The sequence below is a fragment of the Rhizorhabdus sp. GW822-FHT03C02 genome, assembly GCF_058801765.1.
Window position 1 is genome coordinate 1 of the sequence record NZ_JBXANN010000007.1, and the last position, 56,825, is coordinate 56,825.

Annotated in this window: 50 protein-coding genes (1 of these 50 running past the window's edge); 18 read left to right on the forward strand and 32 right to left on the reverse strand. The window is 67.4% G+C overall.

Annotated elements, in window-relative coordinates:
- Positions 1 to 122: 122 nt before the first annotated feature.
- From AC1RM6_RS17780 to AC1RM6_RS17795, 4 genes are all read right to left on the reverse strand, one after another.
- Entirely contained in the window at positions 123 to 539 is a 417-nt protein-coding gene (locus AC1RM6_RS17780) for a hypothetical protein (RefSeq protein ID WP_493103587.1), read from the reverse strand.
- 43 nt (positions 540 to 582) lie between these two features.
- The gene (locus tag AC1RM6_RS17785; protein WP_493103588.1) at positions 583 to 1,719 is read right to left on the reverse strand and encodes a DNA/RNA non-specific endonuclease; all 1,137 of its coding nucleotides are present in this window, start codon (positions 1,717 to 1,719) and stop codon (positions 583 to 585) included.
- 91 nt (positions 1,720 to 1,810) lie between these two features.
- Positions 1,811 to 3,055: an ATP-binding protein gene (locus tag AC1RM6_RS17790; RefSeq protein ID WP_493103590.1), complete on the reverse strand. Its 1,245-nt coding sequence runs from the start codon at positions 3,053 to 3,055 to the stop codon at positions 1,811 to 1,813.
- An 81-nt stretch (positions 3,056 to 3,136) separates the two neighbouring features.
- Positions 3,137 to 3,886, reverse strand: coding sequence for an SDR family NAD(P)-dependent oxidoreductase (locus tag AC1RM6_RS17795; protein WP_493103591.1), 750 nt, complete (start codon positions 3,884 to 3,886; stop codon positions 3,137 to 3,139).
- Positions 3,887 to 4,055: 169 nt separating this feature from the next.
- Between AC1RM6_RS17795 and AC1RM6_RS17800 the strand changes: the two genes are divergently transcribed.
- Positions 4,056 to 4,331, forward strand: coding sequence for a hypothetical protein (locus AC1RM6_RS17800; RefSeq protein ID WP_493103593.1), 276 nt, complete (start codon positions 4,056 to 4,058; stop codon positions 4,329 to 4,331).
- A gap of 33 nt (positions 4,332 to 4,364) precedes the next feature.
- On the opposite strand, the gene AC1RM6_RS17805 is transcribed toward AC1RM6_RS17800, so the two are convergent.
- Entirely contained in the window at positions 4,365 to 5,234 is an 870-nt protein-coding gene (locus AC1RM6_RS17805; RefSeq protein ID WP_493103595.1) for an alpha/beta fold hydrolase, read from the reverse strand.
- Positions 5,235 to 5,247: 13 nt separating this feature from the next.
- A complete protein-coding gene (locus tag AC1RM6_RS17810) occupies positions 5,248 to 6,210 on the reverse strand; it encodes a TauD/TfdA dioxygenase family protein (RefSeq protein ID WP_493103597.1) in 963 nt (320 codons plus the stop codon).
- Positions 6,211 to 6,303: 93 nt separating this feature from the next.
- Between AC1RM6_RS17810 and AC1RM6_RS17815 the strand changes: the two genes are divergently transcribed.
- Positions 6,304 to 7,065 carry an IclR family transcriptional regulator gene (locus AC1RM6_RS17815; protein WP_493103599.1) on the forward strand — a complete coding sequence of 254 codons (762 nt, stop codon included), beginning with the start codon at positions 6,304 to 6,306 and terminating at the stop codon, positions 7,063 to 7,065.
- Positions 7,066 to 7,225: 160 nt separating this feature from the next.
- On the forward strand, positions 7,226 to 8,995 hold the full coding sequence (locus AC1RM6_RS17820; RefSeq protein ID WP_493103601.1) for a methyl-accepting chemotaxis protein: 1,770 nt from the start codon (positions 7,226 to 7,228) through the stop codon (positions 8,993 to 8,995).
- Between the two features lie 70 nt (positions 8,996 to 9,065).
- On the opposite strand, the gene AC1RM6_RS17825 is transcribed toward AC1RM6_RS17820, so the two are convergent.
- The 5 genes from AC1RM6_RS17825 to AC1RM6_RS17845 all read right to left on the reverse strand — a co-directional run bounded on the left by AC1RM6_RS17825 (position 9,066) and on the right by AC1RM6_RS17845 (position 14,954).
- Complete coding sequence (locus AC1RM6_RS17825; protein WP_493103603.1) at positions 9,066 to 9,779, reverse strand: Npun_F0296 family exosortase-dependent surface protein; 714 nt, start codon at positions 9,777 to 9,779, stop codon at positions 9,066 to 9,068.
- 102 nt (positions 9,780 to 9,881) lie between these two features.
- Positions 9,882 to 11,618 carry a tetratricopeptide repeat protein gene (locus AC1RM6_RS17830; RefSeq protein WP_493103605.1) on the reverse strand — a complete coding sequence of 579 codons (1,737 nt, stop codon included), beginning with the start codon at positions 11,616 to 11,618 and terminating at the stop codon, positions 9,882 to 9,884.
- Between the two features lie 170 nt (positions 11,619 to 11,788).
- On the reverse strand, positions 11,789 to 12,064 hold the full coding sequence (locus AC1RM6_RS17835; RefSeq protein ID WP_493103607.1) for a hypothetical protein: 276 nt from the start codon (positions 12,062 to 12,064) through the stop codon (positions 11,789 to 11,791).
- 123 nt (positions 12,065 to 12,187) lie between these two features.
- Entirely contained in the window at positions 12,188 to 13,714 is a 1,527-nt protein-coding gene (locus AC1RM6_RS17840) for an FAD-dependent monooxygenase (RefSeq protein ID WP_493103609.1), read from the reverse strand.
- Between the two features lie 352 nt (positions 13,715 to 14,066).
- Entirely contained in the window at positions 14,067 to 14,954 is an 888-nt protein-coding gene (locus tag AC1RM6_RS17845; protein WP_493103611.1) for an SDR family oxidoreductase, read from the reverse strand.
- A gap of 217 nt (positions 14,955 to 15,171) precedes the next feature.
- On the opposite strand from AC1RM6_RS17845, the gene AC1RM6_RS17850 reads away from it, so the two are divergent.
- Complete coding sequence (locus tag AC1RM6_RS17850; protein ID WP_493103613.1) at positions 15,172 to 15,306, forward strand: hypothetical protein; 135 nt, start codon at positions 15,172 to 15,174, stop codon at positions 15,304 to 15,306.
- Between the two features lie 200 nt (positions 15,307 to 15,506).
- Entirely contained in the window at positions 15,507 to 17,306 is a 1,800-nt protein-coding gene (locus AC1RM6_RS17855) for an ATP-binding protein (RefSeq protein ID WP_493103615.1), read from the forward strand.
- A gap of 396 nt (positions 17,307 to 17,702) precedes the next feature.
- Here AC1RM6_RS17855 and AC1RM6_RS17860 read toward each other — a convergent pair whose 3' ends face one another.
- On the reverse strand, positions 17,703 to 18,644 hold the full coding sequence (locus AC1RM6_RS17860) for a J domain-containing protein (RefSeq protein WP_493103617.1): 942 nt from the start codon (positions 18,642 to 18,644) through the stop codon (positions 17,703 to 17,705).
- 473 nt (positions 18,645 to 19,117) lie between these two features.
- On the opposite strand from AC1RM6_RS17860, the gene AC1RM6_RS17865 reads away from it, so the two are divergent.
- Entirely contained in the window at positions 19,118 to 19,621 is a 504-nt protein-coding gene (locus AC1RM6_RS17865) for a hypothetical protein (protein WP_493103619.1), read from the forward strand.
- Positions 19,622 to 19,799: 178 nt separating this feature from the next.
- On the opposite strand, the gene AC1RM6_RS17870 is transcribed toward AC1RM6_RS17865, so the two are convergent.
- The 15 genes from AC1RM6_RS17870 to AC1RM6_RS17940 form a co-directional block, all read right to left on the reverse strand.
- Positions 19,800 to 23,138 (reverse strand): glycosyl hydrolase, encoded by a 3,339-nt coding sequence (locus AC1RM6_RS17870; RefSeq protein ID WP_493103620.1) that lies wholly within the window; start codon positions 23,136 to 23,138, stop codon positions 19,800 to 19,802.
- 4 nt (positions 23,139 to 23,142) lie between these two features.
- On the reverse strand, positions 23,143 to 24,093 hold the full coding sequence (locus tag AC1RM6_RS17875; RefSeq protein WP_493103622.1) for an alpha/beta hydrolase: 951 nt from the start codon (positions 24,091 to 24,093) through the stop codon (positions 23,143 to 23,145).
- A complete protein-coding gene (locus tag AC1RM6_RS17880; RefSeq protein ID WP_493103624.1) occupies positions 24,090 to 24,503 on the reverse strand; it encodes a hypothetical protein in 414 nt (137 codons plus the stop codon). Before AC1RM6_RS17880 ends, AC1RM6_RS17875 begins: the two co-directional genes overlap by 4 nt.
- A gap of 1 nt (position 24,504) precedes the next feature.
- Positions 24,505 to 25,815, reverse strand: a complete 1,311-nt coding sequence (locus AC1RM6_RS17885; RefSeq protein WP_493103625.1) for a family 1 glycosylhydrolase — start codon at positions 25,813 to 25,815, stop codon at positions 24,505 to 24,507.
- A gap of 10 nt (positions 25,816 to 25,825) precedes the next feature.
- Positions 25,826 to 26,686 carry an alpha/beta hydrolase gene (locus AC1RM6_RS17890; RefSeq protein ID WP_493103627.1) on the reverse strand — a complete coding sequence of 287 codons (861 nt, stop codon included), beginning with the start codon at positions 26,684 to 26,686 and terminating at the stop codon, positions 25,826 to 25,828.
- Between the two features lie 23 nt (positions 26,687 to 26,709).
- Positions 26,710 to 28,998 (reverse strand): TonB-dependent receptor, encoded by a 2,289-nt coding sequence (locus AC1RM6_RS17895; RefSeq protein WP_493103629.1) that lies wholly within the window; start codon positions 28,996 to 28,998, stop codon positions 26,710 to 26,712.
- Between the two features lie 40 nt (positions 28,999 to 29,038).
- Entirely contained in the window at positions 29,039 to 29,872 is an 834-nt protein-coding gene (locus AC1RM6_RS17900; protein ID WP_493103631.1) for a fumarylacetoacetate hydrolase family protein, read from the reverse strand.
- A gap of 1 nt (position 29,873) precedes the next feature.
- A complete protein-coding gene (locus AC1RM6_RS17905; protein WP_493103633.1) occupies positions 29,874 to 30,779 on the reverse strand; it encodes a VOC family protein in 906 nt (301 codons plus the stop codon).
- Entirely contained in the window at positions 30,776 to 31,207 is a 432-nt protein-coding gene (locus tag AC1RM6_RS17910) for a GlcG/HbpS family heme-binding protein (protein ID WP_493103634.1), read from the reverse strand. Before AC1RM6_RS17910 ends, AC1RM6_RS17905 begins: the two co-directional genes overlap by 4 nt.
- Positions 31,204 to 32,739, reverse strand: coding sequence for a bifunctional 3-(3-hydroxy-phenyl)propionate/3-hydroxycinnamic acid hydroxylase (locus AC1RM6_RS17915; RefSeq protein WP_493104094.1), 1,536 nt, complete (start codon positions 32,737 to 32,739; stop codon positions 31,204 to 31,206). Before AC1RM6_RS17915 ends, AC1RM6_RS17910 begins: the two co-directional genes overlap by 4 nt.
- Before the next feature lie 12 nt (positions 32,740 to 32,751).
- Positions 32,752 to 33,993 (reverse strand): amidohydrolase family protein, encoded by a 1,242-nt coding sequence (locus tag AC1RM6_RS17920; RefSeq protein WP_493103636.1) that lies wholly within the window; start codon positions 33,991 to 33,993, stop codon positions 32,752 to 32,754.
- Between the two features lie 81 nt (positions 33,994 to 34,074).
- The gene (locus AC1RM6_RS17925; protein ID WP_493103638.1) at positions 34,075 to 34,971 is read right to left on the reverse strand and encodes a LysR family transcriptional regulator; all 897 of its coding nucleotides are present in this window, start codon (positions 34,969 to 34,971) and stop codon (positions 34,075 to 34,077) included.
- 68 nt (positions 34,972 to 35,039) lie between these two features.
- Positions 35,040 to 36,293, reverse strand: a complete 1,254-nt coding sequence (locus AC1RM6_RS17930) for an MFS transporter (protein WP_493103641.1) — start codon at positions 36,291 to 36,293, stop codon at positions 35,040 to 35,042.
- Between the two features lie 257 nt (positions 36,294 to 36,550).
- Positions 36,551 to 37,762 carry an NO-inducible flavohemoprotein gene (hmpA, locus tag AC1RM6_RS17935; protein WP_493103642.1) on the reverse strand — a complete coding sequence of 404 codons (1,212 nt, stop codon included), beginning with the start codon at positions 37,760 to 37,762 and terminating at the stop codon, positions 36,551 to 36,553.
- Between the two features lie 40 nt (positions 37,763 to 37,802).
- On the reverse strand, positions 37,803 to 38,477 hold the full coding sequence (locus AC1RM6_RS17940) for a TehB-like domain-containing protein (RefSeq protein WP_493103644.1): 675 nt from the start codon (positions 38,475 to 38,477) through the stop codon (positions 37,803 to 37,805).
- Between the two features lie 96 nt (positions 38,478 to 38,573).
- Between AC1RM6_RS17940 and AC1RM6_RS17945 the strand changes: the two genes are divergently transcribed.
- Positions 38,574 to 39,017: an Rrf2 family transcriptional regulator gene (locus tag AC1RM6_RS17945; RefSeq protein ID WP_493103645.1), complete on the forward strand. Its 444-nt coding sequence runs from the start codon at positions 38,574 to 38,576 to the stop codon at positions 39,015 to 39,017.
- Between the two features lie 84 nt (positions 39,018 to 39,101).
- Here the strand turns inward: AC1RM6_RS17945 and AC1RM6_RS17950 are convergent, their stop codons facing one another.
- Entirely contained in the window at positions 39,102 to 40,571 is a 1,470-nt protein-coding gene (locus tag AC1RM6_RS17950; RefSeq protein WP_493103647.1) for an aldehyde dehydrogenase family protein, read from the reverse strand.
- Between the two features lie 138 nt (positions 40,572 to 40,709).
- Complete coding sequence (locus AC1RM6_RS17955) at positions 40,710 to 42,947, reverse strand: O-linked N-acetylglucosamine transferase, SPINDLY family protein (protein ID WP_493103649.1); 2,238 nt, start codon at positions 42,945 to 42,947, stop codon at positions 40,710 to 40,712.
- Between the two features lie 189 nt (positions 42,948 to 43,136).
- Here AC1RM6_RS17955 and AC1RM6_RS17960 point away from each other — a divergent pair, with 189 nt between their 5' ends.
- The 6 genes from AC1RM6_RS17960 to dmeF all read left to right on the forward strand — a co-directional run bounded on the left by AC1RM6_RS17960 (position 43,137) and on the right by dmeF (position 47,611).
- Positions 43,137 to 43,964, forward strand: a complete 828-nt coding sequence (locus AC1RM6_RS17960; RefSeq protein ID WP_493103651.1) for a flagellin N-terminal helical domain-containing protein — start codon at positions 43,137 to 43,139, stop codon at positions 43,962 to 43,964.
- A gap of 304 nt (positions 43,965 to 44,268) precedes the next feature.
- On the forward strand, positions 44,269 to 45,096 hold the full coding sequence (locus tag AC1RM6_RS17965) for a flagellin N-terminal helical domain-containing protein (protein ID WP_493103653.1): 828 nt from the start codon (positions 44,269 to 44,271) through the stop codon (positions 45,094 to 45,096).
- 683 nt (positions 45,097 to 45,779) lie between these two features.
- Positions 45,780 to 45,995: a hypothetical protein gene (locus AC1RM6_RS17970; RefSeq protein WP_493103655.1), complete on the forward strand. Its 216-nt coding sequence runs from the start codon at positions 45,780 to 45,782 to the stop codon at positions 45,993 to 45,995.
- A gap of 75 nt (positions 45,996 to 46,070) precedes the next feature.
- On the forward strand, positions 46,071 to 46,280 hold the full coding sequence (locus AC1RM6_RS17975; protein ID WP_493103656.1) for a hypothetical protein: 210 nt from the start codon (positions 46,071 to 46,073) through the stop codon (positions 46,278 to 46,280).
- Positions 46,281 to 46,382: 102 nt separating this feature from the next.
- A complete protein-coding gene (locus AC1RM6_RS17980; protein ID WP_493103658.1) occupies positions 46,383 to 46,658 on the forward strand; it encodes a metal/formaldehyde-sensitive transcriptional repressor in 276 nt (91 codons plus the stop codon).
- Between the two features lie 8 nt (positions 46,659 to 46,666).
- Positions 46,667 to 47,611, forward strand: a complete 945-nt coding sequence (gene dmeF / locus AC1RM6_RS17985) for a CDF family Co(II)/Ni(II) efflux transporter DmeF (RefSeq protein WP_493103660.1) — start codon at positions 46,667 to 46,669, stop codon at positions 47,609 to 47,611.
- A 51-nt stretch (positions 47,612 to 47,662) separates the two neighbouring features.
- Here dmeF and AC1RM6_RS17990 read toward each other — a convergent pair whose 3' ends face one another.
- A complete protein-coding gene (locus tag AC1RM6_RS17990) occupies positions 47,663 to 48,031 on the reverse strand; it encodes a response regulator (protein ID WP_493103662.1) in 369 nt (122 codons plus the stop codon).
- A gap of 200 nt (positions 48,032 to 48,231) precedes the next feature.
- Between AC1RM6_RS17990 and AC1RM6_RS17995 the strand changes: the two genes are divergently transcribed.
- Complete coding sequence (locus tag AC1RM6_RS17995; RefSeq protein WP_493103664.1) at positions 48,232 to 48,606, forward strand: response regulator; 375 nt, start codon at positions 48,232 to 48,234, stop codon at positions 48,604 to 48,606.
- Entirely contained in the window at positions 48,596 to 50,827 is a 2,232-nt protein-coding gene (locus tag AC1RM6_RS18000) for a sensor histidine kinase (RefSeq protein WP_493103667.1), read from the forward strand. The genes AC1RM6_RS17995 and AC1RM6_RS18000 overlap by 11 nt, the downstream gene beginning before the upstream one ends.
- A gap of 202 nt (positions 50,828 to 51,029) precedes the next feature.
- On the opposite strand, the gene AC1RM6_RS18005 is transcribed toward AC1RM6_RS18000, so the two are convergent.
- Together AC1RM6_RS18005 and AC1RM6_RS18010 are read right to left on the reverse strand one after the other, a co-directional pair.
- A complete protein-coding gene (locus tag AC1RM6_RS18005; RefSeq protein WP_493103669.1) occupies positions 51,030 to 52,196 on the reverse strand; it encodes a hypothetical protein in 1,167 nt (388 codons plus the stop codon).
- A 67-nt stretch (positions 52,197 to 52,263) separates the two neighbouring features.
- Positions 52,264 to 53,406 carry an EAL domain-containing response regulator gene (locus AC1RM6_RS18010; RefSeq protein ID WP_493103671.1) on the reverse strand — a complete coding sequence of 381 codons (1,143 nt, stop codon included), beginning with the start codon at positions 53,404 to 53,406 and terminating at the stop codon, positions 52,264 to 52,266.
- Positions 53,407 to 53,767: 361 nt separating this feature from the next.
- Between AC1RM6_RS18010 and cpaB the strand changes: the two genes are divergently transcribed.
- The 3 genes in view from cpaB to AC1RM6_RS18025 are tightly spaced (each overlapping or abutting the next) and all read left to right on the forward strand, a layout consistent with a single transcriptional unit that may run on beyond the window.
- On the forward strand, positions 53,768 to 54,661 hold the full coding sequence (cpaB, locus tag AC1RM6_RS18015) for a Flp pilus assembly protein CpaB (protein ID WP_493103673.1): 894 nt from the start codon (positions 53,768 to 53,770) through the stop codon (positions 54,659 to 54,661).
- Positions 54,658 to 56,025 (forward strand): type II and III secretion system protein family protein, encoded by a 1,368-nt coding sequence (locus AC1RM6_RS18020; RefSeq protein WP_493103675.1) that lies wholly within the window; start codon positions 54,658 to 54,660, stop codon positions 56,023 to 56,025. The genes cpaB and AC1RM6_RS18020 overlap by 4 nt, the downstream gene beginning before the upstream one ends.
- Positions 56,025 to 56,825: the 5' portion of a CpaE/TadZ family protein gene (locus AC1RM6_RS18025; RefSeq protein ID WP_493103677.1), read on the forward strand. The gene runs 369 nt beyond the window's last position; only the first 801 of its 1,170 coding nucleotides appear in the window; the start codon lies at positions 56,025 to 56,027; its stop codon lies off the right edge, out of view. The genes AC1RM6_RS18020 and AC1RM6_RS18025 overlap by 1 nt, the downstream gene beginning before the upstream one ends.

Consider the following 56,825-nt stretch of genomic DNA (forward strand, 5'->3'; position numbering starts at 1 on the left):
TGGCCTCCAGTCCTTCAAATCCATCGCTCAGGGCTGGGCCCTGAAAAATGTGTGAATCTCCTAGGGCCTCCGCCGGGATGACGATTGAGATCGACGGGCATAACTACCCGCCCGCCGGCCAGTCACCGCTGCGCGGCGAGCTCCGACTTGTAGACGTCGAGATAATTGTTGAGCAGTTCGGCGCGCGCCTCGTCCCAGACGCCGTTGATCCGCTTGGGGGCGCCCGCCAGATAGTCGAAGCGGAAATGGCCGGGCCGGTCGATCTTGAGCTCGAAGCCGCCGATCACCTCGCCCGCCTCGTCCTTGCGCTGGCGATAGAGGTTGACGATCGCGGCACGCGCGGCGTCGTCGAGCCGGAACTGCGCCGAGGCGAATTCGCCGTCGGGCTTGCGGACGATCGCCAGGCCGACATAGTCGATCTGATAGTCGCCGGGATGTTCGAGGATCTCGACATCGGCGAGCAGCCGTTCCCAGCCGCCGATATCGGCCGACGCCGCAACCGCCCGGACAACGTCATTCTGCGCTTCGACAAAATCCATGATCGTCTTCCCGAAAACCGCTGAAACCATCTGAGCCCGGCGCCTATTTGTTCACGAAACTCTGGGTCATCCACACCCCGCCATTGACGCGATAGGATGCCTCGAACGTGTCGGGCCGGGTCGATGTGTTGCCGCTCGCATATTGCGCCTCGATCCGCACCTCGACCTTGTTCGCCGGGTTTTCGGCCAGTTTCCCGACCGTATTCTCGAAATGTTTGTACGCGCCCTGGTTCAGGTTGGGAAGGCCGTCGCCGACCGGCCGACCGTTGCCCGGCACGACATTGAGGCGGTTCGTCTGGCCGCCGAAGCGGTCGGCGATGATGTGGAAGCCGACGTCGGTCGGCTTGCCCTCATGGCCGATCTCGGCCTGCAGCGCGGTGTCGTTGCGGCCGGCGGCGGTCAGATCGATCTGCCCCTCGGAAAGCTTCACCCGTCCGCGCGCGTCGGTCTCATAGGCATAATGGCCATATTCGTAGCGCATGTTGGGCTGCGCATCGTTGGCCGCCTTGTTGAAGCCGTCGGCGTCGTCGAACTTGCGGGTCTTCGCGACCGCGGCTTCGGCGGCATCGTCGAGCTTGCGCGCGCCCGAACCCGCGACTTCCGCCGCCTCGTCGCCATGGCGTGCGACCTTCGCGGCGACGTCGGCCGACGCCTCGACCGCATGACTGCCGCCGCGGATCGCTCCCTTGGCGGCGTCGCCGATCCCGGGAATCCAGCCGATCGCCGCCGCGCCGAGATTGGCCCAGCCGCCCTCCTCGCCCCGCACCACCTGGCCCAGCGCGGCGACGGTATCGCGCGCATCGGCGACCTGGCCGACGATCGGGATGAACCCCACCAGCGTCTGGCCGGCGAGCTTCGACCAGCTCGCATTGTCGCTGAAATCGCCGCGGATCGCGCCATCGAAAAAGGCGCCGACGCCCTCCTCGTCGCGCTTGCCCCCGGCACCGGCGGCGATCGCCGCGGCATATTCGCCCTGTTCGACCGGGGTCAGCCGCGCGGCGACGCGCTGCTCGAGGCCCGGATCGATGTCGGCATGCGCCTTGACGTCGGCCGCGAGCCCCGCCGCGTCGAGCCCGGCCGACGAGCGGTGGCTGGCGACGAGCCCCGCGGCGAGATCGACATGGCCGATCCCTTGCGCCTGTAGCGACGCATTCGCGCCCGTAGCTGCCTCGACTCCCATCGCTCGCCTCCGAACCGTGAATGGCAGGAGAATAGGACGGCGCCGCGTGCCGCGCGCTGAGCGGATCGACTAGATCGGCTAGTCGTTTCGATTAGGCCAGGTCGTGCTCGTGCGCGCGCGCTTCGATGACTTCCGAAGCGCCATGCCGCGGCAGATAGAGCTCGACCGTCGTGCCGGTGCCGACCTCCGAGGCGATCCGGACATGGCCGCCCGACTGTTTGAGGAAACCGAACACCTGGCTCAGCCCCAGGCCGGTGCCCTGCCCGACCTCCTTGGTGGTGTAGAAGGGATCGAAGGCGCGTTCGATCGCCTCGGGCGACATGCCGATGCCGCTGTCGGCGACCGATATCTTCACATAGGCGCCGGGTGCCGGCTCGTCGCCGAACTGGCTGTCATGCGCATCGAGCTGGGCATTGGCGGTCGCGATCACCAGGCAGCCGCCGCCCGGCATCGCATCGCGGGCGTTGAGCGCGAGGTTGACGACGGCATTTTCGAGCTGGCCGGGATCGGCGAACGCCTGCCACAGCCCGTCGTCGAAGCGGGTCTCGATCGCGATGCTCTCGCCGATCGTCCGGCGCAGCAGTTCGGACATGCCGTCGAGCAGCGCATTGGGCGCGATCGGCTGCGGCGCCAGCGGTTGCTGGCGGGCATAAGCGAGCAGCCGTTCGGTCAGCGAGGCGGCGCGCTGCGCGCCCTCGGTGGCATGGTCGAGCCGCTGGAACGCATTGTCGATGTCGCCCGCCGCCAGCCGCCGCCGCGCGAGGTCGAGCGAGCCGATCACGATCGCCAGATTATTGTTGAAGTCGTGGGCGATGCCGCCGCTGAGCCGCCCGATCGACTCGATCTTCTGCAGGTGGCGGAGCTGCGCCTCGGCGGCGCTGCGTTCCTCCATCTCGGTCTCGAGCGCGGCGGTGCGCTCGGCGACCTTCTGCTCGAGGGTCGCGTTGAGCGCGCGCAACGCCGCCTCGCTGCGCTGTTGCTGGGCGAAGGCGATCAGGATGCTGCGGATCAGCGCGATGATCATCGCGCACAGCAGCGCGTAGAGGATCGGCGCGGCCGCGCCCGCGCGCCAGTCCAGCGCGAGCGTTCCGACCGGTGCGATGAAATGATATTTGGTGAGCAGGCCGGCGATCACCGCGGTCAGCACCCCGGCGCGCGGCCCGCCGATGAACGCGACCAGCGTCACCGCGACGAACGGCATCAGGAAGGGAAAGCCGGTGATCGTGTCGCGCAGCGCCAGCCGGAGTCCGACGACGAGCAGCGCCGCCAGCACCGCGATCGCATAGCCAAGCCACGGGCGCGTCCGGAGGGAAGCGGTGGCGAGGACGATATTCATGTCCTCCCTATCGACCTGCGGGTATCATCTGCGCAATCGAAATCGCATCCGTAATGACACGACGGTGACAGCGTCGCCCTGCTACATATACATGCCGCCATTGACGTTGATCTGCTGGCCGGTGATGTAGCCGGCCTTATCCGAACAGAGGAATTCGCAGGCGTCGGCGATATCGTCGGGGGTGCCGGCGCGCGCGATCGGGATCATCCGCGCGACGATATCGACCCCGGGAAATTCGCCGCTGGCGGTTTCGCGCTCCATCAGCGGGGTCGCGACCAGCGCCGGCGGGATGGTGTTGACGGTGATGCCGTGCCGGGCGAGCTCCATCGCCAGCGCCTTGGTCAGTCCGATCACCCCGCCCTTCGCCGCGGCATAATGGGCGCGGTCGGGCGCGCCCGACTGGGCGGCCTGCGACGCGATGGTGACGATCCGCCCCCAGCCGCGCGCGATCATGTCGGGCACCGCCGGCTGGATGCTGTTGAACACCCCGGTCAAATTGATGTCGATCATCCGCTGCCAGGTCGCGAGCGTCATCGTCACGAAGTCCTGCGATCCCGATATCCCGGCATTGGCGACGACGATCGCGACCGGCCCCAGCCGCGCGCGGATCGTCGCATAAGCGGTGTCGACCGCATCGCGATCGGCGATGTCGACCGCGAGCGCGAGGATATCGGCGCCGGCGTCGCGCAGCCGGGCGGCCTCGCGGTCGAGCGCCGCGGCGTCGCGATCGAGCATCGCCACTTTGTGCCCGGTTTCGGCGAAGCGGCGGCTGATCCCCAGCCCGATCCCCGATGCTCCCCCGGTCACCACCACCACCCGATCCGCGTTCATAACATCATCCCCCTGCCGGCTCGCCGCCCCGGCGAACCGCAGCGGATATTTATGAACTATATTGTATCATAAAATCGGCAATGCCCGTCAACGCCAAAGCCGGGACTTGCCAAGCCGCCTGCGCCGCACGATGGACGGCAGGCCGGCAACGGCGCGACGGGAGACAGGCATGCGTATCGGATATTGGGCTGCGCTCGACGACGACGCGGCGGAGCCTTCGGTCATGCTCGGCGCGACGACGCCCGAAGACGCGGCCGCCGGCTTCGCCCAGGAGCTGATCGAAAAGAGCGGCGGCGAATGGATCGGCGGCGCGGTGCGGGTCTGGGACCGCGAACAGGGCCGCGAGGGCGGCACGGTCTTCGACATCAGCGCCAGCTTCACCCCCTGCGAGGGCGATGAGGAAGGCGAGATCGACTGCGAGCTCGAGATCGTCGAGCGGGAATGACTCCCGACCAAATCCTGCATCTCTCCTCCGAATTTAAGCCCCCGACTCTCCAAGAAACTCCAGGATCATCGGCGCGAGCAGCGGCCAGCGTTCGAACCGGCCGCGGCCGGGTTCGTTCGGGATCAGGCTGCAATTGTTCCATTCCTGGTCGGGCCAGGGCGGATCGAGCAGCCGGGCATCGGGCAGCAGCGCCGCGACCTGTTCGCTGGTCCGTCGGGTATGGCTGACGTCGCTCTTGCCGCTGCGCAGGACGACCACCGGCATCGTCAGCGCGGCGATCCGGTCGTCCGAGATCCCCGGCACCGGCGAGACGTCCGAATAGGCATAGGCCTGCGCCCAGAGCTGCATCCGATCGATGAACGCATCGGCATCCCAGCGCAGGATCAGGTCGCGGTTGCGCGGATTGCGGGCGATCTGCTGCGCGAAGCCGGGCAGCGCCGCGACCGCCTCCATCCCGCCGCGCGCCGCGGCGATCGCGGCGTCGCCGCAATAATAGGCCGCGAGTTGGGCGAGCGAGATCGCGCCGCCGCTGATCCACCAGATGAACATCTTCGCCACCCGTTCGGGCATCCGCGCCGCGGTCAGCAGCGAGATGCGCGACCCCGCCGACCCGCCCGCCAGCGCGAAGCGGTCGATCCCGAGCGCATCGACCAGCCCGGCGAGCGTGTCGGCATGGAGCGCCGATTCACTGGCCCCGTCGAAACTGACGTCCGACGCGCCGCAATTGGGCCGGTCCCACAGCAGCACCCGATAACCGCCGGCGGCGAGCGCCTGGCCGAGCTGGGGCACCCCCGGCGTATCGCGCGGATAGCGCCCGCCCGGGGTGAGCACGACCGTCGGCGCATCCTGGGCGCCGAGAAATTCATAATCGATCCCGATCCCGCAAACCTCGATCCGCGCCACGGCTCCGTCCCCCTCAAACGGTCATTTCGAGCAGCGCGCCGCCGGCACGTTCGCCCTCGAAGCGGCCGAGCCCATAATCGCCCTTGATCGTCGTGCGCTGCATCGTCCGGCCGAAGGCGGGGTCATGACCCGACACCGAGTGCAACATCCGCCAATTGTCCCAGATCAGCATCTCGTCGGCCTTCCAGCGATGATGATAGCTGTGGGTGGCCGCGAGCGCGTTGACCGTCTGGCAGACCTCCTCGAGCAGCGCGTCGCCCTCGGCATCCTCGCGCCCGACAATGCCTTCGGACATCCACGGCGAGACGTGCAGCACCTTCTCGCCGGTCGCGCGGGTCCACACCGCGGGGTGGATCGCCCGCGGCATCGCCTTGGCTTCCTCCATCACCGCGCGGGCGCCGGGCTTTTCGACCAGCTCGACCAGATCCTTCGGCATGCCGAAGCGGTTGAGCGCGTAGACGAGGTTGAGCGTGTAGAGGATCTCGCATCCCTCGATCCGCGCCCTCAGCGCCTCGGGAAAGGCCCGGTAGATCGCGATGCCGTCGGCGAAACCGGTGATCCCGCCTTCGGGCACGATCTCGGTCGCGCGCAATATCCCGGCGCGGTTGAGCTCGTCATTATAGCAATGGTCGAAATGCCACGGCAGCCAGTGCGACAGCCGCTTGCCGCCGGTCTCGACGACCCCGCCGGCATTGGCCTTGTTACGGATCTCGACCACCCCCGGAAGATTGTCGGCATCGACCCGGGCGATCCCCTTGACCGGATGCTCCTTGAGCGGCCCGAAAATATCGCTGAGCGCGAGTTGCATCGCGTTCGACGGCTCGACATCGGCGAAGACGATCATGCCATGGTCTTCGAAGGCCGCGAAGATCTGCTGCCGTATCGTGGGGTCCCGAGCCGCGTCGAGGGTAACGCCCCCGATGCGCACGCCGAACGACAGCCCCTGCTGCAATGGTGATATGTCGATGCTTGCCATGATCGCTCTCCCGGCCGGCGCTTCATTGACACGCGCCATCATGTTACATAGTAATCTATATTCTTATATAGTGACATGTTATGGGGAGCCGGCATGGCGGTCAAGCGGAGTTCGAGTGCCACCCGGATGTTGTCGGTGTTCGAGCTGGTGTCGCGGCTTCAGCCGATCGGGGTCAGCGCGCTCGCGCGCGAACTCGCCGCCGACAAGAGCGCGGTCCAGCGCGACCTGATGACGCTGGCCGATGCCGGCTGGATCCGCGCGGTGCCCGGATCGAAGGGGCAATGGGAACTGACCCTGCACATGCTGTCGCTCGCACGGCCGCCGCACAGCAGCCACAGCCTGCGCCACCGGCTGCGGCCGCTGCTCGAACGGCTCCATGCCGACACCGGCGAGACCGTCTATCTGACGCTGCCCCACCAGAACCGCTTCCTGGTGTTCGACGCGATCGAAAGCCGCCATGTGCTGCGGATCGTGCCGCCGGTCGGGATGACCGTCCCGATCGAGGGCAGCGCCACCGCCAAGGCGTTCCTGCCCTATCTCGATGCCGCCGGGCAGGCCGCGCTGCTCGGCGCACCGCCCTCGCCCGCGCTCCTCGACGAGTTCGCGCGCACCCGCGCACGCGGCTATGCCGTCAACGACGGCGAGATCGTCCCCGGATCGGTCGCGATCGCGGCGCCTTTGCTCGAGACCGCCGGCCGGCCGGTCGGAACGATCGTCGTGGTCGGCCCGAGCGAACGCATCGTCGCCGACCGCCGGCCGCCGATCGGCGCGCTGCTGCGCGACGCCGGCCGCTCAGGCGCATCGCTATGGCTCGGCGATCCGCTCGCGGCGATGGCGATCGAGGGTGCGCTATAGCCCCTATAGAGCCGGGATGTTGGACTATCGTCTAAGGTCAACCCGGTCAACTCCCTGCGATATTGAGCAAATCTCAACCTTCTGCGGCTAGTTCTTACGTCAATCTTACGAATATTCGGTTCGGAACGCTGGCGTCCGGACCGCCAGCTGGGGTGCGACCATGAAGAACTTGCCGCTGTCCGGAAAATTGCTCGTGGCGTTCGGGGCCTGTCTGCTCGTCATCCTGGCGTTGAGCGGGCTCGCGGTGGTCAAGCTGTCGACGATGAACCGCAGCATCGCCGCCTTCGCCGACAATCGCTTGCCCAAGGCGGTGTCGCTCGGACGGCTCGACGCGAATTTCCAGGGCTATCGCACCAGCATGTACCGGCACATCGCCGCCGGCCCGGGCCAGCTCGGCGTCGCCGACACCAATGTCGCCGAGGCGCGACAGGCGGTGGTCGAGGCGAAGGAAGAGCTGACCAAGCTGGTGACCTCGCCCGAGGCGAAGGCCGCGATGGCCCGCGCCGACGGGATATTGGCGATCATCTTCGGCCTCGACGAGCAGATCCTGCAACTGTCGCGCGCCGGCGACGACGGCGCCGCCTCGGCGGGGCTGCTGCGGATCAAGGAGCATAGCAACGCGCTGACCAGTGAGATCAAGGATATCCGCGCGCTGTTCAAGGCGCAGGAAGCCGAGGCCAAACGCGAGGCGAAGCAAAGCTATGCCGATGCGCAGCTGCTGATCGCCGCCGCGGTCGGCGTCGCGTTCCTCGTCGTCGGCGGGGTCATGGCGCTGATGGTGCGGCTGGTGTCGCGCCCGCTCAACCAGCTCGCGGGCACGATCGGCGAGATTGCCGGCGGCAAACTCGACGTCGCGATGACGGTCGAGGACCGCCGCGACGAGGTCGGCCGGCTGACGACGTCGGTGATCGGCTTGCGCGACCAGCTCGCCGCCGCCGAGCAGGCCAAGCAGCAGCAGACGACGATCATCGTCGACAGCGTCGGCGCCGGCCTCGATGCGCTTGCCAAGGGCGATCTCACCGCCCGGATCGATGCCGATCTCGCGGGGCCGTTCGCCAAGCTCAAGAGCGATTTCAACGGGGCGATGGACGCGGTCGCCGCGACCATGGGCTCGGTCGCCGCCACCGCCACCAGCATCACCAACGGCGCCGGCGACATCCGCCAAGCATCCGACGACCTGTCATGCCGCACCGAACAGCAGGCGGCGAGCCTCGAGGAGACCGCCGCGGCGATGGAGGAGATCACCGCGACGGTGCGCGAGACCTCCGAGCGCGCAGTCCAGGCGAACGCGGTGGTGAGCGAGGCGCGGATCGATGCCGAGCAGTCGGGCGAGGTGGTGCGGCGCGCGGTCGAGGCGATGGGTGGGATCGAACGCTCGTCGATCGAGATCAGCGAGATCATCGCGGTGATCGACGGGATATCGTTCCAGACCAACCTGCTCGCACTCAACGCCGGGGTCGAGGCCGCCCGCGCCGGCGATGCCGGCAAGGGCTTCGCGGTGGTGGCGTCCGAAGTACGCGCGCTCGCGCAGCGATCGGCCGACGCCGCCAAGGATGTGAAGACCCGGATCACCGCCTCGTCGAACCAGGTCAATGCCGGGGTCGAGCTGGTCAGCGAGACCGGCAAGGCGCTGAACCGGATCATCGACCGCATCGGCCAGATCGACATGCTGGTGTCGACTATCGCCCATTCGGCCGAACAGCAGGCGACTGGCCTGCAGCAGGTCAACACCGCGGTCGCCGACATGGACGGGGTCACCCAGCAAAATGCCGCGATGGTCGAGGAAGCGACCGCCGCCGCGCGCAGCCTGGCGGTCGAGGCCGACGCCCTGTCTCGCGAGGTCGCCCGCTTCCGGCTCGACCGTCCTTCGGCCTCGCCGGTTCATGCGCTGCAGGCACGGGTCGCGGCAGGTGCGCGTCGGGCCGCATAAGGCAGCCTGCCCACTTAAAAATACGCCAAACCAGTGGTTTATTACATTAGCTTACGCTAAAAAATACGGATCAGACGTTCACCGCCTGGCCCGCATTCCGCTTCGCGCGCAGGCAATAGCCGATCGCGCCGAAGCCGAGCAGCAGCATCGCCCAGGTCGACGGCTCGGGGGTCGCGGATACCAGCGCGGTACCGATCGTCAGATTGTCGAATTCGAACCCGCCACCGGCATTCTGGATCAGCCCGACCCGGTTGAACGGCGTATCGCTGACGAAATTGAAGAAGGCATATTCTTCGCCGCTATTGCCGCCGCCGACCGGGTTGCCGCGATAGCCACTGTTGAATCCCGGCGATGCCTCGAGGATCGACTGCAGCGCATAGCTGCCGACCAGCGTGTCGTTCGAATAGAGCGCCACCGTGTTCTGGCCGTCGAGCGCCGAGCCCCACAGCCCGAAATAGTTCACCGCCGACGACAGCTGGATCGTCGCCTGTCCGGTCACCGAACCGAACCGGCCGGTGCCGCCGGCGCCGCCGAAGACATTGGCGTCATAGATGTTGACGAAGCCGCTGGTGGTGGAACCGGTGATCGGCGAGCCGGCAAAGGCGACCGTGGGCAGGCCGTTGGTCGCGCTGTCGAGATTGGCGAGGCCCAGCGTATAGCCCGAGATCGTCGTCGCCATGACCCTGGCAGCTTCGATCGAGATCGTGACCGCGGCAGGGAGCGGATGCGCGATCGCCAGCCCCAGCGCCATCGTGGCGATCGTCGCGAGACCATGACGCTTCATATCATCACCCTGTTTACGCACCTGAACCCCATATCCCGACTATACCCGCTCGGCGCTCCACGCAATTCGCCTTTCGCACAGGAGACGATAGCAGGCGCCGGTTTACCAAAGATTGCCGGCTACCGCCTCGCGCCGGTGCGCCCCACCATCCTGCCGACCGGCCTCGCCGATCGAGCTTACCAGCAAACTCTCCGCTTTCGCCTTCTCGGGGGAGTTGTCGCTACCGAGCAGCATCGGATGGAGAAGCCGGCGGGCGAGATCGACCTTGCCCTGACGGACCAGTTCCTCGCCCAGATAGAGTCGCGGCCCTGGCGCCGCCGGGACCTGGCGGATGACGTTGGCCATGCCGATCAGGCCCTGGTCCGGAACCGGCTCGCCCGCTTTGGTGAAGCTTTGAAACCAGGCGATCGTCGGCAGCGGCGCCCGGCCGTCGAGCGCGACCGCACGCCCGATCGTCGCGCGGGCGGCAGCCAGCCCGGCCGAACGGTCGGCGGCGGGGCCGGCAATCGCGCGATCGGTCTGGGCGATGCCCTTCCAAGCCAGCCCCCGGACGTCGTCGGGGCTTTTCGCCAGCACGCGCTCCGCCGCCGCCAGGCACGCGTCGGCATGACCGATACGGCATTCCGCCTCGGCCAGGGTCAGCGCCGTCTCGGCATCATAGGGAAGCTGGCCGACGCTGGCGCGCAGCGTAACGAGCCAGGCCGGATCGGCCGCCTGCTCGGACGCATCCATGCCGGCACCGAGCGCCAGCTTCGCTTCGATCGCGATCCCCGCGCCCTCCGCAAGCAGCGTGACCCGCGGATCCTGCACCGGGATCGTCGGCGGATCGGCCCGGGCGAACCAGGTCGGACGCCCAGCATAACGTTCGATCTCGCGCTGGAGCCGGAGCATGTCGCCAAATCCCCTGGCGGCCTCGGCCATCGGCACACCCTGGCGAATGGCCGCCATATAATGCGCGAACTGTCGGCCCCGTTCGGGCTTCAGGTCGGAGAACAGGAAATAATGGGCGAGCAGCCAGGCATGATAGGGCGTCCATACCATCTTGGTCGACGGTGCGACGAGATAGCGGCCGGTCAGCACGTCGCCGACCTTGAGCGTGCCATAGGATCGAAACACGCCCTTATAGTCGAGCGGCGCACGCGCATAGTCGAGCGTCCCGTCGCGCCTGACGTCGATCGTCGAGAACAGCGCCCCGACCCCATCGAGATACCAGCGCGGATACGGCACTGGCGCATAGACCCGCAGGAAATGCTCGGCGAAGGCCGAATAGAGCACCGTTTCCCAGTCCCGCGCCATCGGCGGATGATAGGGAAGACCCATGCAGTCGGCCGCGCCTGCGGCCATCGCGTCGTCGCAGTCCTGGCTGGCGGCGAGCGGGGTGTTGAGCCTGATCATCTGATCGGTACGCGCGACCGCGAGTATCTCGCCATCGTCGCGCGGATCATAATAGCGCTCGCCGACGAAGCTTCGCGCGAAAGGCCCCTCCTCCGCCCGCATATTGCGAAGGCCCATCTTCCTGTAGAAGTCCGACGAACCGAGCAGGATCACCTGCAGCTTGACGGCCTCGTCGCCGTCGTCGCCGCCGCGATAGAGCCGCGACATGAGCTGATGCAGCCTTTCGAGGGCGGTGGTGACCCGCAACAGCTCGGTCTCGCTGCCGTTGCTGGTCACGGCGACATGATCGGCCTCGGCGCGCCGCCATGTGCCCTTCTTCGCCACCGGCGCCGGTGCGGGGCTCGCTTTCACGACGATATCGGGGCCGCTCGCCTGGGCATGGGCAGCGCTCGTCCCGAGCAGGCCGAGCGACAGCGCAACAGCACAGTGACGGCCGATCGGCATGACCCTAACCCCGCCTGACTGATCTCCGCGATATTCAACGATATTATGCGATTACTGTCAAAATTTAAGACATGAACCTGTCGGATATCGCCGTGCCGAAGCCGATCGCATGGGCGGCGCCCCGCCTCTCTCCACCGGCCTCATGCCGGCTTATATCCCATGACGATCGATCAGATGTGCCGGAGTTCCTCGGCCGCCAGCACGCGCGGGTCGTCCGCCTCCTGCCCGGAGCCGATATCGGGATCGGCGCGCGACGCGATCATCGCCACGAAGCGTTCCTGATTGTCCTGCAGCCATGCCTTCAACTGGTCCTGGCTGGGCGCTCCCTCGCCGCCATCTGCTTTCCAGCCGGCCGCGGCGACGTCCCACGGAATATTGACGCCCCATTCCTGGCCGACGGTCGGGACATCGACGAGAAAGGCGCCGCCTTCGGGTGTGAATTCCATCTTCGATCGCCTTTTCGTCCGGGTTTCAGGGCCTTCGTCGCGCGCCGCCCGGTCTGATCCTGACGGCGCGGAGCATCGGTCGGGAACGCGCCGGCATTTCATGCTGTTCCGCCGGTGGATCGATCATGCGGTTTCAGGGTCGCCGGACCACCGCGCCATCGCCCATGCGACGCACTCATGATCGGCCATCGTCTCGGCGACCCAGGCGACGACCCCATCGGGGCGTATCAGCACGGCGCGCAACCCCAGCCGATCCCTGGCATCGCCGGCGACATAGTCGATCCGATGGCGCCAGCGGCCGGCGATCGCGCGAAGCGGCGCATCGGCTTCGAAGTCGAGCAACAGCCCGCGACCGTCGCGGAGCAGATCGCCGGGCGTCGTCCCGTCGGCCAATGCGAAGTCGGGAACGCTGCGGCCGACCAGATCATGGCCACCGCCGAGATCGTAGCGGAGCGAAAGGCCCCACACCCGCTCGGCGAAATAGGTCGCGCCGTCGCGGGTATCGATCAGGTCGCGGACGATCGCCTCGAGCGCGCGCGAACTCGGGCTCGGGCGCATCAGCGCGACCTGGGCGCGCGACCAGTCGAGGATCGCGGCGCCCACCGGATGGCGCTCGCGCACATAGCTGTCGAGCAGATCGGCCGGCGCATCGCCGCGCAGGGTCGCCGCCAGCTTCCAGCCGAGGTTCATCGCGTCGCCGATCCCGAGGTTGAGCCCCTGCCCGCCCAGCGGCGAATGGATATGCGCGGCATCGCCCGCCAGCAGCACGCGGCCCCGGCGATAGGCGGTCGCCTGGCGGGCGCGATCGACCCAGGTCGTGGCAAGATCGAGCGCGGTCACGACGACTTCGACGCCCGAAATCCGCCGCAGCACCGCTTCGACATGGTCGCGGGTGATCGCCCCGGCGCGGTGGAACGCGCCGCCATCATAGTCGACCATCGCGATCGTGCCGGGCTTTTGATAGCTGTACATGCCGGTCGGCGTATAATGGCGCCCAGACGCGAGGCCGTCCGGATCGGCGAGTGCGACCTGGACCGAATAGCCGGTGAATTCGGGATCGGTGCCGACGAAATCGAAGCCGCCGGCCTTGCGGACGATGCTGCGGCCGCCGTCGCAGCCGACGAGCCAGCGCCCGCGGAACACCTCCCCACCGGCGTGGACCGCGACCTGCTCATCGGACGGGTCGAAGCCTTCGACCGCGCAGCTGCGTCGGATCTCCGCGCCCATCGCCTGTGCCCGTGTCGCGAGCACCGCCTCGAGCCGTTCCATCTCGATCGCCAGGCTGGTGCCCGCCGGGCTCGGCAGGCGATAGCGCCATCGGGCGTCGTCGATGCGGTCATGATGGAAGGGGATGCCGGCGAAATGGCCGCCCGGCGCGCGCCGCTGCTGCGTCCAGTGCGCGCCCGCCGCGGCGGATCGCGGGCCGGCGATGTCGTCGAGCAACCCGCGGCGGTAGAAGGCTTCGATGGTCGGCGCCGAGAGACCGCGTATCCCGAACGGCAGGCGTTTGAGCGGCGACGCGGGATCCGGAGCCTGTTCGAGCACCAGCACCGAGCAACCGGCCAGACGCAGTTCGCAAGCGAGAAACAGGCCGACCGGGCCGGCGCCGGCGATCACGACGTCATGAAGGACCGAAAAGGGCAAGGACATGATCTACTCCCTGTGCCGTCCGGCCGGAGCAGTTCGTCATCTCGACAACCACACGGACGAACGGCGGACGCCCGGAGGCGGCCGATGTTCGTCGTGGGACTCATGCATTAAGCATCGTCAGAGCTTCCGTTGCCGGAAGGACCTGGGCTGGACCACACCAAGTCTGCCTTTTTCGACAGTGGTCCTATAATCCCGGACCGATCGCTCGGCAAGCTGGCGGTATTATAGCAACGGGCGAAATCCCTGACTCCCCTTCTCCGTTCGTGTCGAGCGCAGTCGAGACACGTGCCACCAGCGCAACGTGTCTAGACTGCGCTCGACACGAACGGGTCAAAGCTGAGGACCGTTGATCTTACAGCAGGACCGGCCCGGTCGCATTCGCATCGGGAAGGCCATGCTCGCGCTCCCAATCTTCGATATCGTCGTAACAGGCCTCGACGATATCGGCATAGGTTTCGCGGAAGAAGCGGCGCTGGTCGGCATGGTCGAAGACGAAGGGCCGGTTGTCGCGGACCCCGCGCAGCACCATCGGCGCGATCGCCTCGGGGTGGTAGAATTTGAGCGCGTCATGCTTGAGCGAGCCTTCGGCGATCTGCACCTCGGCATCGGGTTCGGGCCCGCCGAAGCGCGCGGGGCGATAGCGGCCATTATTCGCCTTCATCCCCGACGCCACCGCGCCCGGACAATAGCTGGTGGTGTGGATGTCATAGTCCTTAAGTTCGAGCGCGAGGTTCATCATCATGCCGATGATCCCCGCCTTGGCGGCCGAATAGGGAACATGGACCGGAATCCAGCCCGGCAGCAGCCCAGCCATCGACGCGGTCGCGACGATATGTCCGCCGCCGGCGGCGATCATGTCGGGCAGGAAGGCGCGGGTGGTGGACATCACCCCCATCAGATTGACCTGGATGATCCAGTCGACATCGTCGTCGGACATGTCCATCAGCCGGGTGAACGAGGTCGCCCCGGCATTGGCGAAGACCAGCTGAATCGGCCCGATCGCGGCGTTGGCCGCCGCCTTCATCGCGGCGATCGACCCGCGCTCGCAAACGTCGCAAGGAAGCGCCACGGCGGTTCCGCCGGCCGCGACGATCTCGTCGGCAACCTTTTGCGCCTTGTCGAGGAGGATGTCGGCGACCGCGACCGCGGCGCCCTGCGCGGCGAGCGCCTTGGCGAGCCCCATGCCGATCCCGCTGCCTCCACCGGTCACGACCGCCGCCTTGCCGCTGATCTCGGTCATCGCCGCTCTCCCCTCGTTATATATCACATTGTGATATTATGCATTATATTATGACATGCTAATGCGATGGTCCGGCACCGGTCAAGCGTGCGGGTTAAATCGCGACCCATCGAACACGGGCGCACGCAATCCCGATCAGTGTAAGCGGATTTCCTCGTTTCACGCGATCCACCGCAGGGGCCATGAGGCGGCCATCCCAACTGCCCTGGAAACCGCCATGTCCGATCCGTTCCCCGCCATCGATCCGTCCAGCATCCCGACCCGCGCCGCGATCCGCGCGCATCTGCGCGCGCTCGCCCGCGCCCGCCGCGTACAGGGCGCTCCGATCTTCACCCGCGCGATCACCGCCTGACGCCGATCGACGGACCGCAGCCGTCCGTCCCACAAACTGCGATCGATTGCGAAAGCATCGCTTGCGGGACCGCGCCGGGCGGCGCAGTGTCGCATCCTGATACAAGTTGCGCCGATGCCCGATATCGCACCGGGCGCAACCGCGCACGACAAGGCCTATTGAAGAACGAATAACACAAAGCAGACTCGCTGGAGAGTGCAATGGCGGACATCCTGTCGTCTGTCGATCAGGTCCGTGTCCTCACGGAGCGACTGTCTTCGATCTTCTCGCGTCTGCCCGGGGTCGCGATCGTCAGCCTGCTCAACGCCGCGCTCATCGTCATCGTCATCGAACGCGAGGAATATGCGCGGAGCGCCTGGATCTGGCTGGCGCTGGTCGCGAGCCTGTCGCTGGTCCGCGCCATTTTCTATCTGGGGTACCGTGCCGATCGATCGCCCCGCGATCGCGGCTGGGCACGCTACTGGCAGCGCGTCTCGGTGTCGGGATCGTTCGCATCGGGGCTGCTGTGGGGGATCGGCTCGCTGTTGATCATGGGCGAGACCAGCATCGACCAGTGGCTATGGGCGTTCGCGATCGGCGGGATGTGCGCAGGCGCCGCCTCGCTCCATGCCGCGCATCTGCCCTCGGCCTTCGCCTTCACTTTGCCCGCCTGCCTGCCGCTGGCGCTCAGCCTGCTGTTCCAGGGCAATTTCCAGGCGGGGGCGGCAGGCATCATGACGCTGGCCTTCATCGGCGTCACCAGCTTCACCGCGATCCTGTTCAGCAAGGAGTTCGGGCGGACGCTCGCGCTCAAATTCGCGCTCGAATATCGTGCGGTCGAACTCAACAACATCAACGGCCGGCTGACCCGCGAGATCGCCGACCACCACAGCACCTCGGAGGCGCTCTACCAGTCACAGAAGATGGAGGCGCTAGGCAAGCTCACCGGCGGCTTCGCCCACGACTTCAACAATCTGCTGACGGTGATCATCGGCAATCTCGACCTGATCGCCGCCCCGGCCGGCGAAGGCCGGCAGAAGGATCTCGCCGCCACCGCGCTCGCCGCCGCCCAGTCGGGCGCCAGCCTCACCGCGCGCCTGCTCGCCTTCGCGCGCAAGCAGACGCTCACCCCGACGCTGGCCGACATCAACCGGATCATCGCCGAATTCGAAAGCCTGTTGCGGCGGGCGGTGCCGGCGTCGATCGAGTTCATGTTCGATTTCGGCGCCCATGCGCCGATCGTCCATGTCGACACCACCCATTTCCAGGCGGCGCTGCTCAACCTCGTCGTCAACGCCCGCGATGCGATGCCGGCAGGCGGGCTCATCACCATCTCGACCGCGCGGCGGCAGCTCGACGGCGACGCGCTGGTCGGCACCGGCAGTCCGCCCGGCGACTATGTCACGATCGCGGTCGCCGACGACGGCAGCGGCATGCCGCCCGAGATCGTGGAGCGGGCGTTCGATCCCTATTTCACCACCAAGACCGACAGCGGCGGCAGCGGCCTTGGCCTCTCGCAGGTCTATGGCTTCGCGCGCCAGTCGGGCGGCTTCGTCCAGCTCCACAGCGAAGCCGGCTGCGGCAGCTGCGTCACCATCTTCATCCCCGCCAGCGACGCGCCGCTCCCGGTCGAGGACGAGGTCGGCACCCCCGCGGTCGCCCGCTCGGGCAACCGGCTTTCGGTGCTGCTGGTCGACGACAATGTCGCGGTGCTCCACGTCCTCCAGGCCGGGCTCGCCGACCAGGGCTGGTCGATCGCCACCGCACTCGACGGCCGCAGCGCGCTCGACATGATCGCGCAGGATCCGGGCTACGACATCGTCGTCAGCGACATCGACATGCCCGGCGAGATCGACGGGCTCGACCTCGAGAACGAGGTCCGCCAGCGCTGGCCGCATCTGCCGGTGCTGCTGATCTCGGGCGCGCCGATCCCGGTCGGACGGCTCCGACCCGACACCGAATTCCTGACCAAGCCGTTCCGCAACCATATCTTGCTGAGCAAGATCGAGTCGTTGCTGTGATGGAATAAGGGCGGTGTCGCGATCGCTGGGGTAGCGGCGAAAGGGGGCCTGCGAAGCCGCCGCTTCGTAAAGGAGAAGCGGTTGCTTTGGCGGGACGATCAGGACTGTCCGCTTTTGATGCCCAATCGGGCAAAGGCAGACGTCACCCTATGAAACAATGTCGACCGCCATGGGAGCGGAAGCGGCCTGTCCGCTCTCGGGGTCACAAGCCGTCAAAGGTGCCATTCGTTCAACTGACCGAGGTATCCGAAGGGCCTGCTTGCGGCCTTATGCCAGACCAGATCTCATGCTTGAGGAAGATAACGCCGGCGCCCGTGCTCATCGACGACCCGCGCCGCGTTTCCACGGCGCTTCGCCAGATTCGCCGCGAAATGAGCCAGCCGGACTAGCCGTGATCTAGAGGCAGCCCTCGACATATTCGATGCTGCGCGAGCCGACCGAAATGCCAGTGACCTTGCCGCCGCTGATCGAGAATTTTATGCCGCGCTCGCCCCCCGGCTCATAGTAAAACAGCTTCTTGTCAGGTGGTTCGGAATAAATGTCGGGGAGCTGCTTGAGGTCTCTATACGCCTTACGGACCCCGGATTCCGGGTCGCCGAGCTTGACACCACGATCGGTCATGAACACGGGCGCCGTCGGATCGAAATAGGCCTCAACGGTCGTCACCACACCGCTCTCGACCAGCATCTGCAGATTCTTCGGGCCGCCGATCACTTCATAGGTGAGACAGGTTCCGTCGCCTGCCTCGGTATAATGGCCATCGTCGCGGATCTTCATGCCCGATGCCCGTTGGGCGCTGTCGGTGGTAACGCCCGCTTCGATCCCACTCCATCCAAATGGCGTCATCACCCGACAGGCGATGCCGCGACATCCCGCGACCAGGGTCGGAGATGGTGAGGGCTCAGGTGTCGGGGGCGGCGTTGGAACCGGCTCCGCGGGCAAACCAGCCGCTTCGGTCGTCTCGACCGGCGCAACCAGAACCGGGGCACTTGGCCGGTTGAGATAGATGACGACAGCGAGCGCGGCGACTGCCGCCGCGCCGGCCAGTGCCAGCTTGCCGCGCAGAATGGCCCGACCGGAGCGAGGATTGGGCAAGGTCTCGAAGACCGGCGGCGGTGACGGTGTGGCGGGTCCGAATGTCGCGTCATAGGCGCGCCGGCGCTCGGGATTGCGCAGGACGGCATAGGCCTCGCTCAGTTGCTTGGTGCCACGCTCGGCTTCCGCCTTCGGTCCAACGAAGATATCAGGGTGGTAGCGGCGCATCATCGCGCGAAAGGCAGCGTCGATAACCTCCCGATCCGCTCCGCGATCTACGCCCAGTACCTCGTAATAGTTCATGGCGCTCTCCCCGCATGCAGCGATGCGACTACATTGCCGGTCTGCGCAAGACCGAGTTTCAGATGCCTCGCCACAAGCGGGCATTCATCAGGGCCAGCCGCCAAACATCAGCTTACAAATGGCCCTCCCATAGACGTGACGGCGGACCGCATAAGCGATTATCGAGAGGTCACATTTCGACTGGAAGTCTGGTCCGACCCTCCAGCTTGAAGATCATTTCCCTGACGGCACGCATCACTATGTCGCAAGCCTGTCCTGTCCGAACTGAGACGCGGTCGTTCCCGCGCACATAAATCACACGTTCTTGCTTGGCGGCCTAAGCATAAACAATTCCCGCGTGGCGGCCACCTGTCGCCCATCGGATAGGATGATTGAACCAGGCTCTGGGATTCGTGATCGAGAGTAACGGAAAAATCCACCTGCGGTTAGCCGCCGTTGCTCCGTCGCTTGGCATACCGTACTGATCTCGCACCATGGACAGACATCAATTTCGTTGGGGGCGACCACCGCGAACCGGCGAATATTTCTGGTCGGCCGTGGCAACGTTGCTGGCGCTTGGTCTCTCGGCTGCGAGCATCGTCACCGTCATCGATCCCGCGCAGCGTGGAGACATGGCGGATCAGTACGCACTGTGGATTGTCGCGATTCTATCATGGCTCATCCCGTTGATGTTTTGGTCGACGCTCCTGAGAAAGCGTCGCCAATTTAGCGACCGCACCCCGATTATGATCGTCGACGATCGAGGAATGTCGACAAGAGATTGGCGAGGAAATTTGGCCGTGTTCCTCTGGACGGAACTCATGTTTGAGCGAGTTCAACGGGGTTCGAACGACGAACTAGTTTTTCGAGCTGGCAATATGTCCGGATCGATTGCGTTGACGGACCTCGATCGAGACCCTGGTGAAATCATTGCCATCATGAATCGGTGCAGTGCCGATGTCGGACTTGAGGGGCCGCTCACGGCGTCGCCGCACTGAAAACAGCCTAAGCGCAGACCACCGTTCCAAGACATTTGACGCCCGGCGTCGGCATCTCATGCGAAAATAGCCAGCACCCCGGTCTTGGGATCATGCCGGGAGTGCCGCAACGGCCGGATTCGGAAGCGAAAGCACAGACACGGCCCGTATCAAACCCGCACCCCGTACCGCCCCCTCCTTACTCCCCCGCCATCAACCGCACCGGCCCGATCAGCCCCGACCACCGCAGCGGCGCGTCGGGCCGGTAGGTCGGCGCCGCGGTGAAGGTGATCCTGGTCGCCCCCGGCTGCTGGTCGCCGATCAGGCGGTTGACCCAGAGATTGGCGACGCGGACCTCGAGATCGTTGGTGCTGCGCCTGACCAGCTTGCCGATGTCGATCCGATAGGGCGCGAACCAGCCGGTGCCGGCGGGCTGGCCGTTGACGCGTATCTCGGCGACGTCGCCGACCTGCCCCAGATCGATCCACAGCGCCTGCCCCGGCTTCACCGCCTTCGGCAGGCTGAAGCGGGTGGTGTAGGTCGCGATGCCCGAGAAATAGCGTATTCCCGCATCGGCACTGCGCTCGAGCGGTGCGAGCGCCGGCAGCACCGTGCCCGCCGGCGCGCCGCGCCCGGGCTGGAACGCGACGGTCCATGGCGCATCGAGCGTCGCCACCGGGTGCAGTTGCGGCGCCTGCACGATGGCCGACGTCGCCGTTGCCGGCTTGCGGAAGACCACGAAGAAGGCGTCCTCAGGGCCGGCCTCGATCGGGATCACGGTCTCGCCGCCCTCGATCCGGTAGGAGACCGGTTCGGCGGCGCCGGTCATCGCCCGCCAGATCTCGGGCTGGCGGCCGGTGACGCGGAAGCGCGCCTCGATCCGCTCGGCGCGCGGCCGGCGGTTGTTGACATAATAGACGTCGCCATCGTCGAGCTTGCGGTGGACGAACAGATAATCGCTGTCGGGTTGCGGCCCGGCGACGCTGACATCGGGACCGATCCCGGCCGCGGCGAGCGCGGTTTCGGGGGCGCGGCTGGCGACCACCCTGCCCTGCCCGAGCTGGGTCACCGGCTTACCCGACCAGAGCCGCGCGACCAGCGCGCGGAAGCCGGCGGGATCGTCGGCGAGGCTGGGCGAACCCTCGGGCGCCATGCCGATCACCAGCGCGCCCCGTTCGACGAGTTTCGCGACCGCCTGCAAGGTCGCCATCGTCATCCGGCGGCTGTTGGGGCCGAGATAGAGCGCCTTGTAGCGCGCGCCGCCCACCGCGACGAGTTCGCCGCCGTCGACCGACAGCCGGTGCGCGAGGACATCGGCGTCGACGAAGTCATAAGCATAGCGGGTCGGCAGGTCAGCCGGCGGCGCCGCGGCGAACAAAGCGGTCAGCGGGCTGTCCTCGCCGGCGAAATAAGCGAGATCGGCCTGGTTGCGGCCCTGCTGGAGCAGGAAGCTGCTGCGCGCCATATAGTCGACCCAGGGCTTCGCCATCTCGGCCCAGCTGTCGTGCCGGTTGAAATATTGGCCGAAGATCATCAGCGACAGCCCGGGCACCTTGTCGTCGACCGGCTGGTGGACCGAGGTGTGGATCACCGGCCGGTTGATGCCATAAGCGAATTCGAGGTCAACCACCCGCTTGAGGTCGGCCGGCGCAAACGCCCAGGGCGAGAACATCGACGTCATCGATTCCGCCGCGACGATGTTCTGGCCATAGATATGCGCGACCGAGGCCGCGCCCTTCATGTCGCCGAGCAGGGTCGTGCGCGGCTTGCCGTCGCGGCCGAAGGTCCACAACGCCGCCATCGGCACATCGGTGTTGCGGCGCATCGCCATGTCGTCGCCAAGCACCGGGCGCTTGTCCTCGAGCGCCTCGCCATAGAGTTTCAGGCCATGTTCGTGCGCGACCGCGGCAACGGTGCCATAATGCGCCTCGGCGAGCAGGTCGGCGAGGGTCTGGCGGAAATCGGCGAGGAAGGCGTCGCTCTTCGCCGCCGATCCGATCACCGCGCCGGTCAGCGCCGGCAGCCAGGGGCGCGGATCATAGCCGCGGCGCTTGGTGAAGGCCGCGATCATGTCCGGGGTCCAGTTGGACGGGCCGACCTCGATACTGTCGGTCAGCAGCGCCCTGATCCCGCGCGCGCCCATCCAGTCCTGGCCGACGATGTCCCGGTACTGGCCGAGATAGGTTTCGAGATAGCGGCGCACCGCGCCGGCATCATATTTGTCGACCTCGAGCCCGGTCGCCTCGGCGGTCGCCGGATGGTTGGTCTTGCCGGTCAGCGACATCCCCATCCGCACGATGCGCCAGTCGCTGCCTTTGGGCGGGGTCCAGTCGAGGGTGCCGTCGGCGCGCAGCCGCCCGGTCAGGTCGACGACCTTCGACGGATCGACCGCCGGGACGTCGGCCGCCCCCTCCCCGAGCGCGCGATAATCGAGCGCGACCGCGAAACCCGCCTTTTCCTCGAAATGGTCGACCCGCGGCTCGGCCGACAGCCGCAGGTCGCCGATCGTCAGCGCCGCGGCATCGCTTTTGGGGAAGATGTCCATGCTGAGCGCACCGGGGGCGAAATCGCCGAGCGCCGGCATGCCGGCATCGGGATTGGCGGCGAAGACGATGCGGAAACGGCGTGCGGTGACCGGCGCGAAGCCGATCGTCGTCGGCACCGTGGCGAGGGTCAGCGCGCCGATCGTCTGCCAGCGCCCGTCCTGCTCGGCCTCGAGCACCGGCCGGAACGCCGGCTCGCCGAACGGCGGGCGGGCCCGCGGCACGAACAGGGTCGCCGATCGGACGGTCACCGCCCGGCCATAATCGAGCAGCAGCGACGGGTGGCCGTCCGCGCCGATCGGCAGCTTCGATCCGGTCTCGAGGCTGGCATCGGTCGCCGCCGCGGCATCGATCGGCGCGCCGTCGGCGGTGAACAGCTTCGGCGCGGGAAGCGGCTGGCGGGCGATCGGAAAAGCGAGCAGCGCGACATCGGCATAATAGGTCGGCGCCCTGGCCTCGGCGGGGACGGCCTGCAGCGGGTCGAACAGCCCGGCCGACTGGAAGGCGCCGGTCACCTCGGGCGGGCGGGCGATCGGGCCGCCGATCGGCCGGCCGCCCGCGACATCGGTCTGCGACCAGACCAGCTTCTTCATCGCGTCGGCGGGGGTGACCCAGGGGCCGCCGGTCTCGCTCCACCCCGGCGAGGCGGCGATCGCGAATTCGAGGCCCTTGGCGTCGGCGATCTGCACCGCGTGGCGGAACGCATCCTTCCACGGATCGGTCATATAGACCAGCCGTTCGGGCACGATCTGCGGGGTCATCAGATTGGCGTCGAAATTCTGCACCCCGCCGATGCCGACCCGCGCCATCCAGTCGAGATCCTTGTCGATCCCGTCCTTAGTGACATTGCCGTTGAGCCAGTGCCACCACACCCGCGGACGCGCCGACTGCGGCGGATTGGCGAAACCGTCGGCGAGACCGTCCGCCCGGACCGGGCCGGTCAGCGCGATCGTCGAGGCGCACAGCCCCAGCAGGATGCGATGGCGACGGGTCATGCGATCACTTCCCGCCGGCGGCGGCGGCCCCGCGGTTCAGCCAGCCATGCATGGTCAGCCAGGCGAGGAATTCGGGCATCACCTGGGTGGTGGTGGTGCCGGGCCGGCCGATGCCGAAACCATGGTCGCCGCGCTCATAGGCGTGCAGCTCGACCGGGCGCCGCGCCTTGCGCCAATCCTCGACGATCGCGAAGCCCTGGCGCGCGAACAGCCCGTCGTCCATCGCGATCGCCGCGAACATCGGCGGCGCATCCTTGGGCACCGCGACCGACAGCATCGGGCCATAGACATAGCCGATGAAGTCGGGCCGTTCGCCGGCCTTGCCCTCCAGCGTCGCGCGCAGCGTCGTCATCGCCCCGGCCGAAAAGCCGATCATGCCGACCCGCGCCGGATCGATCCCGAAACGGCCGGCCCCGGCGCGCACCAGCGCGAGCGCCTTCAGCGCATCGGCGGTCGCGCGCGGTTCCTTGATGTCGGACGCCTGGTCGCTCTGCATCGCCGCGCCCATCCGCGCGCCGAGCGCCGCCTGGAAGCCCGGAATGTCGCGCGGGGTCTGGTTGAGCCGATATTTGAGCACGAAGGCGGCGACCCCGTGCGCGGCCAGCCAGTTGGCGATGTCATGGCCCTCGCCGTCCATCGACAGCGACATGAAGGCGCCGCCGGGGGCGACGATCACCGCCGCGCCAGTCGCGATCTTCGGATCGGGAAGATGCGGGGTGATCGTCGGGCTGACCACGTTGCGGACCGCGCGGTTGTCGATCGCATTGCCGTTGATCGTTCCCGAGATACGCGACCATTGCTCGCCGGCAGCCGCCGGCGGCTGGTCGGGATAGAGCGCGATCGCGTTCGGATCGGCGGGGGCGGCGATATCGTCCATCCGGATCTGCGGCGGCTGGGCGAGCAGCGGAGCGGTCATCATCGACGTCAGCGCGAGCGCGAGCAGCAAGGGCTTCATGACGGGAGTCTCCTGAGAACGAGAAAGGTGATGATCGCCCCGAGCAGGCCGCCATAGGCGACCTTGGCGAGGAGCGCGGGAAGCCAGGCAACGACCGGCACGACCGCCGGAACCAGCAGCGCGAGCAGGCCGCCGAACGCCAACCCGCCGACCGCGAAGGCGAGCGCGCGGGCGACGATCGCGGGGCGACCGGGCAGCCCCGGCCGCCCGGCCGCCTCGCGCACCGCGATCAGCGCGGGGACCAGCGCGCTCATCAGCGCGACGATCGCGCTCTGCGGCAGGAAGTCGAGCGCCAGCCGGTCGGGTGCGCCCCAGCTCAGCGGACGCGGCGACAGGCCGAAGACGAGCAGGAAGAAACCCGCGCTCAGCGCCGCGTTGATCGCCAGACTGGTGAGCACATGCCGGCGCATGTCAGACGGCATTGGCCTGCGCGATCGCCGCATAGACCGCGGCGCTCGGCTTGGCGGTGCGCGCGAAGGTCACCGGATCGAAGCTGTGCAGCCCGAACTTGACCTTGTAGCCGAAGATCCACTCGAAATTGTCGACCAGCGACCAGTGGCAATAGCCGATCACCGGCACGCCTTCGTCGATCGCCCCCTTGAGATGAGTCAGCGCCTCGGGGATGAACTTCGCGCGGATGCTGTCTTCGGTGGTGCCGACGCCATGTTCGCTGACCAGGATCGGCACGCCGGTCGCCTGATGGGCGTAGCGCACCGCCCCCGCCAGCGACGGCGCATAGACCTCGGCCCCCGAATAGTTGACGGTGGCGCCCGCCGGGGCCGGCAGTTTGCCCTTGTCGCTCCACATGTTGCGCTCGTAATTCTGGACGCCCATGAAGTCGTCGCCGCGCGCGGTCTGCAGCCACTCGCCGTACAATTCCTTGCGCTTGGCGTCGCGCAGGCTGTTCCTGCCGACCGCCTGATCGTCGAACATCGACAGCGAGAAACCGACGGGCAGGTCGCCGCGCACCGCCTTGATCGCCGCCCGCGCCGACTTGTGCGCGGCGATCAGCAGCGGCTGCATCACCTCGATATCCTCGAAATTGGCGGCGTTGAGCGCGGTGAACTTGGGGGTGCCCGACAATCGCGCCGCCTCGGCGAGCGAGGCACGCTGCAGTTCGATGATCTGCGGCGGCAGGATGATCGCGCGCAGCACGCACAATATGTTGGGCTCGTTGAAGGTGATCGCATGGCTGATGCCGTCGGCGAGATGGCGCGCGGCAACGTCGCAGAAGCGGGTGAACAGCGCCGGGGCTTCGGGGTTGGTCCAGCCGCCGCGCGCGGCGAACCAGCGCGGCGCGGTGAAATGGTTGAAGGTGACCACCGGCGCCAGCCCCTGCTCGTGGCAGGCCGCGATCATCCGCTTGTAATGATCGAGCATCGCCACCGAGAACTGGCCGGGCTCGGGCTCGATCCGCGCCCATTCTATCGAGAAGCGATAGGCGTTGAGGTTCAGCTTCCTGGCGGCCGCGATGTCCTGCGGCCACAGCTCGAGGCTGTTGGCGGCGTCGCGCGATGGCTCCATGAAGATCGACGGCTTGATATTCTCGAGGAACCAGCAGTCGCTGTTGACATTATTGCCCTCGACCTGATGCCCCGCGGTCGCAGCGCCCCACAGGAAGCCCTTGGGAAAATTGCGGTTTCCAGCTTTGGGCAAGGCGCCCAGCGCGGGGGCGGCGGCAAGGGCTGCCCCTGCCGCGATCAGCATGCGACGGTCGATCATCTTAGTCCTCTCAAGCCGTGACGTGACGCACGAAATCGACGATCTCGTCGGCTAGGCGTCGGTCGCCGGTGCCAAGATGCATCGTCATCGAATAATGATTGTGGCCGGGCAGGATCGTCGACCGCGGCATGGTGCCGTGGCGCGCGAGCCGATCCTGCATCAGCGCGAGAAACTCCGCCTGGAAACGCGGCGGATCATATTGGGCGCAGGCCACGAACAGCGGCAGCGGCGTCGATGCCACCGCCTCCAGCGGCATGCGATCGGGATAGAGCGCGGCCTCTCCATAATAGAGCATGTCGCGGTCATCGAGCGGGGTATAGCCATAGAGACCCGACAGCAGGATCGCGCCGCGGACCGCCAGGCCCTCGCCCGCCAGCTTCAGCGCGCCGGCGACATGCACCGCCCCCGCCGAGGTGCCGACCAGGACGATGCGGCCAGGATCGCCGCCCTGTCCGGCGATATGATCGCGCAGCCAGCCGACCGCCGCCACGACGTCCTCGGCCCCCGCCGGCCACATATGATCGGGGGCGAGGCGATAGGTGATGACGACCCCGACGAACCCCGCCTGCGCCGCCATCCATCCGACATTGGCGTTGGGCCAATGCCCGGCCCCGCCCTTGTCGCCCTTGAGGAAGCCCCCGCCATGGACGAAGACCAGCACCGGCGCCCCGGCGGCCTGCGCCGGGGCATAGATGTCGAGCCGCCGGCGCGGATCGGCGCCATAAGCGAGGTCGGCCGCGGTCGCCGGCATCGCCTGCTGCCGCTGGGCCTCGTCATAGAGCGCACGGACCGCGTCGAGGACCTTTGGCCCCAGCACCTGGCCCATGGCGGCGACGGCTGCGCGTTGGTTGGGCACGTCGTCGGCCGCCATGCTCTTCTCCTGTCGGTTCGGCGTCAGAACTTGGCGTCGAGGCTCAGGCCGACCTGGCGGAAGGACTGCGGACCATAGATCGCGCCGATATTGTCGGTGCCGTTATAGGGGAAGTCGCTCTGGTAGAGCGACGGCTCATGGACGTTGAACAGGTTGCGCGCGAACAGCGCCACCGTGAAGCGATCGTCGTCGGTGCGAACCCCGATCCGGCCGCCGACCAGCCAGTGCGGCCGGAAGGTGGTCTCGCTGCGCGAGTTCGCCTCGTAGCGGATGCGCGATTTCCAGATCGTATCGGCGGCGACGAAGCTCTTGAAGCGATCGGTGATCGGAACCTCATATTCGCCCGACAGGGTGAACTTGTATTTGGGGGCATAAGCGAGCTGGGTGCCGCCGATATTGGTGCCGTCGGTGCCGAGGAAGCCGTTCGGGTAGGTCGCCTTGGCGAAGATGAAGCCGGTGTTGAGCGACAGCCCGTCGAACACCCGGCCGAAGAAGTTGATCTCGGCGCCGCGCGACTTCACCCCATCGATGTTGGTCTGAACGCAGGAGATGACCGCGGTCGCGTCGACCGTGCACTGCTGCGCCTGGAAGTCCTTGATCTTCTGGTAGAAGACGTTGACGTCGGCGACCCAGCCACCGAACAGGGTCGTCTTCAGTCCGGCCTCATAGGCGGTCGGGATCTCGGGGCGAACGACATAGGGCAGCAGCGGCAGCGACGGGGTCGCGATCTGGCCGCCCTTGAAGCCGCGCGAGGCGGTGGCATAGACCATCGTCCCGCGAACGATGTCATATTGCGCGCCGAACCGGTAGGAGATCTTGTCGCTGTTGAGCACCTGATTGTTGATCGGGTTGGTCGGCAGGTCGAAATTATAGCGGTCGAGCGAGAGCCGCGCGCCGGTATAGCGGCCACCGACGATCAGCCGCAGCTTGGGGCTCAGGTGGAAGGTCCCCTGCCCGAACGCCGACAGGGACTCGTCGACGATGCTGTCGTCGGCGCCGAGCGAACGGACGATCGGGATCCGGATGCCGGGCGCCGGGATCAGGGTGACGCTGAGCGTCTCGGGCTGACGGGTCTGCTTCTGGTGCGAATAGAAGACGCCGAGCGTATATTCGAGGAACTGGTCCGACGGCGAGCTGATCCGGAATTCCTGGGTGAACAGCCGGAGGTTGCGATGGACGTCGCCGTTCGCGACCTGGAGTTCGAGCGGATCGGCCCGGAACACATTGCCCGCCGAACCCGCGCCACGCTCGGTCGCGCCGCGATAGGCGGTGATCGAGGTCAGGGTGAATGGATCGGCCGCATAATCGACCTGGAACGAGCCGCCATAATTCTGGCTGCGGCCGACCTGGGTCTGCGCCGTGCAATAATCGCGATTGCCCTCGCCCGAGGTCACCCCGCAGCTTGCGAGCCGCGCGGTGATCCCGACCGGATCGAAGCCCGCGCCGCCGAGGAACGGCCCCGGCCCCGCGGTCTTGACGAAGGTGAAGAAGTCGCCGCCGCCGGTGGTGCGGGTCTTGGTATAGTCGCCGATCAGGTTGAAGGTGAGATCGTCGGTCGCCTCCCACAACAGCCGCGCGCGGCCGCCATAGCGGTTGGTGTCGTTATATTTGCCGGTGGTCGCGTTGCGGTTGACGCCCTGGCGCAGATTGGTGATCCCCGAGACGCGGATCGCGGCATTGGGGGCGAGCGGTACGTTGACGACGCCCTGTACGACCTGGTTGCCGAACTTCGATCCGGCGGTGCCCGCGTCGGACAATTCGGTGCGGACCCGCGCCGACAGGCGGCTGGGATCGGGGGCATTGGTGGTGATGTTGATCACGCCGGCCGAGGTGGTCAGGCCGAACAAGGTGCCCTGCGGGCCCTTGAGCACCTCGATCCGGGCTACGTCGAACAGGTCGCCGATGCTGGCATTGCCCTGGCTGACCTGGTCGACGACGACCCCGACCGAAGCGACCGCGCCCGCCGAGAAGGTCTGGGTGCCGATACCGCGGATCGCGCCGCCGCCGCCGGTGTTCTGCCCCGGCGCCGACTGGATCTCGAGCGAGGGGGCGATCCGGTTGAGATCGTTGACGGTGTTGACCTGCTGGCGCTCGAGCTGCGCCTGGCTGGCGACGGTGATAGAGATCGGCACCTCGGTCACGCGCTCGGCCTTGCGCTGCGCGGTGACGATGATCTCGGCATCGCCGCTGCCGGCGTCGGTCGCGGTGTCCGCGGCGGCCGGGGTTTCGGCGGTCTGGGCCAGCACCGGCGCCGACAGGGCGACCAGGCTGACGCCGGCAAGCACGACACGGGCTGTGGTGATCGGTTTCATGGGGATTCCTCTCCTAAGACATATTGTTTTTTTGGATCGATCAGACTTCGTCGATGATCCGGTTGGTAAGCGTACCGATGACCCCGATCTCGACCTCGACCTTGTCGCCGGCGGCCATGTAGAGCGGGGGATTGCGCTTGTCGCCGACGCCGCCCGGGGTGCCGGTGGCGATGACGTCGCCGGCCACGAGCGGGGTGAAGGCGGAGACATATTCGATGATGAACGGGATATCCCAGATCATGTCGGCGATCGGCTGATCCTGGACGGTCTCGCCGTTGAGACGGGTGACGACATGGAGCGCGCCGAGATCGCCGATCTCGTCGGGGGTCACCAGCGCCGGGCCGAAGGCGCCGGTCCCGGGAAAGTTCTTGCCGGGGGTGAACTGGATATTGTGGCGCTGCCAGTCGCGCGCCGAGGCGTCGTTGAACAGGCTGTAGCCGGCGATATGGTCGAACGCATCGGCGCGGGCGATCTTGTGACCGGCCTTGCCGATCACGATCGCCAGTTCGCCCTCATAGTCGAAACGCTCGGTAACCGACGGGCGCACCAGCGGCTGGCCGTCGGCGACCAGCGTATCGGCAAAACGGGTGAAGATCGCCGGATAGCTCGCCTCGGCCCGGCCGGTCTCCTTGCGGTGGTTCTCGTAATTGAGGCCGACGCACAGGATCTTGGCGGGATCGGGGATCACCGGCAGCAGCACGATGTCGGCGAGTTCGTGGCGCGCGCCATCCGCGAGCGTCGCGAGCGGCCCCGAGGCGATCGCGTGCTTGAGCGACTGCGGCCCGCCTTCGCCGGCGAGGTCGACGACCTGTCCGCCCTCGAGCCGGCCGAAGCTGGCGGTACCGTCGGGACGACGAAAGCTCACATAACGCATGTCATTGATCCTCTTGCAGGGCGCCGAGCGGTTCGGCCTGCCAGTCGCGGCGATGGCGAAAGCGTTCCTCGGCGCGGCGAAGTCCGTCGAAATCCTTGTCGGACATGCCCCACTGGTCGATCCGGCCCGGCGGCCAGGTCCAGTCCTCGGGCGCGCCGACACGGTAGTCGTCGGCGACCTTCTCGACCGCGGTCGAAAATTCGACGACCGCGCCGAACGGGGCGATGAAATAGGCGAAGATGTTGGCGCCCGGGCCGTGACGCCCCGGCCCCCAGGCGGGGACCAGCTGATGATCGCGCAGCCGGCCGATCCCGCGCATCACCGCGTCGCTGTCCTCCATCTCGAAGGCGATATGGTTGAGCGAGGCGAAGCCGGCGCGGGCGAAGGCGGTGCTGTGGTGCGAGTTGTTGCAGCGGACGAACACCATCGCCTTGGTCCGGTCGGAGACGCGGAAACCCAGCGCCTGCTCGGCCATCGTCGCGGTCGCCTCGGCATCGGCGGCGTTGAACACGACATGGGTGAGCTTGACCGGCAGGTCGCGCCCCGCGATCGGATCGACCTCCCCGGCATCGGCGAGGAAACGCAATATCTCGCCCTCGGGCAGTTCGACGAGAATGCCCGCGCCGCCGCCGGGATCGTCCGACGTCACCGGCCGCGCCGCCAGCCCCGCGCGCTCGACCGTCGCCGACAGCGCGGCAAGTTCGTCGGCCGCGCCGACGAAGGTCGTGCTGCGCACGAACGGCTCGGCCGATTCCTCGATCGCGACCAGATAGGGAAAGGGTCCCGATCCGCGCAGATAATAGGTGCCGCCGCGGACCTCGGCGGGGGCCATTCCCCAGATGTCGGTCATGAACGCCGCCGCGGCGGCGGCGTCGGGCATCGCCAGTTCGATGCTGCGCAATCTCATTGCTTGTCTCCATGCTTCAATCCGGCCGCGACGATCCCGGCGAAGGCGCAGGCCTCGTCGACATCGGCGGTGTCGCCGCTGACCCCGACCGCGCCGATCAGCCGCCCCGCACCGTCGCGGATCAGCACCCCGCCCGGCGACAGCGCGAGCTGGCCGCCGGTCACCGCGACCACGCTCTGGAAGAAGGCCGGATTGTTCGCCGACCGCGCGGTGATCGCGCGGGTGTCGGCGCCCATGCCGAGCGCGCCGGTCGCCTTGGCGCAGGCGATGTCGAAGCGGAACAGGCTGGCGCCATCCTCGCGGGCGAACGCCACGATATGCGCGCCGGCATCGAGCAGGATCAGCGCGAGCGGCTGCGCACCGACACTGCGGCCATGAGCGAGCCCCGCGTCGAGGATGGTCCGCGCCTGGTCGAGGGTCAGCGTCATGCCGCCACCTCCCGGGCGTCGGCGCGACCGGCGATCAGCGCGTCGCGCAGCGTCACCAGTCCGGCGCCGTCGCCTCGCGCCGTGCCGAACACATAATGGTCGGGCCGCACCAGCACCGCATCGGCGCCGCGCGCATCGAGCCAGGCCTGAAGCGCGCCATCATCGTCGATCGTGGCGATGTCGACGACGCGGACATCGTCGGCGACGCCCGCGCCGGGCCTCCGAACGAACAGCCGCCAGCCGTCGCCGACGACCGCGTCGAGCGGCACCTGGCCGTCGGCGGTCCGCACCCGCGGCTGGACGAACCGCTCGCCCGCGGCGGCGGTACCCGGCGCGATGATCCCGGTCGATAGCGCCGGGATCAGGTCGGCGGCGGTGCGATGGCCGGTCGCCTGCATCTCGGCGCGCATCCTGATATCGCGCTGCCCGGCCGCCTCAGGATCGAGCAGGCAGATATAGCGCCCCGCCCCGATCGCGGCGCTGATGACGCCGCGGACATGTGGATCGCGCTCGGGCTGATAGGTTTCGAGCAGGCTTTCCGGCGCGCCACCGCGCAGCACCCGTTCGAGCTTCCACGCCAGATTGGCGACATCGCGAAAGCCGTGGCACATGCCCTGGCCGAAAAAGGGCGGGGTCTGGTGGGCGGCATCGCCGGCCAGGAAAACCCCGCCCTCGGCCCAGCGTCGCGCGACCAGCCCATGGAAGCGGTAGGTCGCCGCGCGCACGATATGGTGCGGCACCCCCTGGAGATAGGGTGCGACCAGCGCCGCCACCGCGGCCGGTTCGGTCATCGCCTCGTCGTCCTCGCCGGGCAGCAGCATGAATTCCCAGCGGCGATGATTGCCGCGCCCGGGGACGATCGTCGTCGGCCGGCGGGGGTCGCACATCATCACCGACAATTTCTGCAGGTCGGCCTCCGCCGGCACCCCCGACAGCGCGGGGAAGCGCACCGGCCCGTCGACCTCGACGTCGACGACCAGCCAGGGCTCCTCGAAATCGAGATCCTCGAGCGCGATGTCGAGCGCCTTGCGCACCGCGCTGCGCGCGCCGTCGCAGGCGATCATGTAGCGGGCACGCTCCTGGCGCGCACACCCGTCGGTCACCAGGTGCAGTGTCACCACACCATCGGCCTGGTCGAGCCCGGTGAAGGCGGTTCCGAGCTGCACCGTGACATTGGGAAAGCGCGCGAGCGCCTCGCGGAGATGATCCTCGAGCTCGGGCTGGTAGAAGAAATAGTCGTTCGACCAGCTATACGGCCGCGGCCGGCCGATCGTTCCCATATAGCGGATCACGCCATGATCGGCGCCGATATGGAGATGGCCCTCGGTGTCGCGCATGTCGCCGGCGACCCGGTCGATCACCCCCGCCGACTGGAACAGCCGCATCATCTCATGGTCGAGATGGACCGCGCGCGGCAACGGATAAGGCTGCGCCTCCTGCTCGACGACCAGGACCGAAAGGCCGGCCTGCCCCAGGAAATTGGCCGCAAGGGCTCCCACCGGACCGCATCCGATGATCGCGACGTCGAAAATCTGGGACATGGTTCAGGCGATGACCAGGCTGGCCGCGGGCGCCTTGTGCAATCGGCCGCCCTGCATGATCATCGCGATCCGCCCCGGATCCTGGAGGATCGCGACGTCCGCGGTCGGATCGCCGTCGACCAGCAGCAGGTCGGCGAGATAGCCCTCGCGCACCAGGCCGAGCTCATGGCCGCGCCCCATCATCTGCCCGCCGAGCATCGTCGCCGCGCTCAACGCCTCGGCCGGGCTGTAGCCGAACAGGTCGACGAAATGCTGGAGGTCGCGGGCGTTGCGGCCATTGGGGTTGAACGGAAAGCCATAGTCGCCGCCCGGCAGCACCCGCACCCCGCGCCGGCGCAGCTCGGGGATCATTTCGCGGGTCAGCGCGAGCACCGGCTTGGCGCTTTCCTTCATCCCGCTCATGTCGATATGCGGTGGCGGGGTCGCCTCGAGCGTCGCGACGATGATGCCGATCGCGGGCGCGACGAAAATCTCGTCCTTGTGCGCCTCGAGCATCGCCAGCGCCTCGGCATCGGCATAGCTGCAATGGTAGAGCACCCGCACCCCGTGGCGCAGGCCGAGCTTGATCGCCTCGGCGGCCTGGGTGTGTGCCGCGAGCCACAGGCCGTGGCGCCGCGCGCCGACATCGGCGGCCTGGAGTTCGTCCTCTTCATAGAGGATATGCTGCGAACTGCCGGGCAGCAGCGCATCCTCGCCCGAGATCAGCAGCTTGACCGATTCGACGCCGAGCGCGGCGCATTTGTCGACGAAGGCCGAGATCGCCGCCGGTCCGCGGCCATGGTCGACATCGCCGGTCTCGACGCCTTCGCCGCCCTCGGGGCTGCGCTCGATCGTCGAGGCGACGAGGCGCGGGCCCGGGGTCTTGCCGCTCTCGATCTCGGCCTTGAGATCGACCTCGATCTCCTCGGCGAGCGCGCCGGCCGAATAAGCGCTGGTGAAGCCATGGTCGAGCAGCACCCGGGCATTGCGCCAGGTCGCCACCCGCATCTCGTCGGGCGGCAGGACCAGCGTGTGGTAGATCTTCTCGACCGACGACGGCCAGGACAGATGCGCATGCGCCTCGACCATGCCGGGCATCAGCGTCCGGCCGACCCCATCGATCACGTCATCGGCCTCGATGTCGGAAAAGCCGTCGGTCGCGTCGGTGATCGCGGCGATGTGATCATCCTCGATCAGCACCGATCCGGGGCGGAGCGCGGCACCGCTGCCGTCGAAGATCCGCACATTCTTGATGATCCGCCGCATCGCGACCTCTCCTGCCCGCTTTGTTCTGGGGCGGTTATGAGCGCGAATGAATCTAAAGAAAAATAATGATTTTTCGGTACGTCATAGCTTGAAGCTATGGATAAGCGCCTCCATCAGCTCGGTCGCCAGCTTCGACAGCCGCGCGCCCTTGAGCGTGCGCACGCCGATGCTGCGACCGAACGCGGCATCGGTGATCGGTATCGCACGCAGCACGCCGATCGACAGCTCGGCGGCGGCCACCCGGGTCGGCAGGATCGTCACCCGCGCGGTCGCCCGCAGGATCGCCTTGGTGGTCAGCAGCGAATCGCAACGGATCACGTCCTGCGGCAGCTGGACGTCGGCGGCCATGAACAGCGCGTCGACCTGGCGGCGAAAGGCGCCGCGCGCCTCGGGCATCAGCCAGCGCAGATGCATGATGTCCTTGAGCGAGATCCGGCTCGGCAGATGATCGTTCTGGCGCCCGACGATCAGCGCGAACGGATCGCGCGAGAAGGTCGTCTCCTCGATCCCCTCGGGGGGCTCCTCGATCCCGGTGGTGACGAAGGCCAGTTCGATCTCGCCGCGCTGAAGCATCGCCGCCAGTTCGCTGTCGGGGCTTTCGCGGACATACATCGCGAAGCGGCCATTGCGCGCCTCGAGCCGCTTGACCGCCTCGGGCAGCAGGCTGACCAGAGCGCCGGGGGTGCCGCCGATCCGCAGCGGCCCGCCGATCCCGCTGCGGGTCAGCGCCACCTCCTCCTCGGCATCGCCCAGCAGCGCGTCCATCGCCTCGGCGCGGCGCAGCAGCGCCTGCCCCTCGGGGGTGAGCACGATCCCCGAGCGCGACCGTTCGAACAGCAACACCCCGGTCGCCGCTTCGAGCTGGGCGATCGCGTTCGACACCGATGGCTGCGAGATGTTGAGCAGCCGCGCGCCGCCGCTGATCGAATTGGCGCGGCAGACCGCGAGGAAGGTCCGCAAAGCTCTCGGGTCGATCACCCTCTATCCTCTTCCCGACGCATCATGCCCCAAGCATAGCGAGGACGGTCGGGCGCGCGCAATTCTCCTCAGCCGGCGACCGCTTCCGCCTCATGGTCGGGATAGGCGCCCATCGCCAGGAACAGCAGCGAGGCGGCAATGCAGGCCGGGATCACCGCCCACAGGAAGATGTCGTAGCTGCGGGTGGCGTCGTAGATGGCGTTGGCGATCATCGGCGCGAGGCCGTTGGCGAACAGCAGCAGGCCGTTGATCGCCCCGAACAGCGTGCCGAAGCTGCGCAGCCCGAAATGGCGCGCGGCGAGATAGGCGCAGGCATCGACCTCGGTCCCCGCCGACAGGCCGAAGATCAGGCTGGCGGCGATCGCGGCGCGCATCGACCCGGGAAAGGCGAGCAGCAGCAGCACCGAGATCACCGGGATCAGCACGCTCGCCGCCGCGATCCGGTTCGCGGCGATCCGGTCGAGCAGCAGCCCGCCGCCGAGCCGCCCGACCAGCGAGCCTATGCCGATCAGCCCCGCCACCCCGGCGGCCGCCTGCGCGGTCAGCCCCTGCCCCATCAGCACCGGCACTGCATTGGTGGTGAGCGCGCACAGCGCCAGCGAATAGACGATCACCGCCGCCGCCAGCTTGAGGAAGGCCGGCGACGCCAGCCCCGCGCGCACGGTGAAGCCGGACAGCAGAGGCGCCGCCGCCGCCCGTCCATCGGCCGCGGGGGCGCGCCGGATGTCGAGCGGGGTGCGGAACAGCAGCCAGGCCGGCGGGAACACCAGCATCGCATAGATCAGCGCCAGCCCGACATAGGCGCCGCGCCAGCCATAGGCCTGGACCAGGCCGTTGGTCAGCAACGGGGTGAGCATCGCGCACAGGCTGGTGCCGCACAGGGTCAGCGCCAGCGCGAAGCCACGGTTGGCGACGAACAGGCTGGTGACCGCCGCAGTCCACACCGTCGGGATCACGAACATCGCCGAGACCGCGAGCAACGCCCACAGCCCGAGCCAGGACAGGATGTTCGACGTCGCCAGCGACAGCGATGCGAGCATCGTGCAGAAGAACAGGATACCGATCAGCCCGATCCGGCGCGGACCGAACCGGTCGACCCCGCGTCCGATCAACGGCGCCCCGATCAAGGCGGTCATCGCGACGATCAGCGGACCGGTCGAGATCTCGGCGCGGCTCCAGCCGAACTCGCGTTCGAGCGGACCGATCATCACCCCGAGCGAATAGCCATGGACCGCGCATAGCATGATCCCCGCCAGGCAGGGCACCAGCACCGTCCAGTGCTGCCGCCACTCGCTCGCGCCGCGCGCGCTGCTGCCATGCATGTTCCTCTCCCGCTTGTCTTGTCGGAACAGTGATGATCGCTTTGGATCGGCATGACCAGAGGGCGGTGAGAATTATTTGCACCTTTGGTACAAATATCGTCACCCCAGCGAAGGCTGGGGTCCATGGCTGGTGCGTCAGGCGGTAAGGCCGGGTTATGCGCCACGTAGAGCGCCATCGCCCGGCCCCAAATGGCAGCATATGAGGCGATAGCCATGGGCCCCAGCCTTCGCTGGGGCGACGGCAAAATCAAACAACCTCACGCCGCCAGCAGTGCATCCGCCGGACCAAAAAACTCGTAATGGATCCGCTCCCCGGGCACACCCGCCGCCGCCAGCCCGCCGACCAGCGCGCGCAGGAAGGGTTTCGGACCGCACAGATAGAAATCGGCATCGTCGACCGGAACGTTGGCGCGCAGCCAGGCGATGTCGATCATCCCGTCGACATCATGGGTGATGCCGGCGGCGTCGGCGGGTTCGGGATCGCTGTAGAAGACCGTGAGCGACATGTGCCCGTGGCGATCGGCGACCGCCCGGACATCGGCGTGGAGCGCATGGGTGGCGCTGTTCATCGTGCCATGGACATAATGGGTCTCGAGCCCCGGATGCGCGGCGGCGATCTGCTCGGCGATGCTGACCATCGGCGTCAGCCCGACCCCGCCCGACAGCAGCACCACCGCGCGCTCGGGCGCGTCGGGCAGGAAGAAATCGCCCGCCGGCGGGGTCAGCATGATCCGGTCGCCGACCTGGACATGGTCGTGGAGCCAGTTCGATCCCTCGCCGTTCGGCTCGCGCTTCACCGAGATCCGATAGGCGCGCTCGTTCGGGCCGTTGGAGATGCTGTAGTTGCGCTTGAGCGGCGGCAGACCGCGGCGTTCGAACTGCAGCGTCAGATATTGGCCGGGCTTGTGGCGGATCACCGGCCCGCCATCCGCAGGCCGCAGCACGAACGAGGTGATGATGCGGCTCTCGTCGGTGCGGCTCTCGACCACGAAGGGACGCCAGCCATGCCAGCCGCCGGCGGTGGCTTCGATGTCGGCGCGGATGATCGTCTCGCGCCCCTGGAGAATGTCGGCGAGGAACCAATAGGCCTCGCCCCAGGCGGCGAGGATTTCCGGGGTCGCGGCCGCGCCGAGCACCTCGGCGATCGCCCCGAGCAGCGCATCGGCGACGAACGGATAATGTTCGGGCAGGATATGATAGCCGATATGCTTCTGCGCGATCCGCTCGACCACCGGCCCGAGCACCGCGAGATTGTCGATGTTGCGGGCATAGCCGAGGATCGCCGCGGCCAGCGCGTTGACCTGCGCCCCGCCCTCGCCCTGGTTGCTGTGGTTGAACAGCGCGCGGATCCGCGCATCCTCGAACAGGCGGGTATACATGGCGGCGGTGATCGCCGCGCCATGTTCGGCGAGCGCGGGCACGGTGGCCTTGACGCACGCGATCGTCTCCGCGGACAGCGGATTGCTCATCGTCATTCTCCTTGGGAAGCGGCGCTCGGCCGCGGGGGGATCAGGGGTTCAGGATCGGGGGATGATCGTAGAAATCGACCCGCATCCGCATCGCGCCGATCGGTTCGACATGGTGAAGCTCTTCCGGATCGAGCCGGCCCGGCGTGCCGGGGTCGAGGATCGCGGTGCGGCCGTCGGCCTCGAAGGTCAGGCGCAATTGCCCATCGAGCACGCGGACCACACCGCAGACCCCCGCTTTGGTCGCATGGGCACGCTGCAGCGCCTTCGGCAGCGACCCTGTCTCGAACACCGGGGTCGACCGATAGGGCACCGACGCCGGCCGCTTTTCGAGCATCGCCCGCCGCCCCTCGGGGGTGCGCAGCTTGAGCGCCAGTTGCAGGCTCTCGGCGATCCGTTCGGCCTTGGCGACCATCGCCGCGGCGGCGGTCGGCACGAGCTGTTCGGCGGTCGCCTGACGCCACAAGGCCAGCCAGCGGTCGAACATCGGCGCGGTGATGCGGTCGGCATGGCGCAGATGTTCACGCATCGGATTGCCCTTATAGCGGCCGCTGGTCAGCATGATCGACGACCAGAAATCGGCGAGCCGCGCCAGATGCGCCGGCCAGTCGCCGACCGAGGCCTCGAACACCGGCCCGAGTTCGGCATCGGCGCGCACCAGCCCGTAAAATCTCTCGAGCAGCGCCGGAAGCGCTGCCTCATCGACGATGTCGTTCACGACTCACCTCAAACATTCATTAAAAATGCATCTATTCCGACACCAGATAAGATGCAAGTATTTTACATGTTAAAGGCGATGCGCTAGAAAGCCGGCATGCGGCTGTCCCGATATACCGATTATGCGATGCGCGTGCTGATCCACCTTGGTGCGCGCGGCGAGCGCCTGTCGTCGATCGCCGAGATCGCACAGGCCTATCACATCTCGCAGAACCATCTGATGAAGGTGGTCCACGATCTCGGCAAGGCGGGCTATGTCGCGACCCAGCGCGGCCGCGGCGGCGGCATCCGGCTCGGCCGCCCGGCCGGCGAGATCAATATCGGCGCGGTGGTGCGCCATACCGAGGAAGGGTTCGACCTGGTCGACTGCGACGGCTGCGTCGTCGCCCCGGCCTGCACCCTGCCCCGCATCCTCAACGAGGCGACCGCCGCCTTCCTTGCGGTGCTCGACAAATATACGCTCGACGACCTGATGGTGCGGCGGCGCGACCTTCAGGCGCTGTTCGGTCCCCCCGAAGCCGCGGTCGCCACCCGCCTATAACCAGGAAGCCGGCCCCGCCCGTTGGGGCGGAGCCGGCTCCGATGGTCGGTTGTCGCCGGGCGAGATCGCCCGGCAATCGTCGGATCAGGCGGCGCGCCAGGCGATCAGCTTGGTCTCGAGGAACTCCTCGATCCCTTCCAGACCCCATTCGCGGCCGATGCCGCTGCTCTTGTAACCGCCGAACGGAATGTCGCCGGCGATGCTCATCCCGCCGTTGACGCTCATCGTGCCGGTGCGGACCTTCTTGGCGATATTCATCGCCCGGTCGAAATCGCCCGACGAGACGCCGCCGCCCAGGCCATAGTCGCTCTCGTTGGCGATGCGGATCGCATCCTCGTCGTCCTCGAACGGGATCACCACCAGCACCGGCCCGAAAATCTCCTCCTGGGCGATGCGCATGTCGTTGGTGACGTCGGCGAAACAGGTCGGCTCGATGAAATAGCCATTGCCCTTGTCGGGCCGCGCCTTGCCGCCGGCGATCAGGGTCGCGCCTTCCTTCTGGCCGAGCTCGATATAGGACATCACCCGCTCCATCTGCCGCTTCGACACGACCGGACCCATGATGTGCTGGGGGTTTTCGAAATCGCCCCAATTGTCGCCGAAGCTGGCATAGCTGTGCTTGAGGATCGCCTTGGCTTCCTCATAGCGGCTCCGCGGCACCAGCAGGCGCGACTGCACCGCGCAGCCCTGCCCCGCGTGGAACACCAGCATCGTCGTCGCGACTTCCATCGCGAAATTGGGGGCGTCGTCGAGCACGATCTTTGCCGACTTGCCGCCGAGTTCGAGGAAGACGCGCTTCAGGGTGGCGGCCCCTTCCTGCATGATCCGCTTGCCGACCCCGGTCGACCCGGTGAAGCTGATCAGGTCGACGCGCGGGTCCTTGACCAGCAGTTCGCCGACCAGCGCCGGATCGTTGCCGAAGATCACGTTGATCACGCCGGCGGGGAAGCCCGCCTCGGCAGCCAGTTCGCCGAAGATCGATCCCATGCCCGGGGTGTTGGGCGCGGGCTTCAGGATCACGGTGCAGCCGGCGAGCAGGGCCGCGACGACCTTGCCGACATTGACGTAGAGCGGGACGTTCCACGGCGTGATCGCCGCGACCACGCCGATCGGCTCGTAGACCGCCTTGCGATGGCTCTCGAAACCATAGCCGGTGCGGGTGCCGTAATCCTTCTCCCACTTCACCTGCGGGAAGACGGCGAGATAATCGTCCCAGCCGTCGAGCGCCATGTCGACATGCGCGCGGCTGACCGCGCCGCAGGCGGCGCCGGCTTCCTGCCGGGCCAGGTCCGACAGCCGCTCGTAATTGGCGCGGAACAGGTCGCGCAGCTTGGTCACCAGCGCGACCCGCTGCTCGACATTGGTCGACCAGTCGGTGGTGTCGAAAGCCGTGCGGGCGGCGACGATCGCGGCGTCGACATCGGCGGCCGAGGCATCGGCGGCCTTGCTGACGGGCTCGCCCGTCCACGGACCGATCACATCATAGGTCTTGCCGCCTTCGGCATCGCGCAGTTGGCCGTCGATGAAGAGCTTGGCGTCGGGAAGGGCTGCCATTTCGTTATCCTGTCCTTGGATTCTAGCTTGGGCTTGGTCCGCAAATGGACATGACCGCGCCGCCTCGGCAAGGGGGGAGCGTATCGCGCGAGCGATGTTAGGGATGGCATCCGGCCAGGCTGATGAAATCGGCCCGCTTCACCCCTCGTCGGGCACCACGACATGGTCGGGCGCCTGCCCCGCAATCCGTCGCGCGTGGATCATCGCATAGCCGCGCTCGAGCGCGCGGGCGAAGCGCGCGCTGTCGAACAGCCTATGGGTCGACCGGTTGGCGGCGAGTCTCGCCCGGATCGCGGCCAGCCTGGCGGGATCGGTCGCCAGCGCGACGATCAGCGCCTCATAGGCCGCGCCGCTGTCGGTGACGAGTTCGGGAAGGTCGAGCGCATGAAGCAGGCTGCCCGCCACCCGGGCGGCAAAGCCCTCGCCGAGCCGGGTGACGACCGGCAGCCCCGCCCATAGCGCATCGCTGGCAGTGGTGTGGGCGTTGCAATGGAACGTATCGAGGAACAGATCGGCATGGCGCTGGCGTGCCAGATGATCGGCGGGCGGCATTCTTTCGGCGAAGACGAGCCGGTCCGGCGCGATCCCCCGCGCCTCCGCTTCGCGTCGCAAATTGGCCTCCGCCCATATATTGTCGCGCAGCAGCCACAGCACGCTGCCCTCGACCCACGCCAGGCAGCGCATCCAGATATCGAACTCCGCGGGCCCGATCTTGTAGTTGTTGTTGAAGCAGCAGAACACGAAACCGGTCGTCGGCAACCCCAGCGCCTCTCGATCGGGCGCATCTGCCGCGATCGGCCTGCCGTCGTCGTTGACCTGATAGGATCCGGGCAGCGCGACGATCTTCTCGCGATAATGATGGCGGCTCGCCTCCGGCACCAGCACCGTGTCGGCGACCAGATAATCGATGAAGCCGGCCCCCATCGATCCGGGATAGCCGAGATAATTGACCTGCAACGGCGCTGCGCGATGCGCGAGGATTCCCGGGCGCGAATCCTGGGTATAGCCCTTGAGGTCGACCGCGATGTCGATCGACAGGTCGCGCGACAGCGCCGCGACCTCCTGATCGCCCATCGCGCGGACGTCGTGGAAATGTTCGACCGCCGCCAGCAGGCGCCGGCGCAAGCCATCGTCGCGGTCGGGACCATAAGAGAAGGCGTGGATTTCGAACCGGTCGCGATCGTGCAGTTCGAACAGCCGCGCCATCAGCAGCATCGTCGCATGGTCGTGGAAATCGGCCGAATAATAGCCGATCCGAATCCGGGGCCCCGCTGCCGGCGCCGGAACGGTGACCGCGGTCAGGCCATGACTGCGCCTCGCCCAGGCCTCGACGCGCAGCAGATCGCGGCGGGGATCGTCCTCGAGCGCCAGCAGACTGAACGGCGCCACCGCGGCGGTCTCGATCCCCAGCGCCGCCAGCGCGATCGGTCCAGTCGCGACCGGCCACAGGCACATATTGGCACGCATGAAGAACAGCCGGCCCGCGGCATCGGCCAGCCCGGGATCGCGGCCCAGCGCCGCCTCATAGGCCGCCGCCGCCTCGTCGAAGCGGCGCTGTTCCTGCAGGACGCTGCCACGGTTGAAATGGCCGACCGCATGTTCCGGGGCGATCGCGATCGCCTGGTCGTGGCTGGCCAGCGCCTCGTCGAGCCGACCGAGCGCCTGCAGCACATTGCCCAGGTTCGACCAGGCATCGACCTGGTCGGGCTTCGCGCCGATCGCCAGCAAATAGCTCTCCGCCGCAGCATCGAGCCGTTTGAGATCGCGCAACGCATTGCCACGGTTGTAATGGGCCTTGTCGAGGGCTGGCCGCAGCATGATCGCGACGTCATAGGCGGCGACCGCCTCGTCGAGCCGGTCGAGATCGTGCAGGATCAGCCCGCGGTTGAGATGGGCATCGGCATGATCGGGCCTGAACCCGATCGCCATGTCGCTGCTCGCCAGCGCTTCGGCCAGCCGCCCGAGGTCGCGCAACGCCGCGCCGCGGTTCGACCAGGCTTCGGCGGAATCGCTGCGCAGCCCGATCGCCCGGTCATAGCTGGCGAGCGCGGCTTGCGGATCGCCGGCGGCAGCGGCGACGGCTCCCGCGAAATTGTGAAGCGCGTCGAGGTCGGGCCGCAGCAGGATCAATATCTCGGCGCGTTCGCGCGCGCGGATGAAGTCGCCTTTACCATAATCCTGCTGCATCAGGCCGACATCGGCGCCGAAGCGCGCCTCGAACGGCGGCGCGTAGATCGCGTGCAGCGCGGCAGCCGCGGCCATGTCCGCGGGGTCGCGGTCGAGCATCGCCACATAGAGCCGCGCGGCCTCGAAATAGGCGCCATTCGCCAGCAGATAGGCGGCTTCTTCGCGCTCCCGCCCGATCGACATGGTCATCGCGCACCCTGCTCCGTTTTCGCGGCGCCAGCCCGCTGGAGAAGCGGGTTTCCGCGGCCTGCCGTCGCCTCGCGACAGCTCTTTTTCGACCTCGTCATTTAGCCCCTAAAGCTCCGCCGGTCGCTGTCGTTAACCCTGATGTAGCTAGGACGCCTACCCATATCGGATTGCGTCACACAAGGGCTTGTTATGACCGTAATCAACACCAACGTCTCGTCGCTTCGCTCCCAAAATGCCAGCCGCCTTGCCGACAAGGCGCTGAGCACGGCCATGGAGCGCCTTTCCAGCGGCAAGCGCATCAACAGCGCGAAGGACGACGCCGCCGGCCTCGCCATCTCCTCGTCGATGACGTCGTCGGTGCGCGGCATGAACGTCGCGATCCGCAACGCCAACGACGGCATCTCGCTCTCGCAGACCGCGGAAGGCGCGCTCGCCGAAGTCGGCAACATGGCGCAGCGCATCCGCGAACTGGCAGTCCAGTCGGCCAACGGCACCTATACCTCGACCGATCGCGCCAATCTGCAAACCGAAGTCACCGCGCTCCAGGCGCAGATGACCGACGTCGTCACCAATTCGAAGTTCAACGGCAACACGCTGTTCAGCGCAGCGTCGACCGCGACGACCTTCGACATCCAGACCGGCATCGACGCCACCAACAGCACGACGACGATCTCGATCGACGGGCTCGACAAGGTCGCCGCGCTCTACGCCACCAGCGTCAAGGTCGACTCCGCCTCGAACGCCCAGTCGACGATCACCGCCGCCGACGCCGCGATCACCCAGGTCTCGAACGCCCGCGCGACGCTCGGTGCGACCCAGAACCGCCTCGACGCCGCGGTCAACGTGCTGACCGCGAACGTCACCAACCTCTCCGAAGCGCGCTCGCGCATCGAGGACGCCGATTTCTCGGTGGAATCGAGCTCGCTCGCCAAATCCCAGATCCTCTCGCAGGCATCGACGGCCATGCTCGCCCAGGCGAACCAGAGCCAGCAGAATGTCATGAGCCTGCTGAGGTAAGCCCTAGATAAGCCCCGGTGTTCCTGGTCCTTTCACCGGGGCTTATCTTTCGATATCCTGATCGGCATCGTCGACGATCCCCCGGGGATCTGACGCCGGTTAACGATCCTTACGGTCGAAAAACCCCCGAAACGCGCATATTTTCGCAAATATGCCGCCGAAGGGCATGATGGTGCGTGTCGAAGCCGTGTTTGGTTAACGGTTTTTACACCAATTAACCCTAAAAATTCATTCGTTCCCCCAAAAGGGGCCGTTGATAGGGACGCCAGCCGAATCACTCGGACGTGTCCCGGAAGGGACCATGATGACCGTAATCAACACGAATATCTCGTCGCTCCGCTCGCAGAATGCGAGCAGGCTGGCGGACAAGGCGATGGGCACCGCGATGGAACGCCTGTCGAGCGGCAAGCGCATCAACAGCGCGAAGGACGACGCCGCCGGCCTCGCCATCTCCGCGTCGATGACCTCGTCGATCCGCGGCATGAACGTCGCGATCCGCAACGCCAATGACGGCATCTCGCTGGCGCAGACCGCTGAAGGCGCGCTCGCCGAAGTCGGCAACATGGCGCAGCGTGTCCGCGAACTGGCTGTCCAGTCGGCCAACGGCACCTACACCTCGTCCGACCGAACCAACATCCAGGCCGAAGTCTCCGCGCTCCAGGCGCAGATGACCGACGTGGTCTCGAACACCAAATTCAACGGCAACACGCTGTTCAGCGCGACCTCGGTGGCGACCACCTTCGGTATCCAGACCGGCATCGACGCCACCAACAGCACGACGACGATCTCGATCGACGGGCTCGACAAGGTTTCGGCGCTCTATACCAGCACGATCAAGGTCGACACCGTCGCCAACGCCCAGTCCGCGATCACCGCCGCCGACGCCGCGGTCACCCAGGTTTCGACCGCCCGTGCGACGCTCGGTGCGACCCAGAACCGTCTCGACGCCGCGGTCAACGTGCTCAACGCGAACGTGACCAACCTGTCCGAAGCGCGCTCGCGCATCGAGGACACGGACTTCTCGGCGGAATCCACGGCGCTCGCCAAGTCGCAGATCCTCTCGCAGGCTTCGACCGCGATGCTCGCCCAGGCGAACCAGAGCCAGCAGAACGTGATGAGCCTCCTGAAATAAGCGGCTATCCTTCCGACACGCCCGCCGGACGCCCGACCAGGGCCCTCTCGCTGACGTGACCCATCGGATATTGCGTCGCCGTCGATCCCGAACCTGGGCGAAACGACATCGCGCAAGGGATAGCCGCCCACCATCGAGAGGCAGTCCAGACGAAGACAGGCAGACAGGTTTGAGCGGCAACCGTCCCCGACGACGCCGATCCCTCGCCTGACGGCAGACCCGCGCGCTACGCCCGGCCTGCGCCCCATGTCGCATCGACATGGCGCGGCGCATGATCGGCCCGTGCCCGGCTCACGAAGCAAACGTCGCCGCGACATTTCGCGGGGGCGCACATTGGCGTTTGGTGCCGGTCGATAAGCGCCGACACCCCGCCCGATCGAGACAGACTCGGCGCATTCGGGAGAAGCGCCCTGGCGGTTGCGCCGCTAGAGTGATTTCGAGGCAGATAGAATATCTGCCGGCTTGGAAATCACGGCAAACAAGGACAATGTGGAGTGTGTTCTGATCAATCTGATCAGGACCCACTCTAGGATGGTTCTGCATCGAAGAGGTTCCGGAGCCGGATTGGATCGGGCGGCGGACGTTTCCGCAAAAAATCCTTCGCCACCGCGAAAGAAACTGGCACTCTTTGCCCGCTTGTTGCGTTGGGTTCGCAAGCGTTGGTCGCGTATGTGGAGGCCGGGATGTCGGAGGGCAGGAAGTTCGTGGCGGTGGCGCTGCTCACCCAGAACGATCTCGACCTGCTCGGCAGCGGTTTCCGAACCGCCTTTCCGATCGGCGACCATGGTTCCTTCGACGATCTGCTGCGCGCGATCGACGTCGCCGAAGCGCAGCTTCCCGGCAAATCCGGCGCGAACGAAGACCCTCCCAAGATGAACGACAGCCTACAGCCGGATTAAGGCTGCGGCCAGTCCGGCGGTCGTAGGATCACGCCGGTCAGCACGACTCCGCTGACGCAGACGCCGGAGGTTTTCATGTCGATATCGGCCGACATCGCCTATTATCGGCGGCGCGAACTGATGTGCCGCACGAATGCGGCCAATGCCGCCGACGCGGATATCGCCATGCGCCACCGCGCGCTCGCCGATCTCCACGCCGCACGCTGCAGGCTGCTCGCCGAGGAACCGCAGCGCTGGACCTCGTCGCAGTTCAGGCTCCATCTCCAACGGCTCGCGCTCGTCTGAGCGTCCCGGAAGGGCTTTGCCGGGCCTCACGCAATTTCCTTGTTCGTCTCCCCCTGTCATCGGGCGTGACTCGCCGTCACATATACCATAGGGGGGTATCCTATGGCTCATCTTGGAAAACAGCGCGACGCGCTGGTCAAACGCATCCGCCGCATCGTCGGCCAGCTCGAGGCGATCGAGCGCGCGATCCTCGGCGACGAGGATTGCGCGGTCACCCTCCACCAGACCGCGGCGGTGCGCGGCGCGGTCGGCGGGTTGATGGACGAACTCGTCGAATCGCATATTCGCGAGCATGTCGCGCTCGAAGGCCTCACCCCCGAACAACGGCAGGAGGGCGCCGAGGAACTGATCGCCGCCATCCGCCGCTACGCCAAATGAGCGCGATCATGGCGTCGCGATCCGACATCGGCGCCCATGCGCACGACCATGTCTTCCTGGGCGCGGCGCACGACGCCAATGCCCGACGGACCTTCTGGGTGGTGATCCTGACCGCCGCGATGATGGTCGGAGAGATTGCCGCCGGCTATGCGACCGGATCGATGGCGCTGCTCGCCGACGGCTTCCATATGGCGACCCATGCCGGCGCGCTGGGCGTCGCCGCCGCGGCCTATCGCTACGCTCGCCGCCATGCCTGCGATCCTCGCTACAGCTTCGGCACCGGCAAGGTCGGCGAACTCGCCGGCTTCGCCTCGGCGCTGGTGCTTGGCATTGTCGCGCTCGGCATCGGCGTCGAATCGACGATGCGACTGCTCGAACCGGCGCCTGTCGCGTTCGGCGAGGCGACGATCATCGCCGTAATCGGCCTTGCGGTGAACATCGTCAGTGCGCTGCTGCTGTCGGGCAGCCATGATCACGGCCATTCGCATGGCCACCATCACCATCACGACCATGACCATCATCATGGGCATGGCGAAGGCCGGGACAATAATCTGCGTTCGGCCTATGTCCATGTCCTCGCCGACGCGCTGACCTCGGTACTGGCGATCTCGGCGCTGCTCGCGGGCCGTTTCCTCGGCTGGGTCTGGCTCGATCCGGTGATGGGGATCGTCGGCGGCGTCGTCATCGCCCGCTGGGCCTGGTCGCTGATGCGCGACACCGCCGCCATCCTGCTCGACCGCACCGACGCGCATATCGCCGGCGAGGTTCGCGAAGCGATCGAAGGCCCCGGCGATGCGACGATCGCCGACCTCCATGTCTGGCAGCTCGGGCCCGACGCCCATGCTGCGATCGTCTCCTATGTCTCCGAAGACCCCGCGCTCGATGCCGGCGAACTGCGGCGGCGCCTGCAGCCGGTCCACGAATTGCGCCACATCACGATCGAACGCTGCTGACCGGCCCTCATACCAACGAGCGAAAGCCCTGACGCCCCTTCGCCGTTGGTATCAAAGCCGCGGCAGGATATGGCTGAGCATGTCGCGGCTCAGCGGCTTCGACAGCACCGTGCCGAGCTGGCTCTCCTTGGCCTCTTCGCAGCGCTCGGCCGAACCCGAGATCATGTAGATCCGCACCCTGCTGTCGATCCCGCCGACCAGTTCGGCGATCCTGATCCCGGTGCGTGCCGGCAGGTTGATGTCGAGCAGCATCGCCATCGGCCGATGTTCGACCATCGCCGCCAGCGCATCCTCGCCCGAGGTGAAGCACAAGGTGCGATAGCCCAGCGTCTCGACATGGAACGCCAGTTCGGCACACTGATCTTCCTCGTCGTCGGCGATGATGACCAGGGGTGCATCGGGACGGACCGATCCGGACAAGCGCTGCTACCCCCCAGTTTCGGCCTCATATGGCCTTCTTATCCGCCCCCGCTATGGTCCGCCGCAGGCCGCGGCAATCCCAATCCGGACCACGCCCCCGCAACAAGGTCCGGTCCGGATGCGGTTGTCGACAGATATACGGGATTTCTCGCGACAATTCTGCGAAAAACTTCCCGAATTGAAAACGAGAACTATAGTCCATGGCGCCTCCTATCATCCTGATCATCGACGATATTTCGGAAATCGTGGAAGAAATGATCGAGATGCTCGCGCTCAGGGACTGGCCGGCGATCGGCGCCAGGTCGATCGGCGAAGCCGTCGAACGGCTCGCCGGAGCACCCGATATCCGAATCGTGATCAGCGATGTCCGTGTCGGCCCTGAAAGCGGCTACGGCATCATCGACCGGATCGAACGCAGCGGGCTGGCGCTGCGCAACCTGTCCTATATCTTCATGACCGGCGATCTCGACGCGATCGATGCCCTGCCCGACCGCGGCGATGCCGATGTGCTGATCAAGCCGCTCGATCTGCGCGCGCTGATCCGGCGCGTCGGGGCCATGCTCGATGACCATTAGCCCCGCCGACGCGCATCGGCGCATCCGTCCGGGCAACATCACCTACGCGCTCGGGCTGCTCTTCGCCCTGCCGCTGTGCGCCTTTCCATTCTCGGCGCTGTCGGGCCTGGCGATCACCGTCGCGCCCTTTTTCGCAATCCTCGCAACGGGCTGGTGGAATTTGCGGCGCGGCCTGGCCGCGGCGGTACTGCTCACCCTGCCCAGCCTGCTGCTGTGGGGCGAGCCGTTCGAAATGGCGGCGGCGGTCCTCCAGGTGCTGATCGTCCATCGCGGCCGGCGGCGTGGGCTGCTGGCCGCCGAATCCAGCGCCTTCGCGAGCCTGGCGATCGGTCCGCTGACGGCCGGCTTCGCGCTGTCATGGCAGGACATGCCACCGGTGATCGCGGTCGCGGTCGCGCTCCAGTTCGCTCTGGCGATGATCATGCTGGCGGCGCTCGCCGACATGGTGATCGTCAACGCCCGCGCGCAACCGGGCCCGCGCTTCGTCGCGCTGCGCGAAACCCGCTCGCTCGGTCTCGTGTGGCGGGCGACGATCAACATCTTCGTGATGCTGATCTTCTGTCTCGCGGTCGGCAACGAGGTGCGATCGATCGAGCGGCTGCACGCCAACCAGCGCCATTATGCCGATGCGATGGCCTATCCCGCGGCGGTCCGCGAGCTTGCGACGCTGCCGGCGGACGGGCTGACCGCGGTCGACCTGTATGACGGATCGCGGGTCGATCTCTATATCTCGCGGGATCCGACCGACTTTGCGGCGCGCGCCGGGCGCCATCTATCCGGCTGCCCGCGCTTCGCACCCGTACCGATCCGGCCGGGGGCCGATGCGATGGGCCGGCAGATCGATCTGTGCCGGATCGACCGGATCGTCGGCGCCACCGGGCCGATGCTGATCGCGATCTCCTATCGCGACATATTGGCCCGCCAATATGCCGCCGCCGGTCCACGGCTGGCGGTGCTGCTGCTCGGTGGCCTCGTCGCGCTGATGTTCCGCCGCACCCTCACCCGGGCGATGGAGCGGACCGTCGCCGCATCGATGGCGTTCGTCGATCGGTTCGGCACGCCCGACCTGCCGCCGCCGCCGCGGCTGCCCTTCATCGAGGTCATCGCCCCGCTCCGGCTCTTCGCCGACCGCCACAACGCCTATATCGCCGCGATCGAGGATCGCGACCGGCTGCTCGGCGTCGCCCGCAGCCTCAACCGCAGCATCGGCCTGCAACTGCTGAGCGAGGTGCGCTTCGATCCCGACAGCGGCCGACTCTATTATTGCGAGGTGCAGCTGACCGAAGAACCGCTCCTCCGGGAAGTTCAGGTCCATGCCCAGGATTGCCCCCGCTTTCTCGCGGCCGGCGGGGTCGACGAAGCCCTGATCGAATTCCGGCCTGCAGGCGGCGACGGACTTGAAAGCCGGCTGCTGACGATGCGGACGGCGACCGGTCCCTATAGCTGGGCGGGCGGACTGATCACCAACCTCACCCAGCCGGCCCGGGTGCGCGACCTGGTGATGCGGCAGGCGCGCCTTCTCGACCTGGGCATGATGGCCTCGACGATAAGCCATGAGCTGAAGCAGCCGCTGTTCACGATCGCGATCGCCGCCGAAAGCCTGCAGATGATGCTCGAAAAATATCCCGAGGTCGCCGCCGATCCGCCGATCGCCGCCCGGCTCGCGCGGATCGGCGAACAGGTCGGTCGCGCGCGCGACATCATCGAACGCACCACCCGCTATGGCCAGGCCGCGCCGGCGGGCGAGGCGCATGCGAACCTGATCGAGGCACTGACCGCGGCGCGCGAATTCCTGACGCCGATGATCGAGGCACGCGCCATCGAGGTCGGCATGGGCCTGGGGCCCGGCGGCTATCAGGTCGCGATCCCGCGCACCGCGCTCGAACAGGTGTTCGTCAACGCGATCCAGAACGCCGCCGATTCGATCCAGATGCGCCGCGATGCCGAAGGCCAGGACGCGGATGCCGGTCGGCTCGAGATCGTCGCCTGGGAGGCCAATGGCATGGTCTTCTGCACGCTGACCGACGACGGCGTCGGGCTCGACACCAGCGTCGCCGAGACCGCCTTCGACGCCTTCTTCACCACCAAGCCGAGCGATCGCGGATCGGGGCTGGGCCTGTTCATCAGCCGGCAGATCGTCCAGGACGCCGGCGGCGCCATCCGCCTCCTCCCCGCCGCCCCACGCGGCGCCACCCTCGAGGTCATGCTGCCGCTGGGGTGATCATTCGCGTATTCCGGGTGTCGCTCTGAACGCCCGCGCCCATGCGCGAAAACATGGCCAATCCCTCCTTCGTCATGCTGAACTTGTTTCAGCATCCACCGTGCGACAAGGGGCCGTTCCCGAGTATAGGAGTGGATTCTGAAACAAGTTCAGCATGACGAAATAAGAAGATCAGCACATTGCGACTGCTCGCGACCTTTGTTCAGATCGCCGCTCTATTGAGCCTGATCGCAAGCTGCACCGGATCGTTGCGGCGCGAGACGCGGGTGAAGGCGCCTCCGCACTGGCGGGCGAAACCGCTGGCGAGTTCGAAGGTCGCGCGGTCGATATCGGTGCGCGCCGGCCGTTCGAGCGGCAATTGTTCGCACAGCAAGGTCACGATGATGTCGTCGGCCTTGTGCGAGGCGTCGAGCACGACGCGGTTCGCGGCGCCGTCATCGTCTTCATCCTTCGACAGGCTGCCGAACAGGTCGAGCAGTGCCGCCACCGCGATCATCTCGACCGTGCCGTGACGGATCAGCGCCGGATAGTCGAGCGCGTCGCCGCGCAGTTCGACCGTCAGGCCGGCGCTGCGCGCGACCGGATGGGTGACGGTGATCGCGCGTTCGAGCGCGCTGCCGACCGACATCGTGCCATGATCGCGACTGCCGTCGCGGCCGAACCAGCGCAGCAGCCCCAGCGTGCGCGCGGCGACATCCGAGTGGGTGGCGATCCGCTCGATCCGGGCCGCGAGCTGGGCGCGTTCGTGCGGGGCGATGTCGGCCTGGTCGACGATATAGCCGAGATTGCCATTGGCCATGGTGATGACGTTGAGCGACTGGCTGAGCTCGTGGCACATCCCGCCGGTGACCCGTCCGACCAGCAGATAGCGCGCCATCGCCGAAAGCTGCACCGCCGTGCCCGAATCGAACGGCGAACCGGCCGCCCCCGCGCCGGTGATCGCACGCACCGCGAGCAACCCCGCCAGTCCGGCAGCGGCGGCACCCGCCACGACGAACGCCGCGGCGATCGCCGGGCCCGCATGAACCGCGACCAGCGCCGCGACCGCGGCCACCAGCGGCAGCACGGCCAGCACCATCGCGGGCAGCCGCGGCGACGACAGGCCGCGCGGAAGGGCCGCTGCCGCCAGCAGCCCGGCCGAGGTCGCCCAGCCGGCCGGATCGAAGACCGCAAAGCCATGGCTCGCCGCCCAGCCGATCAGCGCCAGCCCGGCGATCGCCATCCACAGCCGGTTGCCGAGACCGACGACCGCGCCCGCGCTTGCCGCCACCAGCATCGCGGCGACCGGCGAACCGTCGCCCGCCGCCGACAGCACCAGCGCCGACAGGCCGAACGATGCCGCAAAGCCGATCGTCGCGCGTTGTTGCACCCCTGCCGACTCCCCGATCACGCCGTGCACCCACGCATCGGCGGCGCCCTGTGCTGAGCGGGTCCGATCATGCACCGAGCCCACCATCGACGTCGAGGCACGGCATTCCCCAATGGAAACCCTGGCCATAATCGGCGCCGGTCTGGATCGCGATCAGCCGCGCGGCGTCGGACTCGATCCCCTCGACCGTCGTCACGATAGCGTTCTGCCGGCAGAAGGCCATGATTTCGGTCAACAGTCCCAATCCGTCGCCACCGCTCAGCTGGTGGAACAGCAGCCGGTCGATCTTCACCTCGTTGAGCGGCAGCCGCAGCAACTGCTCGAGATTGGTGCTGCCGCTGCCGAAATCGTCGAGATGGACCTCGAACCCGGCGAGCTTGTAGCGGCACGCCATCGATGACAGCTCGACCGCCGATGTGCTGCCGCGATGTTCGGTAAGCTCGATCGCGATGCGCCGCGGGTCGACCCCGCGATCGGCGACGATCCGCCGCAGCGCGTCGAGCATCCGCCGATCGCCGAAGATGTCGGGCGGGCAGTTGAACGCCACCGTCATCATCCGCTCGCCGATATTGGATCCGCCGCGCGGCGGCCGGCGGCCGTCGAGGCGCACCGCCAGCGCCGCCGCGGCATCGGCGGCGGCGATCGTCATCGCCAGCGAATCCTCGCCGCTCAATCCGGCGAACCAGCTTTCGATATTGCGTACCCCCGGCACCCGCAGCAGCGCCTCATAGCCGCGCACCGCCCCGCTGATCAGGTCGTGCTTGGCCTGGAACACATAATAGGACGCCGCCGGCGCCCAGCCGCGGCCATGATCGCCATCGGCGACCCGCACGATCGGCGGCGCCAGCCGCTGCAGCATGTCGGCGATCCCCGACCGGGTGAACGGCTTCGACAGCGACCCGACCGTGCGCAGCCCCCGCGCCCGCGCCAGGTCGCGCGCCGATTCGACGATGCGGCCATCGCGCCCGCTCATGATCGCGACCGGCGGACAGCCCGGGCGGGTCGCGAGCTGCTCGAGAACTTCGAATCCGTCGGCCGCGCCCAGCCCGAGATCGAGCAGGATCAGGTCGCACGCATTCGGCATGTCGAGCGGCACGTCGCCGCGATTCCATGCGACGCTATGCCCCATCGCCACGAGGCTCTCGGAGAGCTCTCCCGCCAGCGCAGCGTCGTCTTCGACGATGAAGATACTTAATGGTTCGGCTGACATATGGGGTTCCACGTAGAACATGATCCTTCCTGCCGTCAGACGAGCATAAGTTAAACAGCTATCGCACCCGAAGCGGTTCTTACCCGGGGCCAGTCCTGCCCAGCTAAACCCCGAAAGGACAAAGGGGCTTCGGGCTGCCGCTCTGCCGGCACGGGCTGCCGCCGCCCGGCTCTGGATGCGCTTTTCTGCCGAATCCGCGTGGATGCAACCGCTCCGGTTCCATCTTGGGTCCCAGCTTTGCGGATTCGGGCTGTATCGTTTGCGACATCGGAACCCGGCTTTGCGGAGTTTCGATCAGGTCGCGGAGCCCGGGCTGGGCGTCTTCGGTCTGTGCGTTGAACCTCATGGGGATGTCGGGGGGATGCTGGGCACCAGGGCAAAAATTAGCGTCGTCGTCGGGCTGGCCTTCGCAGCCCTGTTCCTCATGCTGGGGATCAGGGAATTGCAGCGGCCCTCCCCGGCCGCGGCGATGACCGTCCCGGTCGCCGCGACGCCGCGGCCGGTCGCGACGCTGGCGCTCGCCGCCCGCGCGATCGCCACCGGCGAGACGATCACTGCCGACCTCGTCCGCAACGGCACCGGCGAACCCGGACTCAACCCGCTCACCGCCGCCCCCGCCGAAGCCGTCGGCAAGGTCGCGATCCGGCCGATCGCCGCCGGCACCCCGATCCTGCGATCGGCGATCGGCACCGAGGACAAGCTGGCGATCCGCGTTCCCGTCGGCATGCGCGCGATGAGCATCGACACCACCGCCGAGATCGCGGTCGCCGGCCTCGTCCGGCCCGGCGACCGGGTCGACGTCCAGGTCGTCTATCCCGGCGCCGATGCGATCAACGGCGCCCGCGGCGAGGGCCGCAGCCGCGCCACCACCCTGCTGCAGATGGTCCAGGTGCTCGCGGTCGGCGAGACCGTGGTCGGCGCTCCCGCCGCGAACGATAGCGCCACCACCGCCGGGATCGCCCCGCCGCCGCCCCAGGCCCGCACCGTCACGCTGGCGCTGACCCCGGCGCAGGTCTCGACCCTGTCGCTCGCCAAGAATGTCGGCGCGCTCTTCCTCTCGCTGCGCAACCCCACCGATATCGACGTCGCCGAGGCGGCGCCGGCGGCAGCCAATCCGGCGCCGGTGCGGGCCGCGGCGGGCCCTGCTCGCCGCCCCGCCCGCCGCGCCGCGACGCCGGCCGCCTCGCAGGCGATCGAACTGGTCGTCGGCGACCGCCGCGAACTCATCTATTCCGGATCGGGGGCAGCACAATGACGCGGACCATCCCACTCGCGCCGCTCGGTCTCGCGCTCTTCGGCTGCGCGCTCTGCCTCCAGGCTCCCGCCTCGAGCGCGAACGCGGCCACCGGCAACGGCATCGCGCTGACCGTCAAGGGCTCGCACATCCTGCGCTTCAATCGCCCGATCGGCCGGATCGAAGTCGATCGCGACGATGTCATCGGGGTCAAGGCGCCGAACCCGCGCGCGCTGGCGATCACCGCCACCGGCGTCGGCGATGCGGTGCTGACCGTCTATGCCAGCGACGGAGCCTTGCTTGCCCAGACCCCGATCAGCGTCGTCGCCCGGGCCGCCACATCGGCGAAGGCCTTCCGCGCCGACCGCCGCTTCGACCGGGTCGATGCCCGCAGCGACGGCAAGGGCGGCACGATCCTCGGCGGGTCGGTCGACAGCCTCCAGGCGCGCGCCGATGCCGACCGGGTCGTCGCCGCGGCCGGCGAAGAGCGCGGCGCCAATACGCTGGCGGTGTCGGGTGAACAGATGGTCGCGGTCGACGTCCAGTTCGCCGCGGTATCCTCGTCGACGCTCAAGGCGCTCGGCTTCAACTTCTCCAAGCTCAGCGGCGATATCCAGGGCGCGGTGATCTCGCCGTCGAACCTCTCCGACTATTCGTTCGGCGCGGGCGGCCTCGCCGTCACCGCGAGCGCACCGCTGACCAACGCCTTCAACCTGTTCCTCGCCGGGCCCAATCGCGGCATCGGCGCGGTGCTGAGCGCGCTGTCGAGCAACGGCCTCTCGCAACTGCTCGCGCAGCCGACGCTGATGGTGCGGTCGGGCGAGCAGGCCAGCTTCCTGGCCGGCGGCGAGGTGCCGATCCCCGTGCCGCAGGGCGGCGCCAGCAACTTCATCTCGATCGAATATAAGGAATTCGGCGTGCGCCTGAAGGTGACGCCCTATGTCATGTCGAAGGACCGCATCGTCCTGAAGATCGCGCCCGAGGTCAGCGAACTCGATTATGCCAATGGCGTCAGGCTGCAGGGCTATACCGTGCCGGGCCTGCGGCGCCGTTCGACCGAAACCACCGTCCAGCTCGGCAGCGGCCAGAGCTTCGTGCTGGCCGGGCTCAGCTACAGCAACAGCAACATCACCAAGGAAAAGGTGCCGTTCATCGGCGACCTGCCGGTGATCGGCGCCTTCTTCAAGCGCCAGCAGAACCAGCGCGAGCATCAGGAGCTGATCATCGTCGCGACCCCGCGGCTGGTCGGACCGATGGATCCCGGCAAGATACCGCCATTGCCCGGCGCCGCCACCGCCGCGCTCAGTCCCTCGGTCGGCGAGATGATCCTCGGCACCGACGGGCTCGAACAGGCCAGCCGCCCGTTCGGCGTGGTGCGCCGCTGATGAGCGCGATCACCCTCCTCTCGGTCGATCGCGCGCTCGCCGATCGCCTCGCCGCCGCCCTCGACGGCCGGATCGCGGTCAACATGGTCCAGGCGCTCGACCCGCGCGCCGATACCGGCCCGACCGTGATCGTGCTCGATCGCACCGCGATCCCGCCCGAACGCTCGCTCGCCGCGGCGATCGCCACCGTCGTCAGCCAGGCCGGCGGCCGCCCGGTGGTGCTGGCGAGCGAGGAGCGCGATGCCGATCTCGTCCTCCAGGCGATCCGCGCCGGGGCCAGCGACGTGCTGGCGCGCGCCGCCGACGATGCCGAGACCGGCGAGACGCTGTCGCGGCTGCTCAACGCCACCCTGGTCGACCAGAACAGCGGCGGCCGGCTGACCCTGCTGCTCGGCGCCGATCCGGAAGCGGCCGCGGTGGTCGCGACCGACCTCGCGATCACCCGCGCCGGCAGCGGTCGCAGCCAGTTGCTGATCGACTGCACCATGCCCAACAGCATCGCCGAAGCCTATCTCGACCTCCAGCTCGGTTACGGCATCGCGTCCGCGGTCGCCGATATCGAGCGGCTCGACGCCAGCCTGTTGTCGAACGCGCTCGCGCGCCACGATCGCTCGGGGGTGATGCTGCTCACCCTCGACGGCGGCACCGGCCAGGAGCCCGCGGCGATCGCGCCCGGCGACATCACCACCCTCGTTCGGCTGCTGCGCGCGACCTTCGACGAGGTCACCTTGTGCGCGGGCAGCCTGCGCCATCCCGGTCTGCTGCGCGATCTCGCCGCCGCCGCCGACCGGATCGAGATC

What these genes read in the sequence shown, in the direction of transcription:
- AC1RM6_RS17905 (WP_493103633.1), bottom strand. Translation starts at nt 30,779, where the DNA reads ATGAGATTGCGCAGCATCGAACTGGCGATGCCCGACGCCGCCGCCGCG.
- AC1RM6_RS17835 (WP_493103607.1), bottom strand. Translation starts at nt 12,064, where the DNA reads ATGGAATTCACACCCGAAGGCGGCGCCTTTCTCGTCGATGTCCCGACC.
- AC1RM6_RS18000 (WP_493103667.1), top strand. Translation starts at nt 48,596, where the DNA reads ATGACCATTAGCCCCGCCGACGCGCATCGGCGCATCCGTCCGGGCAAC.
- AC1RM6_RS18020 (WP_493103675.1), top strand. Translation starts at nt 54,658, where the DNA reads ATGACGCGGACCATCCCACTCGCGCCGCTCGGTCTCGCGCTCTTCGGC.
- AC1RM6_RS17860 (WP_493103617.1), bottom strand. Translation starts at nt 18,644, where the DNA reads ATGAACTATTACGAGGTACTGGGCGTAGATCGCGGAGCGGATCGGGAG.
- AC1RM6_RS17870 (WP_493103620.1), bottom strand. Translation starts at nt 23,138, where the DNA reads ATGACCCGTCGCCATCGCATCCTGCTGGGGCTGTGCGCCTCGACGATC.
- AC1RM6_RS17965 (WP_493103653.1), top strand. Translation starts at nt 44,269, where the DNA reads ATGACCGTAATCAACACGAATATCTCGTCGCTCCGCTCGCAGAATGCG.
- AC1RM6_RS18010 (WP_493103671.1), bottom strand. Translation starts at nt 53,406, where the DNA reads ATGTCAGCCGAACCATTAAGTATCTTCATCGTCGAAGACGACGCTGCG.
- AC1RM6_RS17845 (WP_493103611.1), bottom strand. Translation starts at nt 14,954, where the DNA reads ATGACCGAGATCAGCGGCAAGGCGGCGGTCGTGACCGGTGGAGGCAGC.
- hmpA (WP_493103642.1), bottom strand. Translation starts at nt 37,762, where the DNA reads ATGAGCAATCCGCTGTCCGCGGAGACGATCGCGTGCGTCAAGGCCACC.
- AC1RM6_RS17865 (WP_493103619.1), top strand. Translation starts at nt 19,118, where the DNA reads ATGGACAGACATCAATTTCGTTGGGGGCGACCACCGCGAACCGGCGAA.
- AC1RM6_RS17910 (WP_493103634.1), bottom strand. Translation starts at nt 31,207, where the DNA reads ATGACGCTGACCCTCGACCAGGCGCGGACCATCCTCGACGCGGGGCTC.
- AC1RM6_RS17890 (WP_493103627.1), bottom strand. Translation starts at nt 26,686, where the DNA reads ATGGCGGCCGACGACGTGCCCAACCAACGCGCAGCCGTCGCCGCCATG.
- AC1RM6_RS17955 (WP_493103649.1), bottom strand. Translation starts at nt 42,947, where the DNA reads ATGACCATGTCGATCGGGCGGGAGCGCGAAGAAGCCGCCTATCTGCTG.
- AC1RM6_RS17960 (WP_493103651.1), top strand. Translation starts at nt 43,137, where the DNA reads ATGACCGTAATCAACACCAACGTCTCGTCGCTTCGCTCCCAAAATGCC.
- AC1RM6_RS17850 (WP_493103613.1), top strand. Translation starts at nt 15,172, where the DNA reads ATGTCCGATCCGTTCCCCGCCATCGATCCGTCCAGCATCCCGACCCGC.
- AC1RM6_RS17975 (WP_493103656.1), top strand. Translation starts at nt 46,071, where the DNA reads ATGTCGATATCGGCCGACATCGCCTATTATCGGCGGCGCGAACTGATG.
- AC1RM6_RS17830 (WP_493103605.1), bottom strand. Translation starts at nt 11,618, where the DNA reads ATGCCGATCGGCCGTCACTGTGCTGTTGCGCTGTCGCTCGGCCTGCTC.
- AC1RM6_RS17995 (WP_493103664.1), top strand. Translation starts at nt 48,232, where the DNA reads ATGGCGCCTCCTATCATCCTGATCATCGACGATATTTCGGAAATCGTG.
- AC1RM6_RS17885 (WP_493103625.1), bottom strand. Translation starts at nt 25,815, where the DNA reads ATGATCGACCGTCGCATGCTGATCGCGGCAGGGGCAGCCCTTGCCGCC.
- AC1RM6_RS17825 (WP_493103603.1), bottom strand. Translation starts at nt 9,779, where the DNA reads ATGAAGCGTCATGGTCTCGCGACGATCGCCACGATGGCGCTGGGGCTG.
- AC1RM6_RS17800 (WP_493103593.1), top strand. Translation starts at nt 4,056, where the DNA reads ATGCGTATCGGATATTGGGCTGCGCTCGACGACGACGCGGCGGAGCCT.
- AC1RM6_RS17855 (WP_493103615.1), top strand. Translation starts at nt 15,507, where the DNA reads ATGGCGGACATCCTGTCGTCTGTCGATCAGGTCCGTGTCCTCACGGAG.
- AC1RM6_RS17780 (WP_493103587.1), bottom strand. Translation starts at nt 539, where the DNA reads ATGGATTTTGTCGAAGCGCAGAATGACGTTGTCCGGGCGGTTGCGGCG.
- AC1RM6_RS17880 (WP_493103624.1), bottom strand. Translation starts at nt 24,503, where the DNA reads ATGCGCCGGCATGTGCTCACCAGTCTGGCGATCAACGCGGCGCTGAGC.
- AC1RM6_RS17785 (WP_493103588.1), bottom strand. Translation starts at nt 1,719, where the DNA reads ATGGGAGTCGAGGCAGCTACGGGCGCGAATGCGTCGCTACAGGCGCAA.
- AC1RM6_RS17930 (WP_493103641.1), bottom strand. Translation starts at nt 36,293, where the DNA reads ATGCATGGCAGCAGCGCGCGCGGCGCGAGCGAGTGGCGGCAGCACTGG.
- AC1RM6_RS17840 (WP_493103609.1), bottom strand. Translation starts at nt 13,714, where the DNA reads ATGTCCTTGCCCTTTTCGGTCCTTCATGACGTCGTGATCGCCGGCGCC.
- dmeF (WP_493103660.1), top strand. Translation starts at nt 46,667, where the DNA reads ATGGCGTCGCGATCCGACATCGGCGCCCATGCGCACGACCATGTCTTC.
- AC1RM6_RS17950 (WP_493103647.1), bottom strand. Translation starts at nt 40,571, where the DNA reads ATGGCAGCCCTTCCCGACGCCAAGCTCTTCATCGACGGCCAACTGCGC.
- cpaB (WP_493103673.1), top strand. Translation starts at nt 53,768, where the DNA reads ATGCTGGGCACCAGGGCAAAAATTAGCGTCGTCGTCGGGCTGGCCTTC.
- AC1RM6_RS17790 (WP_493103590.1), bottom strand. Translation starts at nt 3,055, where the DNA reads ATGAATATCGTCCTCGCCACCGCTTCCCTCCGGACGCGCCCGTGGCTT.
- AC1RM6_RS17900 (WP_493103631.1), bottom strand. Translation starts at nt 29,872, where the DNA reads ATGCGTTATGTGAGCTTTCGTCGTCCCGACGGTACCGCCAGCTTCGGC.
- AC1RM6_RS17820 (WP_493103601.1), top strand. Translation starts at nt 7,226, where the DNA reads ATGAAGAACTTGCCGCTGTCCGGAAAATTGCTCGTGGCGTTCGGGGCC.
- AC1RM6_RS17980 (WP_493103658.1), top strand. Translation starts at nt 46,383, where the DNA reads ATGGCTCATCTTGGAAAACAGCGCGACGCGCTGGTCAAACGCATCCGC.
- AC1RM6_RS17945 (WP_493103645.1), top strand. Translation starts at nt 38,574, where the DNA reads ATGCGGCTGTCCCGATATACCGATTATGCGATGCGCGTGCTGATCCAC.
- AC1RM6_RS17795 (WP_493103591.1), bottom strand. Translation starts at nt 3,886, where the DNA reads ATGAACGCGGATCGGGTGGTGGTGGTGACCGGGGGAGCATCGGGGATC.
- AC1RM6_RS17920 (WP_493103636.1), bottom strand. Translation starts at nt 33,993, where the DNA reads ATGCGGCGGATCATCAAGAATGTGCGGATCTTCGACGGCAGCGGTGCC.
- AC1RM6_RS17895 (WP_493103629.1), bottom strand. Translation starts at nt 28,998, where the DNA reads ATGAAACCGATCACCACAGCCCGTGTCGTGCTTGCCGGCGTCAGCCTG.
- AC1RM6_RS17970 (WP_493103655.1), top strand. Translation starts at nt 45,780, where the DNA reads ATGTCGGAGGGCAGGAAGTTCGTGGCGGTGGCGCTGCTCACCCAGAAC.
- AC1RM6_RS17815 (WP_493103599.1), top strand. Translation starts at nt 6,304, where the DNA reads ATGGCGGTCAAGCGGAGTTCGAGTGCCACCCGGATGTTGTCGGTGTTC.
- AC1RM6_RS17875 (WP_493103622.1), bottom strand. Translation starts at nt 24,093, where the DNA reads ATGAAGCCCTTGCTGCTCGCGCTCGCGCTGACGTCGATGATGACCGCT.
- AC1RM6_RS17810 (WP_493103597.1), bottom strand. Translation starts at nt 6,210, where the DNA reads ATGGCAAGCATCGACATATCACCATTGCAGCAGGGGCTGTCGTTCGGC.